This window comes from Candidatus Nitrosopumilus sp. (genome assembly GCF_965223225.1).
In the GTDB taxonomy this organism is placed as follows: Archaea; Thermoproteota; Nitrososphaeria; order Nitrososphaerales; family Nitrosopumilaceae; genus Nitrosopumilus.
In genome coordinates this window covers 677711-733051 of record NZ_CBDCVU010000004.1, presented here as the reverse complement: position 1 = coordinate 733051, position 55341 = coordinate 677711, and the positions used below count along the sequence as shown (strand labels likewise).

Genomic DNA, 55341 nt, shown 5'->3' with positions numbered 1-55341 from the left:
ATTTGTCATTAGATGATGCCGCAGCTCTTGCAGCAGCAGGGATTTATCTATCCAGTGAAGACAAAGAAGGAACAAGCCAAATAAGAATGGCAAGAGTCAAGAAGGATACTGGCCTATATGAGATTGTATCCAAAGAAGATATTGAAAACTATGCAAAAACTGCCAAAGAAAAATATCCACATAACCAAAGCTAGATTCACATTTGAAAATATTGTCAAAAATTAAAAACAAAATCAAAGAGTTAGAGTAAATTTGGGATTATCCGTTGCCATTCCAGAATCATCTCTTTCTGATGAATCTTTGAAAATAGACAAGACAAGAAAGATTTCAGTTCTTGCAAGAGCATGTGCCATCTTTAAAATAGATACAATTTTTGTATATCAAGAAGGAAACAATAAACAAGATGGAAATCTTTTGGTTATGATTTTAAAATATTTAGAAACACCTCAGTTTCTACGAAAAAGATTATTTCCAAAAATTAATGATCTAAAGTTTGCAGGAGTTTTACATCCATTAAGGATTCCAAGTCACGTTACGCCTGCCAATCCAAAAAAGATCAAAGTAAAAGATGTAAGAGAAGGAATAGTAGTTGCAGTCAAAGGAAAAAAATTTGTCGATGTAGGAATCAACCAGTTAATCCCTTTTTTTGGAGGTACTCCGATTGGAAAAAGAACAACAGTCCAGTTCAAACAGGAATATCCTAACTTTTCAGTCAAAGAGATCAAGAAAGAGGAAATTCCTACATACTGGGGATATTCTGTAAAAGAAAGAGCAAATTTGTTTTCTTTATTGTCCGAATGGAAAGGAAACATAATCCTAACATCAAGAAAAGGAAGAACAGCTACAAAGGATCAGTTAACAAAATACACAAATTCAGATCAGCCAACTTTGGTTGTCTTTGGTTCACCTGAAAAAGGAATACACGAAATTCTTGGAAATAAGATAAAAAATGTACAAAATGCAAAGTCCTTGAATTTTTTTCCAGATCAAGCAACAGAAACTGTAAGATTAGAAGAGGCATTGCTTGGAACATTAGCAATAATTAATTTAGCAAAAAGGGGAAATTAACAAAGCCTCTTAAGCAATTATGAAACGCAATAGTATGCAAGTTCAAGAAGGATTTAGTGATGAAGAATGGCTGGATAGACTCTACAGAAAGTCAGAATCAGAGAATACAAGAATGCTCGCAGGAGTTTCATTGACTGCATTTGAGAGGTTTTGTAAGGACCAAGGGACTACAAAAGAGGAATTAATCAATAGATTTCAGGAATGGATGAATCAACCCAAGCCCGATGTTAGGAGTGTCTGCATGGTTTTAGACAAATTCATCAATTTTCTGACAAAAGACCACCCAGAAATCAAGATAAAAGAGACGGGGTTCTACAAGGCAAAGTCACCAAGCACGATAAAAAATTACTTCATATTCATGAAATCATACCTGCGAATCTGTCATGGAATCAGAATAACAACTGATGATATACATGATTACATTCAGTTCCCTAAAGCAAGAAAAGAACCAAGAAAGCCACTGACACTCAAGACACTGAAACTGTTGTTTGGAAAATGCAGTCCTGAAAGAAGGGCACTATACTATGTTCTAATTTCCTCTGGAATGAGAGTTAGTGAAGCATTGTCTCTAAAAAAGTCCAATTTCCATCTCAATGAGAACCCTGTCAGGATTACAATACTTGCAGATGATACAAAAACCAAAGAAGGAAGAGAGACTTACATCTCAAGTGAAGCATTTGAAAGGCTAAAACCCATTCTGGATTCAAAAATAGATGAAATTGTGAGAATTTGTAAATTAGATAATGCCTCTAAAACATCAGAATTAGATAAACTACTTTCACAATTAGAAAAGTCTAGTTCTTACACTGAATCTGCGACATTGGCTCCAAAATTAAAAAAATATGGTTTCACTGAATCCCAATTACGTCGTCTTGCTTATTCAGTTCTAAGTAATCCTCAAGTAGCTTATTCTTGGGTGGCAGATGGAGTAATAAATGAGATCATTGGAGAATATTTGGATAAAGTAGATCATGCTTTTAGAATGGAATTGGAAAAATTTCATGACCCAAGTCACCCTTCTTATTCATATTATGAGCCTTGGTTAATTTTTCATTCAAAATTACATTTATCTGAGTGATTGGAATTTTCCATTCGTCGTTGAATAATGTTCTAAGATCTGACTTTAATGAATTAATAGCAATTTTTACCAAGGCTTGCATACTAATTTCAAAATAAGTAACTGCTCTAATTATCAAAAAGGAAATGATCAATTCTTCGATATTTTTGTCCTTGTTTTTTCTCAAAAGTTCAAAATTTTTGGTAAATTCACTTTTTAGAAAAGTAATTTCTATACTTTCATCCATTTTTGATTTTTGGATAATTTTTTCAATATTGCTAGTAATTGTTCTTTTTTTGGTCAGTATGGAACTATTAAAAATCCACAATTAAAATATTCTTTTAAATTTATAATTATCTTCGTTTTACTTCAATTGATTAGCATTATTTACTGAAGTCCATAAAATCCGGTCAAGTTGAATAAAGAAGATTTCTTGGTTAGGACGTAGAACCAATTGTACAAATCCATTACCGGCCGCCTAACAAAAGATTAAACATTCCGACATGTTATCTACGGGTTTTGCAAACACAGTAGCATGAATAGATTATTGTCGATAAAAGAGAACAACACATCATTGATTGATCCTGCCTCGATAAACTAGATCCATAATCAAATAATCTATTCATATAACCACCAAGATTCTGCGGCATATGCAAATTGGTGCAAAAAATATTTTACACATAGGCTGACTGGATAGTTTATGGAATTTAATCACCTTGATGTCTCTTTTCTATCCATATCTTAATACATAAAATAGATGATATATCGAAATAATCGTGAAAAAATGTTTTGTCATCTCATCGATTGGAAGTGGTGATAGTCCAGAACGACAAAAGGCAGACAATCTTTTGGAAAAAGTGATCAGGCCTACGCTGGAAAAAATGGATTATAGCGTCACAAGAGCAGATCATATAGCAGAACCGCATGAAATCACCCGAAGTATTGTAAAACATTTGGAAGAAGATGATCTTGTAATAGCAGATGTGCATGATGAAAACCCAAACGTGTTTTACGAGTTAGGGTTACGAAATGCAGTTAACAAACCATACATACTGTTTAAAAAAATAAAACAACACCCACCATTTGATATTTCTCAAAATCGAGCCATTGAGAATCCATTTTCAAATGATGTTGAAATAGATGATGAAACAATACAAAAAACCATAAAAACTTTGAAATTGTTTGTATCTTCTTCAGAGTCAAACCAGGCAGATGCATCTGAATCGGTTGCCTCTCGCTACCTGAAACTTACAAAACTTAAAAAGCAATTCAGAATGACTCTGTCAACAATTGCAATAGCAATTACACTGTTTTCAATATTCTTTACGTTAATCGTAATTCTGCCAATTTATTTTGATGAATCCGAAATGAAAATGCAGACATCAATAATTGAATCTCTAGTATATCATAATATGGATGATGTCATGTTTGGAACACATACTGTGGCTACTATGCTAAAATCATCTTATGATGTGGAAACGTCTCTGCTTACAGATTCAATGAATGAGAAAGAATCTACCACTTTGTTTGTTGAACGGTTAAGGGATGATGTCAATCATACAGGGATTTTTGAAAAAGAATTTCAGACTACACCTGTTTCTGCATATGTATATGTGATGGAATATGACGATCCTTGTGTTTTTGTTGCGTATGCGTATCTGAAAGAGATGGACCGAGACAATGTTGGACGTGAATTGTTGTCATGTTCATTTATGAAAGATATTGATTTTTTGCTTGCCGATATTCATGCATCTACAGGTACCATTGATTATTCTTTTGCAGTTGTTACAAAAGTAGATCTGGAACCCAAAGATGACAAGACAGACTTGATTGTATCTACTGCTGTAGATCTTACTGAACTTTCCAGGCAGATAGCCAACAATATCTACATGGATGATGTGAGATTTATTTTGGAGAACAGGTATGGGGAAGTGATATTTGACTGTATGAAGGATCAATGCCCTCTAAATTACAAGGCCCGAGCAATTGCAGAGAATGATAAAAAAGAATTTGACAAGTATTCCCGAGGCCTGACATACAATTTGGGTGATTATCCTGGTTATTATGAATATGAAAATGTTGAATTGAATGGTAGTCAATTAAAATGGGTCCCACGAAACTCAATGTTGCTGGATGATTGGACACTTCACGTGCTAAAGATAAAATAACAATTCGGTATTTGTTTCTGACAATACATGATATGCGAATCTGAATAATCTCGACTCCCATTGTAGTGGAATTGAATTTTCTGTCCATTTCCTTCGTTGTAACTAAATTGTGTTGGAGCATCAAACAGAAATTTTGAATTCCTTACCTGACGTAACATCAATAGTTATACACCCTAATTTTCTAGAATATTCCAGAAGATGAGTCAGAAACCAAGAATCAGTTTGAATCAATGTACCTTTTTTGACCACTTAACAATAATCAATGCACAAAAAAGAGATAGCCTCAATAATACAAAGAAGAAAAATACAGATAGGAAGAAAGATGGCTGAACGAAAAAATTTTTTTTTATTTGCAATTGGAATTGGCGCGTTTGGAGTAATTATTGGCACATATACAATCTGGAGTGCAGTCTCTGAGATCTTTGAACCAATTCCATGATTTAGGAATAGATGGTTAACCAAACAAAATTTCTTGGTTAACCACTAACTCAAATAGTTTAATAGAGGGCAACTAAGAGCGATTCTAACAATGGGTGCTAGAAAAAACCATCAGCCACGTAGAGGAAGTCTTGCATACTCACCTAGAGGTCGTGCTAAAAGCATGGAAGCAAGAATAAGAGCATGGCCAAAAAATGATTCAGAGGAACCAAAGATACTAGCACATTGTGGATTTAAGGCAGGTTGCGTTCAAGTTGTAAGTATTGATGATCGTGAAAAGACTCCAAATGCAGGTAAACAACTAGTAAGTCTTGGAACAGTTTTAGCAACACCACCAGTTTTGATTTTAGGTATTAGAGGTTATTCAAAAGATCATGATGGAATGCATGCAGAATTTGATGTTTTTGCTGAAGACCTTCCAAAAAACATAGCAAAAGAGGTTTCATTGAAAAACAAAGAAGGGGCAATGGACAATGCAGAAAAAAGACTAGGCAAAATAAAAGAAATCTTTGCGATTGTTGCAGTCTCCCCACGAGCAGCAGGACTAGAGCAAAAAAAGCCATACATCTTTGAGGCAATGGTAAGTGGAGGAGACATACAAAAACAATTTTCACATGTCAAAGAATTGTTAGGAAAAGAGATAAAGATTGATCAGATTTTTGAAACAGGTTCAAGTGTAGATGTTGCAGCAATCACCAAAGGAAAAGGATGGCAAGGTGTCATTCAGAGATTTGGTGCTAAGAAGAAACAACACAAATCAAGAAAGACAGTAAGAGAACTTGGATCATTAGGACCAATATCCCCTCAAAGTGTCATGTATACAGTACCAAGAGCCGGACAGATGGGATTTCATCAGAGAGTAGAATATGATAAACGAATTATGATTATGGGCAATACAGAAGAGGGAGAAAGTAAAATCAAGATCAATCCTGATGGCGGATACAAACATTTTGGATTAGTTAAAGGAGATTTCATAATTCTCAAAGGATCAGTTCCTGGAACATATAGAAGATTAATCAAGCTAAGAAGTCAGATACGAAACGCTCCTGCAAAAGTTAACAAACCAAATATTTTGGAGGTAGTAGTATAATGGCATCTACAGTACCAACATACACAACAAGTGGAACAAAGGAAGGAGAAATTGAACTCCCACTTGTATTCTCAACTCCCTACAGAAGAGAGCTAATACACAAGGCATTCACTAATCTTAATTCACATAAATTCCAACCACAAGGAAGACATCCAACTGCAGGTATGGACGTAGTTGCAGATTCCAACGATCCTCCAACAGGTCAAGGTGTATCTCGTGTAGCCAGAGCTAGAGGAGGAGGTGGTGGAAGACAAGGTCAGGGTGCAGAAGTCGCATCAACAAGAGGGGGAAGGCAAGCTCATCCACCAATTGTAGAGAAAGTAATTTACAAAAAATTAAACAAGAAAGAAAGAAAGCTAGCACTTTGTTCAGCAATAGCTGCTACAGCATCAAAAGAACTTGTAGAATCAAGAGGACATAAAGTAGAAGGAATAGAATCTTTTCCAATTATTGTATCAGACGATATTGAATCAGTTTCAAAAACAAGTGACATGGTCAAGATTCTAGAATCTTTGAAACTCACACAAGATGTAAAGAGATTAGAGTCAAGGAAATCACGTTCTGGAAAATCATTACTTAGAGGAAGAAGTAAAAAAGTGGGAAAGAGTGTTTTGTTTGTAACAAAAGATTCTTCTCAGTTATCAAAAGCGATAGGTGTATTGCCGGGAGTAGAAGCAAGAAATGCCAAAGAACTAAGTGTTTTAGATTTAGCCCCAGGTTCAGATCCAATTAGATTAACAGTTTATTCAAAATCTGCAATTGAAGAGATTGCAAAAATAAAATCAACACATCTGGAGATTATGGTGAAAACACAATGAACGTAGATCAAGCAAACAAGATAATTCTAAAGCCATACATCACAGAAAAAACATTTGCAATGGTTGAAGGTGAAAGTAAGATTTGTTTTATCGTGGAAAGATCATCTAGTAAACCGCAAATTGCCGAAGCAGTAAAAACACTATACAACGAAAAGGTCACCAATGTGAATACTGCAAGAACAATTTATGGCAAAAAGGCATTTGTTCAGTTTGAAAATGCAGAAAAAGCAAGAGACTTGGCAACAAAGATAGGAATGCTATAATATGGACCATAAAACTCGAAGAATACAAACAATGGACAGCAAGCGAATGATTGGAGGATGGCAATAAATGGTTAAAGAGTTCTCATACAGAGGAATCCCAAAGGAGGAATTAGAGAATATGTCACTAGAAAAATTATTCCAGCTATTCAATGCAAGACAAAGAAGATCACTAACAAGAGGAATTACAGACGGTAAACGAAAACTAATTGAAGAAATTAAAGCCGCAAAAGCAGGCAAAGTAAAAAACCCAATCAAGACTCATGTAAGAGATCTTATTATCCTACCATACATGGTAGATGTTACGGTAAATGTTTTTTCAGGAAAAGAATTCATGCCAGTTACAATCAGAACTGAAATGATTGGCCATTATCTTGGAGAATATGTCATAACAAACAAGAGAGTATCTCATGGTGCACCAGGTGTAGGAGCATCACGATCCAGTCTCTACGTACCACTAAAGTGATCATTATGGGTAGATTCGGTTACGCTTTCCAAAATTATGATTCAACAAGACATGTACGTTCGTCGTTAAGAGAAAAAGGTATTTCTCACAAACATGCAAGAGAAGTTGCAGTCGCAATTAAGGGATTGTCAATTGAAAAGGCAAGGGACTATCTGCAAGCAGTAATTGGAAAAGAACGAGCAGTTGCATTTAGAAGATTTAAAAATCAAGTAGGACATAAAGCAGACCCAGGTATGATGTCAGGAAGATATCCACAAAAAACGGCAAAAGAGTTTATCAAAGTTTTAGATAACCTAGAATCAAATGCAGAATACAAAGGAATGGACTTGGACAGACTAAAAATTGTAAATGCAACAGTACACAAAGGAGTCTTGATAAAAAGATTCACCCCGAGAGCAATGGGGAGAGCAACTCCAAAAAATAACGTATTAACACATGTGGAATTGGTGGCCCAGGAGATTTAGAAATGTCTGCAGTAAAGAACGTAATCAAAGACAACTACAACATGATGCTTCTCAAAGATTATCTTCGTGCCGCAATTAAAGAGGCAGGCTTTTCACATGCAGAGATATCAAAAACCCCAACAGGAACTAGAGTTGCACTGCATGTAACAAGACCAGGTATTGTAATTGGAAGAAAAGGTTCAGGTATCAGAGACCTTACAGAAAAATTAGCAACAGACTTTGAGTTAAAAAATCCACAAATTTCAGTTGTAGAAATAGAAAAGCCAGAATTATCACCAAGTGTCATGTGTAACAGAATGGCCTCACATATAGAAAGAGGTACAGCATTTAGACGTGCCACCATGTGGACATTAAAACAGATAATGGAAAATGGTGCAATGGGAGTACAAATTACAATATCAGGTAAATTAAGAGGGGATCGTTCTGCATTTGAAAAACACACTGCAGGTATTTTGCCACGAGCAGGTCACCATGCAGAGGTAATTGTTGATGAAGACATTGCACATGTACAAACAGCAATGGGATTAATCGGAATCAGGATAAGAATTGCAAGAAAAGAAAAATTTGTACCTGAATTTGAGATAAAAACTGAAAAACAAAAGAAAGCAAAACAAGTTCAAGATCAAACAACAGGAAAAATGAGAGACGAAACTGAAGCTGAAAGAAAGGCAAGAACAGAATCAGAACAAATTGCACTAGAAGAAGAAAAAATGAAAGAACTAGATACACTAGAAGAAGAGGAGGCCAAACTCAAATGACAAGATTAAGCATGAAAACAATACGACAGCTAAATGAAAAAGATCTTAGAAGCAAGATTCAAGAATCAAGAAGCGAGCTTGCAAAACTCAAAGTTGACGCATCAAAAGGCACACTACGAAAAGAGAGCGGAAAGTTAAAGCCAATACGACATGACATTGCAAGAATGTTAACAAGAATAAACGAGATGAAAAAAGAGAAATGATAACGGCTGAAAATATTTACTCACATGAGTTTATCGGAATGAACGCTGAGATTGTACAATCAAGCAATCCTCAGATTATAGGATTAAATGGAAGAATCAACAATGAAACAAAATCAATGTTTACAATAAGCACAAACAAAGTAGTAAAGTCAATTCCAAAGGCACAAAGTCATTGGAAGTTTACCTTGGAAAACAAAGATACAGTAATAGTAGATGGTACAAAAATTGCAAAAAGACCATTTGATAGAATAGGAGCAAAAGCATGACGTTAAATATAGGATTAAGTGTAAAGGAACCACAAAGAGAATGCCAAGACAAGAACTGTCCATTTCATGGAAACTTGTCCATACGAGGAAAGCTTTTTGATGGAAAGGTAACAGGAAACAAGGCAAAACAAACCATCACATTACAAAAAGAGGCCCCAGTTTACTTTAGCAAGTTTAAGAGATACGCAAGAGGAAAAAGTACCATTCATGCACATGTTCCAGGTTGCATTGATGTAGAACTAGGAGACCATGTTTTGACTGCAGAGTGCAGACCTATCTCAAAGTCAGTTTCATATGTAGTAGTGGAGGTTAGGAAATAATGGCAAAACAAGCAGGTAAAGGGGTAGAAGAATTCCGTCCTTATGTAACAAGATCAATTCCAGTTGGTGCCGAGATTGTTTGTGCAGACAATTCAGGTGCAAAGATACTAGAAGTAATTAATGTCCCACGACACAAGACAAGAGTTTCAAGACTTCCAGCAGCAGCAGTAGGTGACTTTTGTAACGTTGTGGTAAAAAAAGGTCCTGCCGAACTTAGAAAACAAGTTTATGGTGCGGTAATTGTTAGACAAAAGTATGCAGTTCGTAGATTAAACGGTGTAAGAGTTTGTTTTGAGGATAATGCAGCAGTTCTAATCACTCCAGAAGGAGAAACAAAAGGAACAGACATTAAAGGACCAGTTGCAGCAGAAGCTTCGGAAAAATGGCCAAGAGTAGCTAACTTGGCATCAATGGTGGTGTGAGAAAAGATGAAACCAACTAAAATGCGCAACAGTATGATTTATCGTGCAACAATGCAAACCAGAAGCAAACAGCTTGGAAGTGCATTGTCAAAAGATCTTCGTAAAAAATATGGAAAGAGAAGTGTGAGGGTAGTCGAAGGGGACAATGTTACAATACTTAGAGGAGAATTCAAAGGCGTAGATGGAAAAGTTGCCAAAATATCTACAGAAAAAAGCAGTGTTGCAATTGAAGGAGTAAAAAAAGAGAAAACAAAAGGCGATAAATTTGATGTTTACATTCATTCATCAAATCTTGTTGTTACATCACTTAATACAGAAGATAAGAGAAGAGTCGCAAAACTTGAAGGTCGTCAAGACAAATCAAGCCAGCAATCCCAAACACAGCAGCAAACTAAAGAAACAAAAGCAACAGAAGAAAAATCAGAAAAAAAGGAAGATGAGAATTAATGGTAAGCATTTCAGGAAGTAAAAAACTCAAGCGTCAAATGGCCCCACAGTTCTGGGGAATCACCAGAAAAGACAAGAGATTTGTAATCACAGTAAGACCAGGTCCTCATAATAAACACTATTCAGTTCCAACAGCAGTATTTCTCAGAGACACACTAAAAATTGTCACAAGCCTCAGAGAAGCAAAAGCTGCCATATATTCAGGCAGGGTAAAAATTGACGGAGTTGTAAGAAAATCACTTCACCACGCAATTGGATTGATGGATGTAGTAGAGTTGGAAAACACAACAGACATCTACAGAATGGTTCCGTCAGAAGGAAAGATACTAAGGCCAGTAAAGATCAACGATGGAGAAAAAACAAAAAAGATTGCAAGAGTGACAAGTAAGACTACCATCAATAAAGGAAGAACCCAGATAGGATTCCATGATGGACGCTCAATTATTTCAGATGAGGCAGTAAGTGTAGGAGACACATGTCTAATACAAGTACCAGAACAAAAAATTCTTCAAGTAATCAAGTTAGATGCAGGATGTCAAGGATTAGTAACACGTGGAATTAACGCAGGTCAAATAGGAAAAGTAGAAGCAGTAGAAGATGGAACATTCATTCTTCAAAAAAGAGTCATACTTGCATTAGGAGACAGAAAGATTGAGATTCCGGCAGACATCATCATGGCAGTAGGCAAAGAGGAGCCAATAATTCAATTAAAGTGATTAGATTATGTCCCAAACAACAGAATCTCCAATGAGAAAAATATCACTAGAAAAAGTAGTTCTTAACATGGGAGTTGGAAAATCAGGCGACATTATAGAAGTGTCCAAAAAAGCACTTGATCAAATTTCAGGTAAAAGATCATGTGCACGAGAAGCAAAAGAGACACAAAGAGATTGGGGTGTAAGAAAAGGAGAGCCAATAGGAGTTGCGGTTACAATTAGAGGTGAAGATGCAAGAGTGTTACTTAAGAGACTTTTAGAAGCAAAGGGCAATACAGTAAATGGTAAATCTTTTGATAACTTTGGAAATTATTCTTTTGGAATAAGAGAACACATAGACATTCCAGGTGTGAAATACGACCCACAGATTGGAATTTTAGGTTTGGGAATTTCGGTGACACTAACAAGACCAGGTTTTGGAATTAGAAGAAGAAGTAAACACAAAGCCAGTGTTGGAAAATCACATATCATCACAAGTCAAGAAGCAAAGGATTATCTAGTAAAAGAGTTTGGAGTGACGGTAGTATAATGGCAAAAGATAGATCCTATGAATTTACAGGAAGAAAAAAACATGATTTTGGAAGAGGATCAAGATGGTGTAAGAGATGCGGGGATTACACTGCAGTTATTCAAAAATATGATTTAATGTTATGTAGACGATGCTTCAGAGAAGTAGCAACATCTTTAGGATTTAGGAAAAATAGGTGATAAAAGAAGATGCCATCAACTAATATTTTAGCAAACTTGTTTGTAACCCTCTACAATAATGAGACAAGAAGAAAAAGAGAATGCGTAATTCTTCCTACATCAAAACTAGGTATAGAAGTACTCAAAACTCTTCAAAAAGACGGATACATTGGAGAGTTTGAGCACATTGACGATAAGCGAGGAGGTAAATTCAAAATCAAATTAATGGCAAAGATAACAAAATGTGGTGCGATATCTCCAAGGTTCAAAGTAAAAAATGATGAGTACAACAACTGGGAACAACAATACCTACCAGCATACAACAGAGGAATGCTATTAGTTACAACAAATCAAGGAGTCATGTCTCATCACGATGCAGCACAAAAAGGAATAGGGGGATTTTTGATAGGATATGTCTACTAGTCAGTTGGAAAAACTAAAAGATGAAGTAATAATTCCTGAAGGAGTAACTGTAACAAAAACAAAACACATGTTATCTTTTGTTGGCCCATTAGGAAAGACATTCAAAAGTTTCAGAAGCATTCCAGTAGACATTGAAATTGTAGAAAACAAAGTTACTCTAAAAGCTCAAGGAGAGAGAAAAAGAGATTATGCGATATTACACACTGCAAGATCAATAATCAGAAACATTTGCGAAGGTCTTGTTGAAGGATACACAATTAAAATGAAAGTAGTCTTTGCTCACTTTCCAATTACGGTCAAAGTAGAAGGAAAAAAAATTCTAATTGAAAACTTTCAGGGAGAGCGTGCACCAAGAGAAACAAAGATTGTTGGAAACACCAAAGTTGTTCCAAAAGGAGAAGATGTTATTTTGACAGGCGAGGTGTGGACAGATATTACACAGACTGCTGCAAACATAGAGTTAAAGACAAAAGTAAAGAACAAAGATCACAGAGTATTCTTAGATGGCATCTACGTCTTTGAAAAGAAGAAAGGCCTAGAAAAGTAAAACTAGTTTTTTTAAATGACTCTTGATGCTGAGTTTGCAAAGCAAACAACGGATTTAATCACACAAACTTTAGAGCTTTACAAAACTGCAGGTGCATCACCAAGAGTCGGAGAAACCTGGGATTGTGCAAATGTAGGTGATTTTTTGTGTGGTTTTTTTGTGGGGGAGATGGTAGGCTCTGCACTTAGTGCTTTTCAAATTGTCCACAAAAGGGAACCAACAGCAGAAGAGCACATGGAAATAGTAGAGCTGGTTGAGAGTTATTCCAAAGAGATCAAAGAATTTTTCAATAAATTCAACTAGTCTAAAAGACCCAAAAAACACATTTTCAGTCATGATTTGTGCTAAAACAGGTTAGTAAGGATTAAATCACTTTTATCTAGGTACAAACTTGTTGCCGCCCTAGCTCAGCGTGGTAGAGCATCCGACTGTTAATCGGACGGTCGTCAGTTCAAGTCTGATGGGCGGCGCTTTTTATTTCTAAACTCGAATTTAGAAATATTGATCGCTTAACAGTAATTTGTGTACTCTATTAGACAAAACAGATCTAATAGAAGATCGCATATCACTAATAGTGCAGGAGGTTTACATTGGCCAGAACTAGAAGAGCCAACAGATATTGTGTAGACTGTGGTGCTAGACTGGTCTACTATCCACGATTATCAAATCCAAAGGCGCCAAATGAACACAGAGTACTAGTATATGCATGTCCAGATTGTACAGACGACTTTGAGAAACCAAAGATGTTCTCTATTAGACGCAATCAAGTTGAAGATCCATTAGAGACGGTAGAAATAGAAATTACACAGTTACAGAAAAAAATAGCTGTAAAACATAGTTAGATCATGTCATATCCAGAAAAACCACGAAGCAGTGCATGGTATTTGCTTCCAATTTTGGCGGGGATGATAGGCGGAGTAATTGCATTTTTGATAATTCGTAAAGACGATCCGCGAAAAGCAAGAAATTGTTTGTATATTGGTCTTATAATGATGGCAATAGGCATTATTTTCAATATCGTGATTGCATCATCAGTACCAGGCATTGATCCTGGATTTAATGTCAATGTTTAGTGTGTGCAAGATTTCCCATAGCTTTCTTACGTCAAACTCATATATTTCTAATTTCGAATTTAGAAACATTCTATATTTAGTGTCTTTTTGCCGAATTGAATCATATAGAACATCAACAAAAGTTTGAAAAGAATGAGTCAGTCAAGAATGAGAGACAATGTTGAAAGATGGTTGATTCATGAAGGATTGTCTTTTGAAGAAGTAAAAAGCAAAGAAAATTTGTTTCAAATTCTGATAAAACATGCAGGACAGTCCGGAATTCCAATCGAAGTATTCGAACCAAGTGCACAACCAGGAATAATTGTTATCGGTGCAAAGGTAGTGATGAAAAATAATCAAATTGCAAGATATTTGGGATTTAATGAAGATGAAAAGGAGCAATTTGAGAAAAAAGTATCAGATTATTGTTACTCTATTCAGGCAATAAGCAAGATAATCACAGAAGACGGGAAACAAAAAGTTGGAGTTTATGTAGTATTAGATGATAAAGAAAACATCAATCAGCAAACAGTATTTGATGCAATGGACAAAGTCTCAGAGATGTATGATAAAACATCAAGATTTTTGATGAAGACATTTTAAAAGATCTGAATATACGCCAAAATGATTTAAAATTTTGAGGGGTTTAGCTTCTAGGCACAATTCAAAAAGATCAGACATGTCTAGATGAGACATCGGGCTGGTTTGGGGGTTGGCCTGACAATATAGGCATGAATGTTAAACCCCCCCTGAAAACACCTCAAATCAATAAATTGGCATTGTGCCTAAGTATGCCAAATTTACAAGGGGGTTTAGCTTCTAGGCACAAATTGAATAATTGTTATAATTTTTCAATTATTGGGGTTGGCAAACAAAAATTCTATTTTTAGAGTCTTTGATGAACCATATTCTCAGATTACGTCTTGTTGTAAAGGACATTTGTTCATTTGAACGGGAATTTAGTTTCAAAAGCCCCCTGGTACAGATACAAAGTATGTTTAATTCAAGTAGATCTTAACGTATTAGTGAATTTCTACATATTTTATCATAAGTTCATTCAAAATACAGAGTCAGTATCAACTATATACCAAAAAATGATGATATTTTTGTGGCAAGGATAGGTATTTTGCTAGTTATAGGAGTAATCCTACCAATAATTGCAGTTTCCATGTATTTGATTATAGAAAATGACGTGAACATAATCAGGGTAACCAGTAGCGATGCAGTCACAATAGGTCCTGTAGAATATACCGTTGCTTTTGATGAAACACACAATGGTGACAAGGATACAATGCCTGAAAACACGTTTTTGCAGGTAAAAATTACTGCAAAAAACATCAGTAACTCAGAAACTGTCATTTCTGGCGGTCAGTTTTACATCATAAAAGACAATAAAAGATACAATGCAGTATATGGAGAATTCTCACCAAAGGACCTAGGAAGAGAGTTGTTAGCACCTGGAAAGGCATTAGAAAAGACCACACAGTTCGACATTGCCTTTGATGAACAAGAAACTTACGAGGTAATCATAAAACCACTAAAAGAGCATCCAACTAGAGATACTGCAATAGTATGCATAACAAACTGTTGATTTTCGTTGCTTGAATTACAATATTTCTAAATTCGAAATTAGAAATATTGGAAATTGTTACTCTTGCATCTTTAGTTCTGGAAGCACAAAGACTTTGCCAGGTTTTATCTTGAGGATGATTCTCTTCTCATCATCACGTTTGAATGGATAGTGGTCTCTTCCCATGTACTGTTTTGTTAGCCTATCTGCATGCTTGTAGTCATAGTCTGGAATAATCTCTTCGACTTTGCCTCGAATTGTGGTCATGTCAAGTGGGTTGTCTTTTGATACAACTGACACTGCCACGCGTGGGTCTCGAAGAATGTTTTTGTGCTTGATTCTGCCTTCAGCAGTGTTTATCATTATGTAATCATCCTCATAATTTGCCCATACAGGCGACACTTGAGGCGAGCCATCCTTCATTACAGTTGCAATAAAGACCAAATTTTTTGCTCCAAACAGATCAATTGCCTTTTGTTCCATAATTACACCAAATTGCGCAAATTTTGCTTATAATTCATGCCTCCAGATTGTATCTAGATTCTCAATTTTTGTCAAAATCTCAATTGCGGTCTGGTTGTCTCTTTGTTGCATTGCAACTGAGAATTCATAGCCCAGTCTTATTGCCTCTGGGCTCAAATCTTTGATGTTTTTCAGGTCTGCGCCCTCTGCGAATTCTTTCTCCTATGGCACAGGTCTTCCAGTTGTCAGATAAATCCTGGTGTTTTTGCTCTAGCGTCTGCTTGGTAAGCTCCCTCCAATGGATCAACTCCATTTTTTTGAGCAATTGTTCGGTTTTTTGAGTATAGAATACTCTGAACATTGCTCTACATCACCCCATGTGATATTTTAGCATTGCATCAAACTGTCAGTTTTTTGTCATTTTCTGTCGAGTGTTACCACTTTTTTGAGCTCGCGGTGCAGAAGCAGTTGATGTCGTTGTTGTCGCTGCTGTTTTGGATTTTTCCATAATTCGAGTCATGGCCCTGTTGACTATTTCCATGAGTACATACTGTGAGTACAACGGGTCGGATTTTTGCTTTGATTTTAGAGTTGCCTTTGGAGCAATGGTGTCTAAAACGTCTTCGAGCTTTTTTGATGTGTTTTTTATCGCAGAAGAATATTTTGTGTCAAAATCTTCGGGGACATTATATCCAAGCAATTTGGTTGATGTGCTATAGTATTTTGTGACGGCGCCTCGTGTCTCTTCTATCTTTGCAATCTCAATCAGACCTGCTTCCTTTAGTATGTCCAAGTGATGCCTTACAGTGGTCAATGCTTTTACGTGTCCAGATTTTTTCAGGTGTTGACAAATTTGTGCAGCAGTTAACAATTTTTTGTACAGCAACTGAACTATCTTTATCCGCGCAGGATCATCCATTGCACGCGCTTGTTCAATACTTGTCGTAACGGTACGATTTACCATTACGGGTTTTTCTAACAGTGTTGACATGCTGTTGTATGATTCTGATGAAAGCTAAAAGTTAACAGCATCATATTTTTTGGCCAAACAGATCAATTTTTTTAATGTAGGTAATTGCTGTACAGTTTTTGTTATACCACTATCAAAATTATGATAGTGTATCAAATTATTTGGTAGTACATTGATTATCTTGATAATATATTGATAAATATTGTTTTGATATAATCTACATTGTATTGCATCAACAAAATCAATAGCAATATCAAGAATGTAAAAAATCACCAAAAATCACAAGCTGTAAAGCTTTTGTGTCAAAAAGGGGCAAAATACCGGCAAATGAATATCCCCTGAAAAGGCGATTCGAGTTGAGAGGACTGGTTTAGGCTTGACTGTCAGTCAACATTGGTTTGATGAATAGGAAAGTGTCTTTCCAGTCATCTTTTCGTATGCTGTAACATAACGCATAGTCATCTTTTCAATTATCTCCTGAGGAATTGTTGGTGCTACTGGATCTTCTCCTGCGTCTCTTGCATCATCAAACTTTTTTTGGTATCCGTTTGCAGTAAGCCAGTCTCGTAGTATTTGTTTGTCAAAGGATTCTTGAATATCCCCAATCTTGTATGTGTCCTTTGACCATAGACGGTATTCATCGGGTCCGATGGAGTCGCCCAAGGTTATTTTGCCATCCAGTATTCCAAACTCTAGTTTTAGATCGGCCAAGATGAATCCTGCATCATCTGCAATGTCGGACATTTTTTTGTAAATGTCAAGTGAGGTTTTTTCTAGCCAGTTGTATTGCTCTTCAGTTACAAGATTCATTTCTAAAGCTTTTTGTTTGTCAATTGGAATGTCGTGCTCGGATTTTGTCGTAGGATCAAAGATAGGTTGTGGAAGCTTTGCAGCCAAAGTTGTGTCTGTGTTTTCAGGCAAAGTGATTTCATTTTTTTCCCATCTCTTTGCAAGGCTTCCATAAAAGTATCCTCTAACAACGCATTCAATTGGAAGCATCTGCATTTTTTTGACAACTATTTCATTGTCTGAATTTGTTTTTATGAAGTGATTTGGTACATCCAGTTCATCAAACCAAAACTCTGCAAACTTGCAAAGTACTTGCCCTTTTTTTGGAATATCTTCAGCAAACTTTACATCATAAGCAGACACTCTGTCTGAGAATCTGAAAAGCATGGTGTCATCATTGTTTTCTGGATCATATAGATCCTTTACCTTGCCTGAACCAATAAACTTCAATGGTTTTTTTAAGAATATTCGGAATTTAATCATTTTTTATTATATTATGGGTTCAAATTCAGGCAGGAGTACAACGTGTACGGGGATATAGTTAGTGGCGATAATTTCGTACCCACGTGGAATTTTTTTTACACAAAAAGCCTCTCTTCCATTGGAAATCTTTACTGATTCCTTAAAACTAATCAAAATGAAATGTTATATCGACATCTCTACTAGTTACACTCTGTCCGTAGATATCGAATGTGGTAATTGTGGAAAGATAATAAAAACCATGAAACTACTCAGATCATTAAAAGACACAATGGGAAGTTTTTCTAACAGGTGTCCTTTGTGTGGAAAGTCACTTTCTGTTGCAGATTTTTCAATAGATGTTGAAAAACTATAGAATTATTCTAATTCTTCAAAGGAGTTGTTGTAGCAGTTTGGGTTTGATTTGAGTTGTTCCTCTACAAGTTTTTTTGAAAAGTTGTGCTGCTCTATCATGTGTTTTGGAATGTTATTGCACTTTTTTTTACATGTCCTGCACTTGTATTTCATGTCTTATTTTCATCCTTGCGACGATACTATAGAAACCAGTAGAGTCTCTTTTACACGGTTTTGCTCAAAGTTTTCAACCCTAAATCTGGAATTATACAGTTTATTCAGTTTTGTCAGACAAGTATCATAATTAATCACGGTGGATAAAAGAATTTCTTGTGAATACATAACATCTAAACTACATCAACATGCTTAAGTCTACATAAAATCTGATCAAGTGTATGATAGATGTAAAAGATTTGAGAGTGTGCACTGATTGTGGAACTGTATACTATGAAAATTTTTCAAGGGGAGTATGTCCTAATTGCCACACCAATAACTATGAACAGGTGTCTGCAGATAGCGGTGTTGGAAATTTAGACAGATGAGCATCATTTGAAAAATTTGACGGACTAAAAAACGCTGAGATCATCAGAACAAAAATGGATTAAAACAACATGAATATTTTTTTTTGATGTCTTTGAGATTAAGCTTGTCATCATCTTTATCTATCTTGTACGCTACTTAGTGTATGCAAGCATACATTCTCGTCAATTGCAATACGGGTAGTGAAAATAGTCTTATTTTAGAGTTTAAGGAATTATCTGAGATAACAGAAATAAATGGAGTCTGGGGCAAACATGACGTCATTTTAAAGATTGAAACATATGACACTCAAAGAGTTGACGAGGTTGTCAAAAGACTAAGAAACCATCCGGACGTTACTGATACATACACGATACATGTGTTGTATGGCCAAGGCGGAAGCATTGACCAAGAAACAGACGGTAGATAATGATTTAATGATTAAAAAATTTTTCCGGGTTCACATTTGACAATAGAGCAAAATCAATCGTGTGCATGTGGATTAGCAGAATCAGATTCCATCTGTACAAAAGTTCCAGCTTCCTTTTCATGAAATTCCTGATTAGATTGATCAACCTTGATTGCCTGTGGAGGACAAACAGAAACGCATGCCATGCACCAGATACAGTCATGCTCTCTGATTGGATCTGCCTTGTCAGTTAAATCCTTGCGTTCATCCTTGATATCACTTCCAGTACCATCAAAAGTTTGACCAACAACATCTTTTGCTGGGATGTCTTTTTCTGTTCTATACCACTGGAATACCTGTACTGGACAGGCCTCAATGCATGCGCCGTCTGCAACACAAGAGTCCCAGTCAACTGCAATCATTGTACCACTAATCCCTAAAGGAACCTGTTCTTCTCCTCTGGTCGCATATGCTTTCTTCACATCTTCGTTTTTGGATGCTTCGGCATCTGCTCTACCAGGACCCCACATAAAGTGAAAGTGCTCTCCATCTGAATGGTTAATCTTTCCAATTGGTTTTAGGCCTTCAGGAAAGTTTTCTGCTATTGGCATGATTAACTGATGCCGGCTTTGTATTTAATCTCGCTTAAAGTTAGTTGACACTAACATTCATTCTAATTCTAGAGAATGAGAATAATAAAGATTCAGATGTATTGTCATGTTTAAGTACAATGGTAACGTAGTATAACTACGCTCTTAGAGGAATAAAATATAGTAAAAAATTCTTTTGTAGATTCAAAAATAATTTGGGATAATAATAATGGTAATTAAAAAAAATAATCAGAAAAGGAATGGACTCACTTCTCTTGTCTGTGATCATGACCAAAAAGGATTGGTTACAGATGAGGAAAGAGGAGAGATAATTTGCGGCCCTTGCGGTCAGGTATTGACTGAAGGAACTGTCAGATCGGATTCCAAACCAACACATAACTTGGATGGATTTTTGAGCAACTCTCAGACGGGTCCTAAATCATCATTGACAATCTATGACAAGGGACTAAACACGAACATAGGTGCAAGAAATATTGACTTTGCTGGAAGACGCATATCATCTAAGACCATTTCAAAATTCAAAAGTATGAGAGTGTGGGATAGTCGCAGCAAGTCAAAGGCGTCTGGACGTAACTTGATATCGGCACTTGTGTTACTAGACGGGGTCAAACAAAAACTTGGATTATCAAGTGCAATTACAGAACACATTGCATTTACCTATAGAAAGGCAGCTTCTTTGGGATTGATCAGAGGACGAGGCACGGCTGAAATAATGGCCGCATCAGTGTATGTCGCATGCAGAGAAAATGGAATTCCATGGTCCCTTGATGAGGTAGCAAATACCCTAAACATTACAAAAAAGAGGCTATCAAGCTGCTACAGGATCCTAATTGATCATCTTGATATCAAACCAGAACTTGCAAATCCATTGGATTGTCTTTCCAAGTTTTGCAGCGTGTTGGAAGTAAAAGAGAAGACAAAGAGATATGCATTTGACATCTTAAAGCAGGCAAACTCAAAACGCATCTTGTCTGGCTCAAAACCAGCCGTAGTCTGCGCAGGTGCATTGTATATCGCATGCATTGCCAACAATGAGAACATTCCGCAGACTAGAATTGCAGAAAAGACTCGAGTGTCATCGCCGTCAATCAGAAAGGCACTTTTTGTCTTAAACAAGGCCCTGTCTGTCGTGTAAAGAAATCTGCAGGAAACATAACAATATCCATAATGGCAAAATACTAGCTTGAATGCCAAACAAACTGTGCAGCTTGCATCAGTTAACAATGAATACATTATTTGCCTAAAGATAGGGCAAGCGATTCCCAAAAATCAACATGTAAGCTTTATTACAAAAAAACGACCAAGTATAGAGATGAGTTTTGAAAGAAGATAAAAAATTGCCACAAGATACAGTGTTTCAGTCAAGTGGTGACTTGGTTGATGTCATGAAAAACAGCTTTGAATTTTGGCACAAAAATTACATTGATGCCCCACTAAACTATACGCTAGTTTGGAAAAAAGCACTAGAGTCCAATTCTGAGATTCTAAAACAGATTGAAAAGGCATGGAGAAACACCATAAAACAAAATACTGAAATTCAGATGGAGCAGTTCTTGGATTATTGGTCGCAAGCAATACGAAAATCTAATTTTGAATTGGCAAAAAAACCAATACAGCAATGGCAAGAGTTTTGGGAAAATACAACTGATGAACAGTTCAAGATTTATGCCAAAGTCTTGAAAATGTTAGAGTCATATTGGAAGGACATACAAAACAAAAGCATCGAATAGACAAGAATTCTAAACCTGCAAGTATCTATCAGATAAATTGGATAATATGATACCTGAAATTGCCCAAGATGGGGGGGTTGCTTTAATCTGTTGTCCATAAATTCTCGTTGATTGCAGGTTTTTTCAATGTCCAAAAAACATATTTGTTTTTTTCTGAGATTCATGTGGTATTTTCTGCATATGATGCAGTTAACGGCTTTAAATATTAAAACCAGTTATTATTCCTATGAACCAAAACATCACGCTAAGAAAGGAAAAACTCTACTGTAAATACTGCAAGGAAAACCCAATAATTGAAATTCCAAGCAATGTTGATTTGTCATCTCCTTCAAGTGAAGTTTTTGTTAGAAATCTTAAATGCACCATCTGTCATACAATTGGGGATGTCAGGCGATAAAAAAATAACATGTATTCTTGTTTGTAATCGCATTTTACAATGACTTTGTTGTTTTATACAAACTTCAGTCTTTTTATGACAAATTCCATCCCACCTTTTGTCCATAAACTACAGTTTGAGAGATTATGAGTTAATCTGCGATATTCGTTTATTGATACTTGTATCTATAAACATGGTAAATTTTATCTCGTTTATTTGAATAATGCTGTAATGGACAATCCAACTCATCCGTCATGTCTGAGAAAAATTCTTGCATGTACGGGTCTAGTCTGTCGTATGTGTCTTGTCCCACTATGATCTGGTTTGGTTTTGCCAAATTTTGGATCTTTGATGCCATATTCATGGTGGGTCCAAGCAGATCAACGAATGCCTTTTTCTCATCAGCACCGTACCGGACTACCACATTACTCCCAAAATCAATACCAATCTTTATGCTAATCTCTGACAACCCCATTTTTTCAATCAATATAGGGTTGATTCCTTGTTTTACCACATTTACCATGGACTCTGCGCAAGCTACCGTCTCATACGCTGCCGGTATTTGGTCTGTCTTGTCTTCTACAAAATATCCTATTACCGCATCGCCTACAAATTTTAGGACATATCCATGAAACTGTTCAATCACGTACGACATTTCCTGAGAAAACGAGCTAATGATTGTCGATAGTTTGTCAGGTGGCAACCTCATGCTCATTTTTGTAGAGCCTACAATATCCACATAAAGTACTGCCATGTTTATCTGCCCAAACACATTTTTTCTCAGGAATTTTTCAGACGAATCAATCACTCTAGTGTATTGATATCCGTTTTCCAATGCTTTGTGTACTCTGTTTTGGACACTTTTTATCAGTGTGGCAGGATCAATTGTTTTATCTGAGTTCTTGCTCAGAAGGATGTCTAGTATATTGGGATTTTGCTCTTTGTCGGGTTTGAAACTCATTGATTTTGTAACGCATGACTAGTATATACGCCATAATTCTCTTTTTTGAAATTTGGTTTTCAATTAATGCTGAAAAATCCCATTAAGCAAAATGGATAGCCAAGATAGCATCAGTTTCGTGACTGTCCCAGAATGACATTTCCTCCAATGTCTGAATACACATATGCAACAATTTTCATCCATGGATAGTCTGGATCATACAGTCTGTAAAATCCTGCATCGTGAAATGTAATGTCCATTGACTGACCGGGTAGGATTTCCCCAGTTGAAATTCTGCCATCAGCTACAACCTGCTGATGACGATCAGAATTTTGTATTCCGCTTAGAATACTATGTGACACCACATCATTATTTGTGATGGTAATTGTTGTTCCAGGCTCAACAGAGACTTTATCTTGTGAGAAATGTCTGAATTGTAATGAATTTACAGAACCGGTGGCAGAACCAATACCTTGAGTGGATGAACCTTTTGTAATCTCGATAACGGGTTTTTTATTTTGACTGTTTTCTGAAAGATTGAATTTTACAAGATCATCAAGTTTTGCAGTATAGATAATTTTGTAAGTATCATCAGATGTTATTCTTCCAGTAAATCCGTAAATTGAGCCATTTTGACTTTCTTCAATTTGTCTTCCAAAAAAGCTGATAGCAGCTTCGTTGTTATCCCCTTGTACAATCCCGTTGATTCGAATGTATTTGCCTTCACGAAGCATTGTTGCCTTTAATTCGGTAATTAGGAAACTTTCATCATTTAATGTAATAAACCCTGTTTCAATTGTAGACATGATATTGCTACCACTTTGCCCACGAGTGTACAATGAAAGATTAGTTTCTGAGTTTTTAATTGCGTCGTGTGTTACTGCGTAACCTGTTCCTTCCAAAAGAAATGCATTGTTTAAAGAAATTTCTCCATATGAATCAGCAAAATTAAAACCTAGAAAAACTATCAACAAAGATAACAACGTAACAGTTACAGCATTATAATTTTTCACAGAATTTTGTCCTTTTGCATCTGAATTTATGCGCATTCTCATTTCTAACGCATCATCAACCTGGATTTCGCAGAAATTCCAATGATGCTGATTATTGCAACAGTAAGGATCATTACAGACATTATCCCAAATTCTGGAATTTCTTCAATCTGACTGGGTTCGCCATGAGGTCCTGTAAATGGAGGATCTGCCCCGATTCCTTGGAGCGTTATCTTGATGCTTACCTTGTCATCACTAAGCAACGCATGGGTTCGGTGGTCCCCAATGCCCATCTGCTGGTTAACCATGAAGTCTTCCAAGACAACCTGGCCATTTTGGGTTGCTATGATGTCATAGTTGATATCATTCACCTCTCCTCCGTCCTTGTCAGTAAACCTGATGTTGACTGTCATCCGCTCCTTCTCTACAGGCTCTGTAGCTGCAAGAAATATCCAAATTGAGCCGTCAGATGAGACTGTCTGGGTCTTTATCATAGAGCCTGAACGATCAGTGTCCTTACTAGATGGGTTTTTCTGGATTATTATTTCTTCAGCAAATACGTTAGCGTCAAGTCCAGTTACTACAAATGCTGAGATCATCAGAACAGAAAGACCGTACGTTAAAATCAATTAGCCAGTCCATGTAATTTCATTTCATTTTCTTGTGCCATTTCCTTCAAAGATTGAATTATCTCACCAATTATCGGTTCAATCTTTACACCGGATTCTGCAGATATCAATACAAGATAATCATTCACCGGAATCGTGATTATTTTCATTTTCTTTCTCTTTGATACAATGTAGTCTAGTGGTCCCAATGTATCGTCAAGATCTTTTTTCATGAATAGTTCCAGCGCATGCTCCATGCAGATCTTGTATTGATCCATATCTGCAATTGGAACGATTCCTTTCTTGTAATCTCCTGTCACAAGGTTCCCCATGTTGTTTATGACTCCGACAAATCTAATTCCCGTAAAACTCAGAACATACTTGCTTGCAGATTCCCAATTAGACATATTTTCAAATATTAATTTGGACATAACATTGTATGGTTGTTATCTGTATTAAGACTTTAATTGGCTGGTTTGAAAATTCAAAAAATTGATCTGGCCTCCCATATTGCCATAGATGCAATATTCTTTAGGAATCTCTGCAAATGGAAATTCAAATTTGAAAATCATGGTATCTCTTCTTGTATTACTGACAACATAAAGCAATGATGAAACAAATAGAGGCATTTGTTCAAAGCGACAAGCTGAGAGCAGTTGTAGATGCCATAGAGAAAAAGAAAGTAGGCGGAATCTCAGTAATACAAGCCCGTGGACGAGGAAAGGGACACCGACCAGAAGTGGGGGGAGAAAGGGGCACAAGCAGACATACAGCAGAATATGCTTCCCTGGATGAAGTTCTTGTGGTGGTTGAAGATGCAGATGCAGATGCGGTAGAGACTGCAATTCTCAATGCCGCAAGTACGGGCTCAAAAGGAGACGGCAAGATCTTTGTAACTCCCGTGGAAAAAGCAATAGACATCGGTACCAAAAGCACAGGTGAATCTGCCCTCTAATTTTTTTACTTTTACAAAAGATGAAAATCAATCTTTCTCATTTGTGTTGAATTGTATGACAGTGTATACTCAGTGATTATATCAAAAATATGCACAGTTACAACATGCAAGTATTACAATCAGCACACAAAACACAAGAAGATGCAACAAAAGAGGATCTTCTATCAATCATATCCGACAAGTATTGCAGGTCCATTCTTGAAGCCGTTATGGACAAGCCAAAATCAGCAACGGAGATAACTGCCGAGACCGGAACCCCAATCAGTACAGTGTACAGAAGATTGCAGACCCTTCAGGACAACAAACTGCTCCAGATATCCGGCATGATCAGCGATGACGGAAAGAGATTATTCCTGTACAGAAGCAAAATCAGAGGAATCAAAAGCAATTACAATGATGGCCAGGTTGAAGTCGAACTAATTCTCAACAACAACTAATTTCTTTTTTAATATTCGTGCTCATTAAAGTCCGAACCAAGAGACATGGTGGCAATTACGGTAGAGTCCGTGGTCTGACATCTTACGTTCTTTTCTGGCAGAAACTCGTGAAATATCTCTTTGAGCAGTTGCTCCGTAAAAAGAGACCACTTTATTCCTAGTCCGTGCTGCACGATAAAGTGGTGCAATGACCCTTCTACTCTATGATCTGAGTGCATTCCGGTTGCCTGTATGTAATCCTCCAATGCCTCTATGCATCTTTTCAAGTCATATTTTCCCTTCATGAACATTACATTGTCCTTGATTATCGGCTTTACCGATTCAACTATCATGTCAATGTCAGTTGCAGTCATGTCGTTTCCCATTGTCTGTAGAATACTTTTCGGGATTGGAATCATTGCAATGCTTTCAGCAAACCTGTCCCACTGGAGATATTTCTGGATGATTTGCCTTACCAGAACATTTTGAGATGTGTTTTGCTGCATTGCCTGAGTCTCCATCTCTTCAATCATGGTTACAGGAAGCCGGTATGTTATTGTCCTTGTCTTTTCTTTCTTTGGAGAATGGGGCTTTCTTTTTACAATTGAAGGATCTATGATAATCGTCTCAAGACATATCTACATCATCGTAGATAATAAACTAGATCAACTACGGATTTGCCGTGTTTTCGTTTGCCAGCGATGATAATGTAGGAACACCCTAAATGATTGGTCTACCATGACATGATGATGATGCAGGAAATTGGGTAAGTGGTGCAAGAAATGCGGCAAGATAATGAAAGATCCGGAGCTTACCCACTGTTCTGATGAGTGTTTATTGGCTGATGTAAAAGACAGCGAATCTGCAAGACAGGACGGCAAAGGTGTCGAATACTGGAAAGAAGAGTCAGATCCTTGGAAATAAGATGGTATTCTTGAATTGTTTCATTTGATGTTTTGGGTATTGGCAACAAGCCAAATCCGATGCGGTTTATTATTGCAAAACCGCCATTGACGTTGAAATAAGGCAAAGCAAGTCACAAGACCTCCAACATCTGAGAACTTTGAGAGGGAAACGATTCTGTTGGGAATCAGAGAGACTAGACACAACTAGGAACAATTGTTTTCTGATTAGTTGTCCAGATCAGATTATGATTGATTAGTAAGTGATTTTGATTGCAAGCAATGACCTTTTGTTCTGGAATGTGTGCACGATTCAAGGCAAAGAAACCTGCAGCAAGAGACATGTCAAAAAATGAGGACAGTCAGAAATATTGTTTGTATTGCGAGGTATTCGTGAAGGCAGAGGGATTACGTTGTCCATGCTTCAACAAGCAGCTAAAGACAAGGTCAAGCAGCAAGGTAACCCGCGAAGCCATGTTTAGCAGAATCTAGCGGGCATCATAAGATTCGTAATGGCCTCCTTTTGGATATTTTTAGACATTACTGGACAGAATTGGACATAACTTGACATCTGTGGACAAAATTGGACAATTTTTGTGGATAAAATTGGACAATGTCCAGAAATGTCCATCGGTAGAGGCTTACGGCATAGCCTCAAGGCTTCCGGTATAGGCTTGAAAAGGCTTGATTTTTAGTATCTTTCCGGTAAATTAGAAATTTATCTGAATATCAATCCGGTAAAGTGTAATATCAATCCGGCATGGTCATTTTTGTTTACCGGAATGATAATTGTCAATCTGGAGATAATTTTTATCAATTCGGAATCAGTTCGGTTTCAGAAACTATCTTTTCGGTATCAGTTTGGAAAAATGAATTATCAATTTGAAAATAAATGGTATAAATCCGGAGAGTAACATTATCAATTCGGAGATTTTCCCGAAATTATCGAAAGAAAGTTGATCGAATCCAGCAGAAGAGTTTCGTGAGTTGTTGTTTGCACGTCTCTCAGCATGATCGTTCTTGGTTTTTTCTAACAGGAGATCCCTTGTCCAAAGCATGGGCTGTTCTGTACTGACTCATCATTCATCAGGTTTTATTTCTCATCCCACCAGTGATGCTCTTGTTCTACGTTGTGATGAAGAAAGGTATGTAGCAATTTCTTGAGATAGGAATATGTCTTTGATACCATTAAGCAGGAATTTCCTTTTTACATACGGGACATCTGTTTGTTATCCTGTCGCCTGTTTTTTTCATGAACACGCTTGCACAATTATCACAGGATCTCAGATCATCAACTGCAATCATGATGTCATCCTGTTTTCTCCATTACTATGACTTGCTTATTTTTCAAGTGAGTCTTTTCATGCAGAAGTAATTTTTGAATATCACCTTCTGATGAATCCCAAGTAAAACTGCAATGCTTGCAATGGTATGCCATTTTATTTTTCAATTTCCATTGGTTTCTTTTCTTCTTGAGATTCTTTGAATGCGTTTACGTCCTTTGATGTCTTTTCTTGTCTTCCTTTGATTCTTGCAAAAAAACTTTCTAACATGATTGACTAGGTCATTACTGGCTTATAAAGACAGAAAACTCCTGCCATGACATAACAACACGTAGCTGAGTAGTCAATTCAGTCCTTCTTCACAGATATGCAAACTCACACCACTACGTTACTGACATTACATCGATATCGCTTATAGTGTTTCATGTTACTGGTCGGGTTAATTAGGATAAACGTGCCAGTAATACCATGTATGCTGCAATTTCTTGGGGACAGAAGATATGCTCAGATTGCAAGAGAATGAGATGTCATAATGGATGCAATTGTGATTGTCATTGGGATCGGTACAGGTAATAGTTTTGGTATACAAAACAGTAACCCAAGATACTTGTATTCATGATGCAAAAGTCAAGATGCCAGGCTATGATGGCATGTACGAGTGTACTAGATGTCACAAGTTCATCCGTACTATTCCATCAAAAGACAAAGAAAACACTGACGATAAAGCTCCAGAATATCTGGAAAACAGCTGGGAAGATGACTGGGATTAGGAGTCCTGTAGAATGTCAAGCCAGACATACCTTGATGAATCTATACGTCTCTGCAAGTTGTCTGCATCAGGTTAAGGCATATGCCGAGAAAGCCTAGATGTCATTCAAGTTGGAAAGCACTCTTTCAAGGTCCTGCTTTTCGTATCTCAGACTCTTGATGGTCGCATTGTCCTGAACCAGAGTTGCCGAGAACTTTTCCAGCATTGACTTGTCATCATCAGAAAGTCCTGAGGTACTAATTACACCATTCAGAGTATGTGATAACTGAACAAGTTTTCTCGTATCTATTTTTTTATCCATGCTGTTGGCCAAAGAAATCTGATTTACCAGTTCATCATTAATTTCATTTAATAGTTCTGTAAGTGCATTTGACATAAGGTACATCCATATTAGAGTCGTTCTAGTTAATTAAGCTGCAACAGTCATTATTGCATCTTCCATCGATAGGTACATTACAATTACTTGAGACATTTTGGAACTTTAGATTTGATGATTCCAAGATTAACATCTCATTTTCGATGTCATATCTAATTAGTTCCACCAGATACAATACCTGCCATCTCCAACTCCTGCTGCAATGCCAAGGGACATACTTATTTCATCTCAAACCCAAAAAGTCCCTCATTGCATTTGATTCCTTTGGATGTGATTCAAGATGCCTTGGCTCTGAAATATCCTTCAATGTCAATCAAATTACACACTGCTATGTAGAACTAGTTTTTGCTGTTATCTTGAATATTTCATGTTTTTTCAGAATTGAAAAAATAAACTTGAAAAAACAAAAGAAGATTATGGCGTATATACTAGTCACACATTACAAAATCAATGAGTTTCAAACCAGACAAAGAACAAACCCCTAACATAATAGATATGCTCTTGAGCAAAAATCCGGATAATACAATTGATTCGGACACATTGATAAAAAATGTGCAAAACAGAATCAACAATGCATTGGAAAACGGATATCAATACACTAGAGTGATTGATTCGTCTGAAAAATTCCTGAGAAAAAATGTGTTTGGGCAGATAAACATGGCAGTACTTTATGTGGATATTGTAGGCTCTACAAAAATGAGCATTACACTACCACCTGACAAACTGTCAATAATAATAAGCTCATTTTCTCAGGAAATGTCGTACGTGATTGAACAGTTTCATGGATATGTCCTAAAATTTGTCGGTGATGCAGTTATAGGATATTTTGTAGAAACCGAGACAGACCAAATACCGGCAGTATACAATACGGTGGCCTGTGCAGAATCCATGATAAAAGTCGTAAAACAAGGAATCAACCCCATACTAATTGAAAAAGTGGGGCTTTCTAAGATTGGCATAAAGATCGGTTGATTTTGGGAATAATACTGTAGTCAGATATGGTGCCGATGAACAAAAGGCACATGTTGATTTGCTAGGATCTACAATGAATGTGGCATCAAAGATTCAAAATTTGGCAAAACCAAACCAAATCATAGTGGGCCAAGACGCATATGACAAACTAGACCCATACATGCAAAGCTTTTTCTCAGACATGACAGACTAGTTGAATCATCCTTTGCAGCATTATTCAGATGATCAGGATAAAATTTTCCGCGTTTACAGGTACAAGTACAAATAATCATGCCAAATCATTTTTCGTAATTTCTCAAATCAGTCAATTAAAGCCTTAATACAAACAACAACCAACACAATGTGATGTCAAAATTAATATCTACAAATATTTCATATCAGGACATTCATAGTTGATTTTAAAGTATAGTTTTGTTGTTTTAATTACATCTGTGATTTTCGTGATTAGTACTAGCACGTATGTGTTTACCGCAAAAACAGTAATTCAAAAACCGCTACTGGAAACTGATGACAGTCATTGTGACTCAATGATAAGAGAACACGCAGTGTTCGATGAGGATGTGTCTTGAGGGTAGCCTTAATCTACAATGAAACTGGGATCGATCCGGATGATGTAATCAACGTTTTTGGAATGACTACAAAGGAGCACTACAGTTCAAAGGCGGTGGAACGTGTTGCAAGATCCTTGGAGAAGGGAGGACATACTGTCAAAGTAGTTGAGGGTGACATTCACCTTGCAGACGAACTCCGCAAATTTATGCCAAAAGTAGTTGAAGGCGACTCTCCTGGAATGGTATTCAACATGGCTTACGGAATCCAGGGACAGAATCGTTACACCCATGTTCCTGCAATGATGGAGATGTTGGGAATTCCATATATTGGATCTGGTCCAGCAGGACATGCAATAGTTCAGGATAAAGTAATGACAAAAATCATATTACAAAAAAACAATATCTCGACTCCAGGCTTCTGGGTTTTCAAAACTCCTGAGGACAGATTTGATGACTTGGTTTTTCCTGTAATTGTCAAACCAAAACTAGAGTCAACTTCAATGGGGATGGAAGTTGTTGATAATTGGGACGACCTACACAAGGCAGTTAAAACACAGATTGAAAAATTCCAGCAAGATATTCTAGTAGAGCAATTTATTCCAGGACGAGAATTTGCTGTTGGAATAATAGGAAATATCCCCAATATAGACATCTTGCCAATAGTTGAAATCAATCTAGATAATCCATCTCAGATACAAACAATAGATGACAAAAAGAAAAAAGGCGGAGTTGATAAAATATGTCCTGCAAAATTATCCAAAGAGAAAGCAAATGAGATTAAGCAAATGTGTATAGATGCATTCTCATCCTTGGGACTAAATGATTACAGCAGAGTAGATTTTAGGATGGACAAAGATGAGAATCTCTATATTCTTGAACTAAACTCAATGGCAAGTCTTGGTACTGGAGGATCACTGCTTTATGCTGCACAAACTGCCGGATATACTTATGATTCACTAATCAACAAAATATTGGATATTGCCGTAATGAGGTATTTCGGCTCATCCTATAATGCAGTAGGAGAACCTGACATGACTCAGCCATTACGTGTCATTGCAAGAACGTACTTGAGAGGACACTTGCAAAGTCTAAAAGAGACATTACGTGATTTGGTGAATCTTAACACCCATGTATATAATATTGATAACGTAAACAAGCTTGGAAATATTTTATCTCGCAGACTAAAACATCTTGGATTCAATGAGCACATTCACAGGCAGTTTGAGGTAGGAGATTGTAGATTCTTTACTAACCATGACGAGTTAGAAAACGATATTCTTATTGTGTCTCATATGGATACTCATTATGGACCAAATGACCTGATAAGCTATTACGAGGACGGTGACAAGATAATTGGTTCAGGTATTGCTGAAAGCAAAGGAGGAATAATTGTACTGCTTGGTGCATTGCATGCATTACGATTTGCAAAAAAAATTAACAAAGTAAAGTGCGCCATATTGCTAACTACAGATGATAGTCTAGGTGGCAAATTCAGCAAGGAACTGATTCAACAATATTCTAAAAAATCAAGATACGTACTGGGTCTAAAGTCTGCCAGCAAGGATGGTGGGATAATTACTACATGCTATGGGCGAAATGACTATGACATTCGCTTTACTGCGCCAAATGTATTTTCTGCAGACATTCACGGAATTATTCCTGTATTGGGGAAAAAGATTTCTGCAATTGAGAAACTATCCAAAGATGAGAAAGATTATAGAGTTAGAACAACATCTATTGCATCTAAGGGAACTTATGGACATACGCCAAATTTTGCAACATTTTCATTGATATGTAGCTTCAAGACTACTCAACTTGGAATTTCACTTGATACAAAAATACGCAGTATAATGAAAAAACATGAATCTGATGCACCAAAACTAGAAGTAGCAATAAACCAGATGCGCACTAGACCTCCCGTACTGGAGGAGGAAACTGATACTTTATTTTATGAAAAGATTGAAAATTTGGCAAAAAAACATGAAATCAAAATAAAACGATACGAGCAGATCATGTCTTCAGACATCAGCAATGTTCCTCCAGAACTTCCAGCATTGGATGGATTTGGACCCAAGGGTCACATGTACCATTCCCCACAAGAATACATTGTTCATGACAGTATTGTTGAACGTGCTGCACTTCTGACGTCGGTTATCTACATGTGTTCTGAAAAAGATGGCTCTTGAGTATGAATTAGCTGCACTTGCGGCACTCATTGGACTTTCTGGTTTTTTCAGTGGGCTGGAGGTTGCACTAGTTGGAACATCTAAAGCAACAGTGGAGAGACTGGTAAAAGACAACGTCAAAGGAGCAAAATCACTGCAGAAGCTAAAATCCAATCCGGGTTGGATGATGTCAAGTGTAAATCTTGGGAATAACTTGGTCAACATCGGTTCTGCATCTCTTGCTACAGTTGTTGCCATTCAGATATTTGGAGAAAATGGATTGGGAATTGCAGTTGGCATCATGACATTTTTGATCATAATTTTTGGAGAAGTGACTCCCAAGACTTACTGCAATGCAAATGCCACAAAAGTTTCCCTAAGGTGCAGTCGTATTTTGATTGCATTTAGCTATGTGTTTTACCCTGCAGTGTGGGTACTCGAAAAGATAACCCGTGCAATAATCAATATAACTGGTAGTGATTACAATCCTCCCGCACTCACAAAAGAGGAAATTGGTGGAATTATAGAACAGGGCCACAGGGATGAGGCACTAAACAAACACGAAAGTACTTTGGTTCACGGGGCTCTCAACTTTGATGACACTGTAGTCCGCTCTGTCATGACTCCAAGAACCAAGATGTTTGCACTTGACTCTCAGATGAGTCTTGATAATGCAGCAGACATTATAGACAAAAGCGGCCACTCACGGATTCCAACATATGGAAAAAATTTGGACGATATTGTCGGCGTCTTGCATGTAAGGGACATACTAAAACATCTGATGGAGCCAGAATTCCAAAAAAGAAAACTAGGCGAATTTGTCCGTGAACCAATATTTGTATCTCAAGAGAAAAGGATGAGTTCCTTGCTTAAGGAAATGCAGGCAAAAAATACTCACATGGCAATAGTAGTAGATGAATTTGGGGGAGTGGAAGGATGTGTCACCATGGAGGATCTAATTGAAGAGATAGTAGGTGAGATACATGATGAAACCGATTCAGAAAAACCTCAATATGAAAAGATTGATGGAAATACGATTATCACAAATGGTGACATTGAAATTGATGTCATAAATGAAATTTTCAAAACAAACATACCAGAAGGTGATGATTATTCCACATTAAATGGACTACTCCATGAGAAACTACATGATATCCCAGAAATAGGAGATAAAATTGAGATTGAGGATATTTCAATCAAAGTCGAAAACGTATCCAAAAACAAACCTGTTGTCATCAAGATTGAAAAAATTTCAAAAGAGAAGAACATTCATTGATGAAAAAGGACATGCTAGTTATCAATCAAGTAATTACACAACTATCAGAAAATGGGAAAAGTCTTTGTATGACAAGAGGAGCCAAGTCTTGAAATACAAAATAATTTTTCCAGTATTGGGAATAGTTGTGATTGCAGCTATAGCAGGAATCATGTTGCTAAACGCAGAAGTTGAAGTTGAACAGATAAACCCACCTGAGAAAATTGAGGTAGAAAATGTAGATGTCTCTGTGCAAAATGTCGACTTTGCTGGTGTAGAATTAAATGTATCAATTGGCATGCACAACCCAAACGATATCACTGTTACCCTGGATAGAACAGAATACAAACTGTGGCTCAATGACAGTTATCTTGGAGAAGGAAAGATACAACATGATGCAGACATTCCACCATTTACATCAAAACAGATTCACACCAAATTTACTTTGAGTCATTCTGATGTTTGGGGAACTGTTCTGTCTGGATTGACAAATTATATGTCTGGAGAATCAAAGAAAGTGCACACAGTGACTCTAGATTGGGCATCATAAATCTGTTATTTAGCACCTACATGATGTGTCTCAGATTATAAACATACAATTGTCTTGACTTTGTTGTCGAGACAAGCAACTGATTCATATCTGATACAGATTATGCACGATTTGTAGAGTTATTTTGTTCCAATCAAAGTAAGTGTTGATCGTACAGACCATATATTCTCGATACATCGTTTGACAGTTTTCCGAATTTTGTCATTGTTTTTGTTTTCAATCGTTGCAATAATATCAAATGCACCAAATGTTCCTTGTATTTCTTTTACATAGTCTGTGTGTTTTAGATTTTCAATAATTTCTTCTTCTTTTCCTAAAACACAACTAATCAAAACAAAGGCTTTTGTCATAATATTGAACTACTTGAGAATTATTTAACCAGAGTAATGTTTATGATTTACAAATGTTTGATTTGTTGTAGTTTTTTTAGATATTAGTATAATAAGATTCGATTATCTTATTTGTTCTTTTTTGATGTAAAAAAAATCAAGATTCACATTACACGTGGGTATTGAAATATTGCCCTGAACTATATCCCCAGTACAACGTGTACGGGGATATAGTTAGGTGATTAGTTTTAGCACCCACGTGGAAGTGTTGTAAAAAATTACTTAGAATGATAAGATTTTTTTAAGATTGCTTTAGGGGTCAGTATTTTCGATTATCTCTAAATTGACTCGGTTATTTTTTGAGTAGAAATGGCCCAAAAATAGGTCAGGTATTGTTATTTCTGTAGCCCAATTACAACGATGTTTTCTTTCCAGGGAATTCCAAATTCCTCAAAACTCTCTTTCACTTTGGATTTACAATTTTCTGGAACGCAGATGTAAAACGGAATTCGTATTTTTTCAGAAGCCTGTGTTTTTGATAGCCGTCTTGAAAAATCCGTAAACTGTTCTTTGGTGGTCTGATCTGACAATTCATTGCAGGTCTTTGCCAATCCGATGTATACCAGCCCGTTCTTTTTGTCTATTGCAAGAACATCTGGAGAATGACGCTTGATTTTCATGGGTTTGCCATAATTTGGATAGTTGGCAAGTGAAACCTTCAAGCCTTTCTTCAAAAATTGATCAATTAACCGTTTAACAAGAAAATCGTGTTCCTTACTAGTCTGCATGCAGTCTCCATGTGGAGGCTGATTTTTTCTTCACAATTTCTTGCGTGTTTTGACAGTAAAAGAGTGTTTGTACTGAACTTTTGAACCACAGTACAATGATAACTAGAACTTATTTCTCATGGATTCTCAGTCCCTTGTAACGGTTTCTTATTGTGACTTCTGTTACCCCAGATGCATCTGCAAGATCTCGTTGTGTTACAGATATTTTATTTCGTATACAAGAAATGTACAACGCCGTTGCTGCAAGTCCCATCGGGTCTTTGCCTGAGGATTCGTTTCGTTTTTTTTGCAGAATTCAAAATTCTTATGGCATCCCTCTTTGTTTTTTCAGAAATATTCAGTTTGCTTGAAATCCTTGCAATACACTGAACAGGATCTACTACTGGCATCTTGAGGTCTAGTTCCTGGTGTAGCAGTCTGTAGCATTTTGAGATGTCTTTTCGTTTAACATTGGCAGCATGTGTTATGTCCACCAGAGTTCTAGGAGTTTCTGCGTCCCTGCAGGCAGCATAAAGAGAGGCTGCAAGCATTGCAGAGATAGAACGTCCCCTGATGAGGCCCTTGTTTAGCGCCTTTCTGTAAATGTATGCTGCTTTTTCTATGACTCCTGGAGATATTGCAAGTTTGTCCTTCAGTCTGCCTAACTCGCTTAATGCCTGTCTTAAATTCCGGTCTGTCGATTGTGCAGACTGGCTTCTACTATCCCATGTTCGCAATCTTTCGATGGTGTGCTTCATTGATGATGTGAGAGGCCTTCCTGTGGAATCCCTGTTGATGGGGCTAATTACTGTAGACAGTCCCTTGTCGTGTCTTGTAAAGGATGTCGGACCTCCGGTCCTGGCGGAATTTTTGTCGCTTTCTGTTGAGAATGATCTCCATTCCGGACCTGAACTCTGGATTTTCTCTGAAACCACATAGCCGCAGTTCTGACATACTAGCTCGCCGACATCCTCATCAGACACTATGGAATCTTTTCCACATCTAAGACAAACAGTTTCGCTGTTTTCTTGAACAACCATTATTGGTTGTATCCATCCTGATTTACCAAAATCTTATTTCCTTGCGATATACTTGTTTTTGGACATAAAATAGAAGGATTGTGTATGTATAAGAAGTGTTGTATTTTTGTACCCACGTGGAAGAGAAAACAATGGGAAACAAGTAAAAAAACTTGACTAATCAAACTGCATAATAGTTGACGTACTCTGGTATGACAGTTGATAGTTAAAATTAAAATTCTGTCCAATTAGAAAATTCAGAAAACAAGACTTTGAATTGCAAAAACTGTGACTCTGGATTAAGTACTATGACATCTCCACATGGCACTCTACGTTATTGTCCTAATTACCTTTGCAAGTCTTATGGTAAGTTCATTGACAGCTAATTACCCGATATTAAGTCCCAGACAAACTCGAACAACTCTCTTATCATTTGTTCTTGTTTTCAGAAAAGGTAGATAACTGCAAAACTGAAATTTCATTGACCTGATTTTGCCAAAAATAGAATCCTGTAGCCAATTAACAAACCAGGAATTTCAACCTGTTTTTCCTACAACTCGATTCCGCGTTCTTCCTTGACATGCAAAACAAAATTGGAATTCTTTTTAGATATGAAATCACAATAGGTGCACTTGAAGGTTGACTGTTGTCTGGGTGATCCTGGCTTTCTACTCATTTCAGTCTCTTACTGTTTTTAGTTGATGATAAAACTTTTCTTTGAATGGACATTTTTACCGTAAGAGTTTCTGTTCATTTGATTTTGTTCATATCTGTTTGTCACATCATCTCCAGTCTTTCAAATCAGGATCAGAATTGTATGAATCAGGAAGAACAATACCTATCTCAATACTGTTTTTTCTCAAAAGTCTATAACAGCGAGCAATATCCTTGCGAGGGATTCCCCCTATGGTGCTGACTTGTTTGAGTGTTCTTGGAGTGTCACGATATCTACTTGCAATGTAAACACATGAGGATGCAAGGACAAACGGATCAAATCCATTTCTAAATTTGCTATTCAAGACCTTTTCATGAATCAATATTGCATGGTTCATTGTCAAGTCTGATAAGGCAAGACCTTCCCTTAGACGACCATAATAATTCAGAAGTGATGAATCCATGTCTATATCGCTGATAATCTTATTACAATTCTCCTTACTTTCTCTTCTTGTTCCACCTGTAAATAAAAAAATACCATACGAATGTTCCAAAAATTATTGAGAATGGCAGAAGACCATAAAGGAAGAACTCTTCTGCATATTCTTTATCTTCTCGTAGTTTTTCATGCACATATGGATCTGGAGGCATTACACCTGATTGTGCAAAAACGTGTTCTGCATCTGCCATCATAATCAGAAACACTGAACCAATGAATGCAATCATGATTATCTTATTGTTAGTTTTCATCTTCTAATCATCTCACAAATTGCTGATTCCATTGTTTGGACCATTTGTAGATTGAATATCCGATAAATATCACAGATAAAGACGAGACAATCACTGGAAGAATCAACATTACTGGAAATATTACAAAAATAAAGGTCATAGATCCTACAGATGCTCCTATCACTCCAGGGATTATCTTGATGAATTTACCAATTCTTGCAAACGGTGCAAAGATAAGAAGAGGTAAGAAAGCATAGATCACAAAGCGTTCCATCAAAAATGCGGTGTTAATGTCCAGAACTCCAGAAGATGCAATCATAATCCAAGTAATCAAGAAAATTGTTGACAACACACACAAAATCATAGTTATGACCGTTTGTAGGATTGGATTGACTCGAGTCTTTGTCTGAACAAATTTTAGATTCATCTTCTTTTTCTCCAGACAACAACTCCAACAGACATTCCCAGGATAGATGCAGATATGATCAATGAGAACATGCCGTACTGGGAAAAAAAATTGTAATCGTGTCTATAGTGTTGAATCTGACCACTCTCATCTTCATGTGAGTATTCATCAAATCCTGAAATTTGCTTTGTGCTGCAGATGTCTGTACTTCCGATTGTCATCCTGTTTCCATCATACACAAAGACTTGATATGTTTCTCCTATTTTGTAGTCTACACTGCAGCTGCTGGCTTTGGTAACTTGATTATCATGATGCATGATGCTTGAATCCTCAAGAATGTAATTTCCGTAAGGATAGTTTCCCTTTTGCACTTGGTGTATATCAAAAACTACCTTTCGTGGGCCCTCTCCTATCAGAACGTCTTTGACTGTTCCCTGAAAGGCACCACTGGATCCCATCCACGTCATCAGAATGTCAGGAGATGATGAGCACGAACAAGCAAAGGAATATTGTATTTGCAAAGTTGCAATAGCCATCAACAGCAGACCCAAAATCAGAGTCTTCATTTCGTGTCACCAACATCTACGCAGCTTTCTTGATAGGTGCTATCACAAACAGGCTTGCATGTCCATTCATCAAATGCCCATTTTCCTTGAGGCTCTAGCAATTGAATTGACAATACACCATGTTCGTCATTTGGCGTAACTGATGCAATCAGCATCTGATCTTCGTATACCATCCTGTCAAGTGTGGCTCCGGTTATCTCAAAAGGAATCCAAGAAACTGTTCCTGGCGATACAAATACTTCGCCTTTAAAATCAACTTCATTTTTGTAATGTACGTGCCACCCGGTCCTTTCTGCCATGTTATCTGTAATACATGCAAGTTTTCCATTGGGCCTCTCAGCTAAGACATGATCCTGGTTGGGACATGCAATATCTGGTAGTGCAAAGTATTGAAACTGGTATTTCAATGGAGGGATTTCCGGAGTTCCATAGCAGTCATAATCACCAACCATGCACTTTGCATAGGCCTCATTGACAGTCACAGGAATCAATAAGGATGAAAACAGCAAAGCCACGACAATTCCCATTCTCATGAGTTTGCATTTTGTTTGCAGATTCATAAGTAGTTCTACCTTTGCATAGTAGTACAAAGATGGGATGCAACGGAATCTGTCACAGATACAAGGTAACAAAGGGAAGAAACACTGATTCATGGTACAGACAGGGGGCAAAGAGATGCACTTTCTGTGATGTCTATATGGGATGGGAGGGACTTTGGTGTCCTTGCTGTAGACACAGGCTAAGAAGCAGGCCCAAGGCAAGCCAATACCGGCAGAAATATCAAGAATCCTGATGAGTTTTGTATTTTTCTAGAAATTGGCAGATGCTGTTGTCTAATTTATGCTGGAAGAAAGAAAAGAAAAGGAATTCACAAATTATGCAAGAAAATAAAATAGTTTCTTTTTTTTTTGAATTATTCTTTCTACTGGAAACATTATTCTTTCTGATTTTTTCCTTGGAAATTATTTTATTTTCTTTATTCTTTCCCTGGAAAAATTATTTTTTCCTTTTTTGTCTATGCAGGAAACAATTATTTTTTCTGAAAATGTCAGATAATGTCAAACTTTGTCAAATAAAGTCTCAAACAAATGTCAGATAATGTCAAACTTTGTCAAACAAGATATTGAAAGATGTCAGATAATGTCAAACTTTGTCAAATAATGTCAAACAGTATTCTGAAAGATGTCAAACAATGCCAAGTTTTGTTCAATTCTATCCATAAAAGTTTAGGAGAGGTTGACATTAAATCGTTAAGTCCTTTATTTTCATCTGTTTTTGATATGAAGCAGATTTGGAATACATTAACTAGACTAAGATCAAAATTTATCGTTTTAATTTCTCTTTAGGTTTGTAATCTGCGTTCCGTGCCGGAGGGAGATTTGAACGCGACAGTTCAAAGCCCTTTCTAAATAGACACATAGAGGTGATATAAAAAATGATGTTTGCCTAGTGATTTTAATGTATCAATATGCAATTGGAACCTTAACTAAATTCTCTTCTAATTTTGAGTCAACATAATTCCAAGAAAGAGAACAGTAGAGGAATTTATCTACTTTAATGCAACTATTTTGGTTCCAATGTATATAATTAATTAGATTGATTTAGAAATTTAATTATGTAAAGCTTGGAGGTACAGGAAAACGCCCATCTATTCTTGCCTGGTTTACTGCTTGAATTCCACCTATAGAAATAATTCCATGATCAGTAAAATTGTTTGGATCAACGGGGCTTGTGTGCGATGTATCTTCAATACCTGTTCTCTGTCTGAATGTGCGAACACCTCCATGATTCATAAGATCATTTGCAATGGCGGGGTTGTTATGCCCTGTTGGAATATCAAAAGCAAGAAGACTATGTACTATCTCATGTGCCATGGTTTCACCTAGAAGACGCCCATAAACTTTGATAGCAAATGTTTCTAGATCTGGATCGGAGAAATTTCTACTTTCTAGTTCAAGAATTAACGCTTGTGTTTCAACATCTACCTCATTATCAATAGTCTGTCCTGCAGGTGGAGGATTATCATATGCTCCTGGAAATATGTCAATCGTTTCATTAAGGACATTTGCACCAGCAGCGCCTCCGACTAGATTAGTTATTCCAAGGCGATTAGGAGTAGCAGCAGGAGGTTCTCCTCTTATTGTTAATACAGTTACATGTGAAGCAGGTAAAAATCCAGGCAATGTATCAGAGAAGGATCCAATCCTCCATATAGTTCTCACATTTGAAGTTCCAAGTAAATGATCACATACCTCTTTTGCTTCTCGAATTATTTCATTTTTTACATGATCTAGGTGAATCACTGTAAGAACTGCGTCGAATGCACCAGCATCTTCATTAATTGTTACAAATTGAGGTACTGAAAGTTGTATTTTTGTACTTTCAACTGCAGTACCACTACTATTGCGTACTGTAAAGTCCACTTCTGTTCTTCCAGGATGAAGAGTTTGAATACGCGTACGAAGACTTGTGGGTGAATTCACATTAATATCAGCTGGATCAGGTCTAGTCCATCGGAATGTATCCCCTGGTTGTAAGTTTCTAACTTCAGCAACTAGTTCTATAATGCCAGATTTATCATTTCTTGATGGGAAGAAAGATCTAGAATCTGAAGAGTTTTGAGGATTTTGTAGAACAATAAATCTACGGATTCTTCCACTGTCTTCCAATCTTCCTTCATTTCTTGCGTTTACTTCAACAGTTTCTCCACCAGGTCTGTTAACACTTACAGATGCATCATTTGCACCAGCAGTATTTGTTAATTGTTCAACTTGATCAGTTGAAATAGGATTTGGTGCTTCTGTTCCTCCTCCAATCATACTTCGAAGAGCAGCCTCAGTAAGTTGTGATCTTTGTTGATCGTTTATTGCACCAGATTCATGTTGTTCATTGATTTTATCGAGTGCTTTGTCCACATCTCTGTTCATGGCTCCTTGAAGTGCAAGATTTGCAGCTTTTCCTCCAAAGAATTCTGCAGTACCTAATGCAGATTGAAGTGCTTTAATGGCATTTCGTTGATTTTCTGTAAGACCAGTAATATCACGAAATAGATTTGGATTAGATAATAGCTGTAATAGTGAACCAAATCCTTGTGGATCTGGGGCTTGAGGCACATTTTGAAATGCAACAAGAGGTGATGGAAAGTCCTTTGCCGTCAAGTCTGGAGGAGTACTTCGTCTGGAGTCTGTACTTATTGGTTGTATTGGTGTTGGCACATCAGAGCATGGCGATTCTTCAAATCTCCAGAATCTAGAATCATCCTTCTTTTCACATGAGTTACATGCTCCCATGACAGATTCTGCAAATACTCCTTTGGTTGGAACAGCGATACGTGCAGGAGCAACAGGGGTAGTTGGTTGATAATGTTCTAACAAATCTATTGGGTCTTCCTCATTTTGTTTAAATGTTGGATCTAAATGGGAACCACTAGATACTGGTAATACAAGACAGTTACCAATAATCCCAATTAGGTTATTTTCAACTACAGATACTACACTCTTTCCACCACTGTTAGGTGCAATAAATCCATCTAAAAGCATGTATCTTCTTTGAGGATCCATTAACCACCAAATCACTCTATGATAATACTCTAGATGATCATTCAGATGCTTGATAAGAGAACTTGCAAATTCTTTGTCTTCATCACGAGGGCGACGAAGTTCACGCCAATTCAAAGGAGTAAAAATCAAAACACCATCAGTACCAGACAAATCATTTTGAATACGTGACTGATTAAATAAGCTAAATGAGAAATGCTCTGTTCTATATCTCATTTGTCCTGAGTTAACTAGTATCTTTGAACTCTCAGGTAATATATCATCTATATTTTTGGGTCCTGCATTTGTATCTACAATAGTGCCTATCTTGATAAATTTGATTCTCTTACGTTGAATTGAAGGTAAATCATCATCAAGCCTAAGAGAGACGTAAAGTCGTCTATCGTTATGAAAATCAGATACCAATGTTGGATCTATCGGAAGTTGTATTTCAGTATCATCATCAAGAACTACAAAAACGCGTAATCCATTAACAATTTCTTCGGCAATTCTTGGTCCAAGTACCTGCGCAAATATTTCGTCTCTATTTTGTTGATTTTTTAGATGCCTTTCCCAAAACTCTAATGGAGAGATCCCAAGCCATGAAAGAATGCCCCATGATCCCTCAAGAAAGTTTCCCTCATTGTCGTCTCGAGGTCTTTGGATACGAAACGTAATACGAAGAAAACCGTCTAGATATTCTAGATTCTCATCAGCATAACTTCCAACTGGCATATTGCTTCCAACATAGTTATCTTTTATTCTTTGCAATGCATCAAAGCCACGTCGTAGTCGTCTGTTACGAATAAATCTGTTCAAGGATTCACGCCATCTAAGAGCTTTAGATGAATCAAATCTAGTCATAAGAAATGGAACCAGTAAACATTCTTGTACATCAGCAAGTCTCTGTTTGACCAGAAAGTGACGTAATACTTCAAAGTATTCCATTGTTATTGCGTGACAATGGTTATGGTTTGCAACTACTTCTGTTTCTACACGAAATGACTCGCCTTGTCTGACCGTTTGAATAACTGTTGAACGTTGATTTCTTACGGCAGATGAAGCCTGCATAACACTATCTCGTAGCTGTTGTAGTGAATTTGCAGATGTATTTCGTGATGATTTTTGCCAAGCTTTTGAGCTTGCTTTGCTTTTTCCTCCTCCAATTCCGAGTAAACCACCAACAGGTCCAAGTATAGCACCTATACCAAGGCCCCCACCAAAGCTTCCAGTTTTAGCTGAAGAACCACCAGACATGCTTTCTCGAACCATGGCATTGGCCATCTCTGAAATATCACGATCACGTTGTAATTGTGCGCTAAGGAATTCTTGTTCTTCCAATGATTCCCGTCTGGTAGCACTTTCCCTACGATCCCAATCCAATACAGCTATCTGTTTTTTCTGGCATGGAGCTAATGGCAGACTATATAGTAGATCACCAAAAGAATAACCATCTGCTACCCATTCCTGTTTAAAATGCAAGATATGGCCATGTGCAATTGTACAAGATTGATAAAATGTGGGTTCATCATCCCAATCTGCAGGATTATTACAAGAAAGAGTTCCACGTCCAGGTACGAGGTGCTTAAGGATATCCACTATTCTGACAAGGTTTGTTTTATTAGTCAGAAATTCAGCAGAAGCAAAACGAGTAAGTGTAAAGCCATCTGGATCATGTGCCATCATCTTTGCAACATTGGTATCTAGGTTTACTTTTTTGAGAGTGTCATCGTCAATGTTGATATCAATGGCAGAGACAAATTCTCTGGCAGCAAAATTTACAGAATGTGTTGTTGTCGCAGAATCAACATCAGTGGAAACAGATCCACGTGTTGAAATCATAGATCTGGATGATGGTGTAGTTGATCTTTCAGTTGTTTTCATAACAAGTGCAGGAGTCATAATTTTTATAATATCTGCCAAATTAATTTTAGGAGGTTCTTTAATGGTTATACCTTTTATTACAGGTTCAGTTGTTCTAACAACAGAATAATAATCAAATTCTTCAAGTACACGATTTGGTTTAGTGATATCAACACAGCGTCCACCAATATCTGATGTATAAACAGAAGAATTAACCAAGTCTTCATTATCTGGATTGCGTGGGACATCTTCTGATTTGCAGTTGCATTCTTGTTTTTTAGTTCTTTCCTCCTCTTCGTCTTTTGGGATTTCTGCACCCAATACTATTTTTTCGGTAAAGCTTCCATCATCATTGAGACGTATTGGAACTTTGATACTACCATTAACCATTCCTTCTGCATTAGAAAAAGATCCCAATGGAAAATTAATTGAAAAATAACCTTGGGCATCAGTACGTGTGGAACCAACTATTTCAGGTTGTGCATCACTAGATTGCTTTGTAGCCCATAACACAACTTGCTTATTATTTACATTGCCCTGTCCAGTAGAATCTACCACTAATCCACGTAATCTCTTTGGTTTAGTAAACGACTGGTCTGTGTTATTCTCAATAGGAAAAAATTCTGCGGGTTCTACTTTGATAGTTATTGGCTTATTTTGTTCAAGTTCATCAGAATTTACTTTCTCTGTAATTAGGGATTCGCCATCAGGTGATTTGACATCAATAGAAATTTCAGATTTTGGAGAAATTGTATGATCTTCAGGAAATATAACCGTGACTTGTCCTGCTTTGGTTACTTTTTCAGTAATCTCATTAGTGACTTCAAATGGAGAAACCTCTTTTTTAACTGAGACTAGTTGGATGTAAGAAACAGTTACCAGATGATTGGAAAAATCATTTTTTCTAGATGAAGATATTAATCTAATTTCTAATTTAACCATCTATCCACCTCTATGTAGAAGAAAATGAAAAACATAGTATAGTATGATCATAATAAAATAAATCAATATTGCTTGTGATCGATTGTACAAATAATTTAATTAATAAATATTAAATTTTATGTTTTTCAGTTATTAAAGCAGATTTCTTTAAAGAAATTAAATATTAAATTTAAAGAAAATATTCGATCAATAAAAAATCAAACTGACTAATGAAATGTTACAAATCGATAAAGAAGTCATGTCTATTTTAATTGAAATTGTATATATCAATCAATAATAATGTTGCATAAATAAATCATAATTTGAAATCTAATCTTTGACAATGCATACGATTCTTAATTGAAACAAAGAACCAGTAAAAACTAAAAATATCATATTTCCTATTTGTAAGTACTTGAATATGAGATCTTAATTGGTAATAATATACCATTTTGTATTTGTAAAGGAGGTTAACAGTAACGCGTTCAACACTGTTACCGGGCTTTGAACGCAACAGTCTGTTCTGTATTTTAACAAGAAAAAAGAACTTTCTAAATGAAAATTTTGAATTCATATATTCCCACGTGGGTCTCTTTTCTCAATCCATAACTATATCCCCAGTACAACATGTACGGGGATATAGTTTAGGCGATTGTTTCCGTACCCCCGTGTAATTAAAAAAATAAAAAAATAGAGATTCAAATTAAAAAACGAGTTGGCTTTACCTACTCTTTTTTAACTTAATCTTAAATCACTAAGGCATTTTTCATAATCTTCACTTGTCAGAGTAGATTCAAAACAAATCTGTTCAATGCTCTGAGGCGGATACATTGCAAGAAATACCATTCCAAGTATCATTGATACAACGAATCCTATTCCTATTCCGATTATGAACCATTTTACATTGAAGTCCATGTTAGAAGTTGTGAGATATTTGGTAAATTGATAAGTTGTAAAATTGACTATTACTAGTTGGATATGCATGTAAGACAGTTATTACAAAATTTCAGTATCAAAAATTTTCAAAAATACTTGTAAATATAATCAAATTGTTCTCAAAGTATCAATCTACTTTGAGGTTAGCACATTATTTCATTTGTACATGTAGAGCATCCAATCATTTGTACTTAGATTCTTGTTGTATTTTGTACCCATATCATAGATAGAAGCAAAGATGGCATCAGTTTTCAAAATGTTGTATTCAGATTCCACAAACATCTGGGGTCTGGAATCTTTATCCAATGGTCCTGATCCATCTGCAGATGTTTTACAATCTTTGCTGCCAGTATCAAAGATTATTTCATTTCTTCCGTTAACTAGAACAAATTCAACATCATTCTCTACAAATTGTTCGTTCATACTAGCACATAGGTTTCTTTCATCAATAAGAAATATCAGCACAGCATCGTCTTTGCCCATTCCATCTACATTGACTGTTCTTCCAATTGATGAGACCATGATATTCATAGCAGTTGCAGGGTACGGGTCAGTCAAGAAAAGGTCATACTCTTCTTGGAGGGAGCACCATGGAGTTTGTTTTCCATCTTTTCTGCCAATATCTTCAATATGTCCATATACTATGTAGTTACATTGTTTGTCTGCCAGAATAACTGCGGCTAATGGTTCAATAGAATATCTGGAATCCTCTTGAAATAGACTTAGTTTCTCTAGTTTTTGTTGTAGGTTTTGATGAATGAATTCATTAACATTATTTATGGGATGTGCTTCATACTCATTTAACACCATATCGTATGTAACAACATTAGCCAGGTCAAGTACTTCTTCTAGTTCTCCAAGAATGATCTTTTCTGCTTTTTCCATTTGAAGATCTGATATGGAATCAGTCATATCATAATGGGCAATGCCAAAAATTATTCCAATAACTGCAATGATGCAAACTAGTCCAACCACTGAATATTTGAGATACGGTGAGGATTGATATTCAGGGAGAGCAGGAGAATCTGGTGGTGGGTCTTTTTTATTCCCGTATCGTCCGTCGATATAATTATGAACGTTGAATCTTTCTCCATGCTTTATCGTTCTTTCCCCAACATACTTTATCTTATCATGATAAGTATGATCTATTGCCAGAATCGTGGTAGTTGCACTTGAAGTTAGTAAAATATGGTCTTCTTTTCCAAGATTCATTATTCGTTCAGTATATGCTATTGCATTTCCTGCAACTTTGATTATTTTGTTTACTTCTCTTGTTACTTCTGCTGGACCTACGTTTATTCCGACTCTTATCTTGATATGCCAATCTTTGTTTTTTTCAGATCTATTGTGATTCTCTAGTTTATCATGCACTTCTTTAGCAATCTCTAGTAATTTATCAGAATCCTTGGTATCGACTATAAGGTATCCTCCATCTCCAGTATCAATCCAGTTTGCATAAGATGATAATGTCTGGTACGTTGAAGATTCAAACAAACAGTTCTGCAGTACTTTTTTTCGTTGATTCTTCTTTTCCTCTGGAATTACTGGAATCTCTGCTCCCACCATATCGTATCCCATTACAGCTACAAACTCAATATGATGTGACATTAGTTGCCTCCAGTTCTAAACTGTTTTGCATCACACCAGCAGTACTCAAAATATTCTTCACACCATGTATGAAAATCCCGATTGTTGCTGTAAAATGCCTCTTCAATGTCCACTTGTCCTTTGATTCTAGGGAACATGACGAATGCCTCTTTTTCTGTCATCACAACAGATACTGATACTTTGTTCTTTGTTCTTTGTTCTATTTGTCCCTTGATCTTGAACTTGGAGAATTTTTTTGTAGTCTCTTTGTGATCGTTTGCAAACAACATGTGAGAATCATTAGAAAAAATTGTTCTAGTATGAATACCGTTTTTGAGTTTTTCATAAACAATATCCATTATCTCTTTAGAATATTCTGCCTCGTAAAACGTATTGTATATGTAATTGTCCGCATTTTTGTATATGCTCTTCCATTTTTCAGCAATTCTTGTTTTACCTCTTATGCGATGAGTATTATCAAACACTCCAATTTGCTGCATAAAGTAATCTGGAATATCTCCAAAATCATGTTCTTCCCAGTATTCGATATTTTTTGTAATGAATGACGATGTGGAAAATAAGACTCTACACAGAGTTTGGACCCATGGTTTTAGCTGATAATTATCATCCTTGTCTCTTGTCAACCAATCCCATTGTCTGTAAAGTGTACTGAGATCTCTTGAAAAATTCTGTAGAGGTATACCCAATTTTTTGGCCATCTGAATGGGTTTTAGCTTATCATGTTGCAATAACAGTTTGATTAGATCATATCGATGACCATTGCCTAAGATGAAAAATGGCATATGAGATGTAGACTTGTATTCATCACTATCCATGTTATTCACTCATACCTAATCCTGTAATTTGAATTTCTACAAAGTAAATGAGTCTATATTTTGTCATAGTAACCATGAATAACATTAGACAAAGTTACTAAAAACAACAGATAGTAACTTTGCCTATCAATAGTAAACATTACTAGTGAGTCATAAATTACTCATGATTCAGGCCAGTTTGAATCACAAAAATCACACTTACCTCGCATTCCATTGTATCTTGAATCCCAATATCTTTGTATGATTTTACCACATAAAGAGCACTGATTCTTAGTTTTTTGCCTCAAGTCATCCCTCCGAAGTTGTAACGGCATCATACTTTCTAGGGCATTCAAAGCATACAAAGTATGTTGGAATGTGCTGTGTTGGCATCAATCTTACTGTATCGTTACTTTTTTTGCAGTGATAGCAGCGACCTTGTTCGTAATACAATCTGTTTTCATAACCATTTCGTTTTAGATAAAAAACAAGCATTCCAATCAGGAAAATGATATGAGCAGAGATTGGCTCTACAAAAAATATAGTCACAGCAACTGCAGATATTATAGAGCCACCTCGCCGTAGTAGGAAATGATGTTTTTTGGGACAATCATCACATAGGTAATATTTTGTCAATCCGTGCTCAATGACATTAGTTAGTTCCGTATCAATTCTATGACAACTGTGGCATCTTTTTCGTCTATACAGTCTTCGTTGTGTGATAAAATCATTTGTTGTTACTAGGAATGCCACCAACCCAACTCCTACTGGAAAATACCATAGTCGATACTCATCGCTGTATGGTTGAAAAATCAGAAAAAAACACAGTGCCAAAATTGCAAGTGTTCCACATAACAGCATCATAAAATTAATCCAACAAAATAAGATATAGCGATTGATAGAAGATCAGTCTAGTTTTAGATAGTTTGTCTATACAAGTTTTAGTTTCAAAGAATGTACTAAGATAATATGAAATTATTTGGAGAGAAGAAAATAGTTGAACTTGATTCAGAACAGAGAAAAATCCTAAAAGATGTGAAAAAAGAATGGTTGGAACTAGTCACAATATCGGGCAAAAATCCCACAAATTCAGAAACCGACAATGACATTGATTGGTTGTACAATATTGCGGGTTTTGAAAAACCAAAAGTCGTGATAGCAGCCTCTTTTGCAGAATATCAAAAAATACCTTCATTTGCATCCAGTACAAAATCTCTTAATCTTTCTTACCCAATAAACCACAACATACACAAAAAATTTAGAGGAAAACTGATCAGAAACACAACCAAACTGATAGAAAAACACGTTGACAATGACGTAATATTTGAATTGATAAAACTTGAACAGATCTTTACAAACAAGATAGCACAAGATGTTTTAGAGACACTCAACAGTAATGGACAAAACTATCTGAATGGAATCATGACACGTCAGCCAAACTTTGGACTCTCCACAGAATTTTGGATGATGACTGGTTCTTTCTTTGAGAAGATAGGATGCTTGGATGACAGTTTGATAAAAGAGGATTTCACTAGGTATTCGGGCATGATGATGAGGGGTATATGGCATGCATCCTTTTTCAAGAACGTGGCCATACTATGCAGCACTCCTAAGAAAACAAAGAAAGATGATCAGGGCAGACTGCACTCAGTCTCAGAGGCAGCATTACAATGGAGAGATAATCAGAATGACTATTTCATTCACGGAGTGATGTTTGAGAAATATCTCTGGGAGAAAGTTACCAAAAGAGAGTTGAAGATCAAAGATATGCTGCAAATTCAAAATATCGAACAGAGGCATGTTGCAATTCAATTGTATGGATGTGACACCATGATTGATGAACTTGATGCAGAACTTGTGGATAAATCAAGGCGTGGAAATGAGTTATACATGCTGAATAACAACCTTATTAACGGAAGATCAATTAAGATTTTAAAATACAAATGCCCATCCACAAACAGAATCTACTTTAGCTTTGTACCAGATGACATGCGTTTTGCTGATCATGCAATGGCGTGGAAATTTCACCTTACACCAGAAGAATACAAAAGTTTGGAGATTGAGACATGAAGCCAGTTTTGATCAAACATGAAAGAGAGGTGAAATAATGGTGTGGATTGCAAGACACGGTGATTTGCTGATAAGAAATACAAAGGAAATCCCTTCAAATCTAAAACCAGCAAATACAATCACCATAGCAGAAGGAGAAAAAACAGGACACAAACATCAATTGTGTGGAAATGTAACTGTGTACAAGCAAGAACTAGGATCTCTTTACTTCAAAGTCAAAACATCAGCAGAACTTGTACATCAGGAGCATAAAACCATACGCATTCCAGAAGGAATGTACAGGGTAGAGCAAGAAAGAGAGTTTAATCCTTTTGAGAATGTCCGAAGAGTTGTTCTTGATTAGGTTGTCTTGATTCAAGAAATAGGAAAAAAATTTTTCCTACAAAAGTATTTCTTGAGAATTTTTCTTTCTGTTTCTTTCCATTTTTTTCTTCTGGAAAGAATAATTCTTTCCTACGAAAACAATTTTTTTCTGTTGGAAAAAATAATTCTTCCTGAAAATGTCAAATAATGTCAAGTTTTGTCAAACGGTATTTTGAAAGATATCAAACAATGTCAAGTTTTGTTCAATAATGTCAAATAATGTCAAGAAATGTCCAATTGATTTTTTGGACAAATTTGGACAAATGTCAAGAAATGTCCAATAATGTCAAATGATTATCGATGATTTTTTCGGTATCTTTCCGGCAGATTTCTGAATTATCGAGATATCCATTCGGTAAACTAGAATATCAATCTTGAAAAATGGTTTTTTCTTACCGGAAAAATGATTCCCAATACCGGTAAATCAAAGAATCTCCCGAATTGATAAAATTGTTTCCGAATTGTTTCCGAATTGATACCCTGATTTCTCGAAATGATACCGAATTGATAATTTCATCTACCGAAATGATAACCACATAATACCGAATTGTTAGTTCATTACATCGAACTAATGCTAAGAGAATATCAAAAGTTCTTCATCTCATGAGACATGAGTGCAATTCTTTATGCAGCGTTAGTTTTGTTCCATTATTTTTCTTGATTATTTCCAATCCTATTTCTTTGGAATTATTCCACGTATCAGAGTATCCAAAATCTCACTTTTCACTATCTTGATATTGAGTTCTCTAATGCTTTGAGATAATTCTAATGAAGCCTGCTATCAGTTCAGTTTCCAAAATCTATCATGACAAGCTGTTGCAACTAAGATTGCTTACCTTTGCATCTGGAGGCGTAATCATGTCCCTTGAAATTGTAACTAGCAGAATCCTGACACCTGTTTTTGGCAGTACGATTTACACATGGGGAAGCCTTATCGGTGTAATCCTAAGTGGCCTAAGTCTGGGTTATTTTCTGGGCGGAAGGATTGCAGACAATAACCCAAGATTTGATAAGATTTGCGGCATCGTATTTTCAGTAGGTCTTTTTACTGTGGGAATTCCATTTTTTGCATCCGAAGTTGTGAGTTTTACTGCAGTTGCATTGCCTGCAAGCCAATACGCTCCTTTGCTTGCCACTTTTTTGCTGTTGATGCTTCCTTCTGTTCTGTTGGGTTTTGTGTCCCCCTATGTCATAAAGCTTGGAACAAATAGCCTGCAAAACATCGGAAATATTTCTGGCAGTCTTTACTCTATTGCCACTGTTGGAAGTATAGTAGGAACCTTTGCAACAGTTTTTGTGCTAATTCCAAGCTTTGAGGCAAACAAAATTATTTTTGGCCTGGGGATAGTGTTGATTGTAACATCACTGATCGGACTTAAAATTCCTCCAAAGCTAATCGCGGTTGCAGTTTTGTTAATACTGGTAGTCCCATGGTCAACAGCATCCATAAACACCATCCCGCATAATGGCACTCTCATATATCAAAAGGACACTCTCTTTAGCCACCTGGATGTCATAGAATATGGAGACAACCGAAGCCTGTATCTGGACGGGATGCGACACAGCTCAATGAATCTCAATGATCCTCTAGACTTGATCATTGACTATACTGAATACTTTCATCTTGGGATGCTGTTTAACCCGACATTTACTGACGTGTTGTTTGTAGGGGGAGGTGGATTTACAGGTCCCAAAAACTTCCTAGCATTGTATCCGGAGACAAAGATAGACGTAATCGAAATTGATTCAGATGTGGTTGATGTAGCAAAGAAGTATTTTGAATTAAAGGATGATCCACGGCTAAACGTGTTTAATGCAGATGCAAGACAACATCTGTCTTCACATGACAAGAAATATGATCTAATAATATTGGATGCATATGCATCAACATACGTTCCATATCACCTGCTAACACATGAATTCTACCAGCTAGTTGAGAAAAGATTAGAATCAGACGGTGTTATAATCTCAAATTTCATAGGCTCCATCGAGGGAAGCAAGTCGCCTCTTTTAAGATCCGCATACAAGACCATGACTGAAACTTTTCCAGTGTCGTATGTTTTTCCCACCGAGGAAAATCCCAGCGACAGCCAAAACGTCATGATTGCGGCATCAAACCATCCCTACGACTATGACCGATTGTCCCTGTTGGAGAAAGCAAAAGACAGTCCTGCAGACTATCTTGTAGATGAATTGAGCTCCGAAAATCACTTTTATTCCAAAGTACTAGATACATCCGGTGTCCCGTTCCTCACGGATCAGTTCAACCCATCAGAAGTTCTCATCAACCCAAATACCGGAAAAAAATATGACGAGTTTTCCCAGGGAAAAAAGATCACAGAAAGGGAAGAAATGAATTCAGATGTAAATCTGACCTTGGGGATTGCATTGTCAGTAATTTCTGCAGTATGGGTGCTTTATTTTAGGAAAAAAATATGGATTGCTGCAACAAGCAAGTAGACGCAAATCTGTCCAAAAACAATTGTATATTTTCTTGATATCTTGTGATATATTATTGGGCGAGACTGGGCATTTTGAGAAAAAATAATTTTCAAGTAAGGAATGAAAAAAATTTCTCAAGAAAGAATCTGAGAAAAAATAGACTATTTTGTTTTAGTGCATAATTTGTAAATTATTTTGGATCTTAAGACCTGCAACGGCTAGTAATCCGGTGAGAGATCCGATATACCTATGTCCGGGTTTTGCAGAAATGGTATTTAGATCATACTGAGGAATGATTCGTTTTGCTTTTATGCAAATTCTGCATTTGCCAGTTTGGGATTAATGCGGAAAGGAGTCATTGTCTAACCGTTTAACCAACCGACCATAGTAACCGTCCATGGGATAGGGCCAACTTTTGCCCATCCCAATCTCCAATGTACTCTGATGATACAACACAATTCACCGGATGAAAAGGATGAACAAATCATTCGTCGTGCTTTTATCCAAACTTTGCAAATGACACACATGAGCAATCAAGATAATCAAGGCAATCCAAACTGGGAAGAGATTCGTGGACTGTCCTGGATTTTCTATGAGGACTGACTCTTCTATTTGTGACAATCCTCAGAAGAATTTATGAATATCTAAACGCTATCTTGGATAGCTGAAAATTTTCTATATGGGGTATTTTGATAATCCCTTGTGATGGGTTCACAGGATTTAGGGCAGAGACACGTGGAAGCATGTTGTAGCAGAAAAAGGGAAAACTAGACAACAAGCTGAGAGGCATAACACAAAAGAATTCCAATTAATTATCACATGATTGTTTATTGCAGAATCGATTTTTTTACATATGTAGATTAATGAAAAATACAATCGCAAAAAGATAGAAAAAGAAGAATGAATTCCTCTACTTTCTTAATTTCATTGCCATTTTAGCTGCTATGCCCCAAGAGAACAAGGTAAACCCTATTGGAAATACTCCGCTTGTGAGCACCTGTGGGACTTGTTCCAAAGATAAACTTTCAGAGGAATACATTGCAGCAACTACCGGCAAGGCAGCCAGGCCGATTACTCCGAGTTTCGTCTTTGTTGTCTCGGAGACTTTTTCTTGTATTTTGTATGTACTCATGTTTTATCACTCTCTGTAATGAAGAAGAAATACTTAGGTTGGATCTGACTTTTAGGATGTGTTTTGTTCAGTAGATGACTAACCCCATTCACGATAAGTTCAGTTTCTGAACTGGTGTGTCGTATTTACTTGGAATTACATGTATAATATTTGTAAAACAACGATTCTGCAAATTAGTTTCATACTATACAAAAACTATCTTGCAAGATGAACATTTTATTATTTTATTTTCTTCCTGGTTGCTTTATGATGTTTGGGCATGTTTCGGTACCTTGTTTTTTGCAGGTACTTTGAATAAATCGTGCAAAGTCGTCTTCATCAAACAACTGCCATCCCATTTTGTGTATGTCAAGGTCATATGAGCGGTAATCCTCTATGATGTCACCAAACCATGCCCTGTACAAGTCCTCTTCCTGCTGTGCCTGCTCATGAGTATTGAAGAATTTCAGCTCAATCCAGTCTATGTTACCATTAGTCCTAGCAGAAAAGTCACAAAAAGGAGAGTTTACAAGATATTCTTTCATTTCTTCTAGCCTCGTAACAAAATCCTTTG

The 55341-nt window shown here is 36.6% G+C and carries 73 protein-coding genes, 1 tRNA gene and 1 pseudogene (2 of these 75 only partly in view); 48 read left to right on the top strand and 27 right to left on the bottom strand.

Features of this window, described 5'->3' with window-relative positions; translation table 11 throughout:
- From psmA to ACOQN3_RS04685, 27 genes are all read left to right on the top strand, one after another.
- Positions 1-194, top strand: partial view of an archaeal proteasome endopeptidase complex subunit alpha gene (gene psmA / locus ACOQN3_RS04815; RefSeq protein ID WP_420545349.1) — the 3' portion only. The gene continues 544 nt to the left of window position 1, outside the view; 194 of the gene's 738 nt are visible here — the last part of the coding sequence; its start codon lies off the left edge, out of view; the stop codon is at positions 192-194.
- Between the two features lie 58 nt (positions 195-252).
- Positions 253-1068 (top strand): putative RNA uridine N3 methyltransferase, encoded by an 816-nt coding sequence (locus ACOQN3_RS04810; RefSeq protein ID WP_420545348.1) that lies wholly within the window; start codon positions 253-255, stop codon positions 1066-1068.
- Between the two features lie 19 nt (positions 1069-1087).
- A complete protein-coding gene (locus ACOQN3_RS04805) occupies positions 1088-2146 on the top strand; it encodes a tyrosine-type recombinase/integrase (protein ID WP_420545347.1) in 1059 nt (352 codons plus the stop codon).
- 755 nt (positions 2147-2901) lie between these two features.
- Positions 2902-4293: a hypothetical protein gene (locus tag ACOQN3_RS04800; RefSeq protein ID WP_420545346.1), complete on the top strand. Its 1392-nt coding sequence runs from the start codon at positions 2902-2904 to the stop codon at positions 4291-4293.
- A gap of 262 nt (positions 4294-4555) precedes the next feature.
- A complete protein-coding gene (locus tag ACOQN3_RS04795; protein WP_420545345.1) occupies positions 4556-4732 on the top strand; it encodes a hypothetical protein in 177 nt (58 codons plus the stop codon).
- A 90-nt stretch (positions 4733-4822) separates the two neighbouring features.
- Entirely contained in the window at positions 4823-5821 is a 999-nt protein-coding gene (locus tag ACOQN3_RS04790; RefSeq protein WP_420545344.1) for a 50S ribosomal protein L3, read from the top strand.
- On the top strand, positions 5821-6639 hold the full coding sequence (gene rpl4p, locus ACOQN3_RS04785) for a 50S ribosomal protein L4 (RefSeq protein ID WP_420545343.1): 819 nt from the start codon (positions 5821-5823) through the stop codon (positions 6637-6639). Before ACOQN3_RS04790 ends, rpl4p begins: the two co-directional genes overlap by 1 nt.
- Complete coding sequence (locus ACOQN3_RS04780) at positions 6636-6902, top strand: 50S ribosomal protein L23 (protein WP_420545342.1); 267 nt, start codon at positions 6636-6638, stop codon at positions 6900-6902. Before rpl4p ends, ACOQN3_RS04780 begins: the two co-directional genes overlap by 4 nt.
- Before the next feature lie 67 nt (positions 6903-6969).
- Positions 6970-7365 (top strand): 30S ribosomal protein S19, encoded by a 396-nt coding sequence (locus tag ACOQN3_RS04775; protein WP_420545341.1) that lies wholly within the window; start codon positions 6970-6972, stop codon positions 7363-7365.
- A gap of 5 nt (positions 7366-7370) precedes the next feature.
- On the top strand, positions 7371-7829 hold the full coding sequence (locus tag ACOQN3_RS04770) for a 50S ribosomal protein L22 (RefSeq protein ID WP_420545340.1): 459 nt from the start codon (positions 7371-7373) through the stop codon (positions 7827-7829).
- A 2-nt stretch (positions 7830-7831) separates the two neighbouring features.
- Positions 7832-8587: a 30S ribosomal protein S3 gene (locus ACOQN3_RS04765; protein ID WP_420545339.1), complete on the top strand. Its 756-nt coding sequence runs from the start codon at positions 7832-7834 to the stop codon at positions 8585-8587.
- On the top strand, positions 8584-8790 hold the full coding sequence (gene rpmC, locus ACOQN3_RS04760) for a 50S ribosomal protein L29 (protein ID WP_420545338.1): 207 nt from the start codon (positions 8584-8586) through the stop codon (positions 8788-8790). Before ACOQN3_RS04765 ends, rpmC begins: the two co-directional genes overlap by 4 nt.
- Complete coding sequence (locus tag ACOQN3_RS04755) at positions 8787-9056, top strand: ribonuclease P protein component 1 (protein WP_420545337.1); 270 nt, start codon at positions 8787-8789, stop codon at positions 9054-9056. Before rpmC ends, ACOQN3_RS04755 begins: the two co-directional genes overlap by 4 nt.
- Positions 9053-9376: a 30S ribosomal protein S17 gene (locus tag ACOQN3_RS04750; RefSeq protein WP_420545336.1), complete on the top strand. Its 324-nt coding sequence runs from the start codon at positions 9053-9055 to the stop codon at positions 9374-9376. The genes ACOQN3_RS04755 and ACOQN3_RS04750 overlap by 4 nt, the downstream gene beginning before the upstream one ends.
- A complete protein-coding gene (locus tag ACOQN3_RS04745) occupies positions 9376-9798 on the top strand; it encodes a 50S ribosomal protein L14 (RefSeq protein WP_299292338.1) in 423 nt (140 codons plus the stop codon). Before ACOQN3_RS04750 ends, ACOQN3_RS04745 begins: the two co-directional genes overlap by 1 nt.
- 6 nt (positions 9799-9804) lie before the next feature.
- Positions 9805-10245: a 50S ribosomal protein L24 gene (rplX, locus tag ACOQN3_RS04740; RefSeq protein WP_420545335.1), complete on the top strand. Its 441-nt coding sequence runs from the start codon at positions 9805-9807 to the stop codon at positions 10243-10245.
- Positions 10245-10961: a 30S ribosomal protein S4e gene (locus ACOQN3_RS04735; RefSeq protein WP_420545334.1), complete on the top strand. Its 717-nt coding sequence runs from the start codon at positions 10245-10247 to the stop codon at positions 10959-10961. The genes rplX and ACOQN3_RS04735 overlap by 1 nt, the downstream gene beginning before the upstream one ends.
- A gap of 7 nt (positions 10962-10968) precedes the next feature.
- Positions 10969-11490 carry a 50S ribosomal protein L5 gene (locus ACOQN3_RS04730; protein WP_420545333.1) on the top strand — a complete coding sequence of 174 codons (522 nt, stop codon included), beginning with the start codon at positions 10969-10971 and terminating at the stop codon, positions 11488-11490.
- Positions 11490-11669, top strand: a complete 180-nt coding sequence (locus ACOQN3_RS04725) for a 30S ribosomal protein S14 (RefSeq protein ID WP_014963151.1) — start codon at positions 11490-11492, stop codon at positions 11667-11669. Before ACOQN3_RS04730 ends, ACOQN3_RS04725 begins: the two co-directional genes overlap by 1 nt.
- 9 nt (positions 11670-11678) lie before the next feature.
- Positions 11679-12071 (top strand): 30S ribosomal protein S8, encoded by a 393-nt coding sequence (locus ACOQN3_RS04720; protein ID WP_420545332.1) that lies wholly within the window; start codon positions 11679-11681, stop codon positions 12069-12071.
- On the top strand, positions 12061-12618 hold the full coding sequence (locus ACOQN3_RS04715; protein WP_420545331.1) for a 50S ribosomal protein L6: 558 nt from the start codon (positions 12061-12063) through the stop codon (positions 12616-12618). The genes ACOQN3_RS04720 and ACOQN3_RS04715 overlap by 11 nt, the downstream gene beginning before the upstream one ends.
- A gap of 15 nt (positions 12619-12633) precedes the next feature.
- Positions 12634-12921: a hypothetical protein gene (locus tag ACOQN3_RS04710; RefSeq protein ID WP_420545330.1), complete on the top strand. Its 288-nt coding sequence runs from the start codon at positions 12634-12636 to the stop codon at positions 12919-12921.
- A gap of 93 nt (positions 12922-13014) precedes the next feature.
- Positions 13015-13088: transfer RNA gene (locus tag ACOQN3_RS04705), tRNA-Asn, on the top strand.
- A gap of 120 nt (positions 13089-13208) precedes the next feature.
- Positions 13209-13460, top strand: a complete 252-nt coding sequence (locus tag ACOQN3_RS04700; RefSeq protein WP_420544488.1) for a hypothetical protein — start codon at positions 13209-13211, stop codon at positions 13458-13460.
- 3 nt (positions 13461-13463) lie between these two features.
- Positions 13464-13691 carry a hypothetical protein gene (locus ACOQN3_RS04695; RefSeq protein ID WP_420545329.1) on the top strand — a complete coding sequence of 76 codons (228 nt, stop codon included), beginning with the start codon at positions 13464-13466 and terminating at the stop codon, positions 13689-13691.
- Positions 13692-13823: 132 nt separating this feature from the next.
- Complete coding sequence (locus tag ACOQN3_RS04690) at positions 13824-14273, top strand: DUF2299 family protein (RefSeq protein WP_420545328.1); 450 nt, start codon at positions 13824-13826, stop codon at positions 14271-14273.
- A gap of 505 nt (positions 14274-14778) precedes the next feature.
- Entirely contained in the window at positions 14779-15261 is a 483-nt protein-coding gene (locus ACOQN3_RS04685) for a DUF4352 domain-containing protein (protein ID WP_420545327.1), read from the top strand.
- 57 nt (positions 15262-15318) lie between these two features.
- Here ACOQN3_RS04685 and ACOQN3_RS04680 read toward each other — a convergent pair whose 3' ends face one another.
- The 4 genes from ACOQN3_RS04680 to purC all read right to left on the bottom strand — a co-directional run bounded on the left by ACOQN3_RS04680 (position 15319) and on the right by purC (position 17911).
- Entirely contained in the window at positions 15319-15723 is a 405-nt protein-coding gene (locus ACOQN3_RS04680; RefSeq protein WP_420544492.1) for a PPOX class F420-dependent oxidoreductase, read from the bottom strand.
- A gap of 124 nt (positions 15724-15847) precedes the next feature.
- The gene (locus tag ACOQN3_RS04675) at positions 15848-16063 is read right to left on the bottom strand and encodes a hypothetical protein (RefSeq protein WP_420545326.1); all 216 of its coding nucleotides are present in this window, start codon (positions 16061-16063) and stop codon (positions 15848-15850) included.
- 45 nt (positions 16064-16108) lie between these two features.
- Entirely contained in the window at positions 16109-16693 is a 585-nt protein-coding gene (locus ACOQN3_RS04670; protein WP_420544494.1) for an ArsR/SmtB family transcription factor, read from the bottom strand.
- 366 nt (positions 16694-17059) lie between these two features.
- Entirely contained in the window at positions 17060-17911 is an 852-nt protein-coding gene (gene purC, locus ACOQN3_RS04665) for a phosphoribosylaminoimidazolesuccinocarboxamide synthase (RefSeq protein ID WP_420545325.1), read from the bottom strand.
- A gap of 94 nt (positions 17912-18005) precedes the next feature.
- Between purC and ACOQN3_RS04660 the strand changes: the two genes are divergently transcribed.
- On the top strand, positions 18006-18296 hold the full coding sequence (locus ACOQN3_RS04660) for a hypothetical protein (RefSeq protein WP_420545324.1): 291 nt from the start codon (positions 18006-18008) through the stop codon (positions 18294-18296).
- Between the two features lie 2 nt (positions 18297-18298).
- Here ACOQN3_RS04660 and ACOQN3_RS04655 read toward each other — a convergent pair whose 3' ends face one another.
- Positions 18299-18448: a hypothetical protein gene (locus ACOQN3_RS04655; RefSeq protein ID WP_420545323.1), complete on the bottom strand. Its 150-nt coding sequence runs from the start codon at positions 18446-18448 to the stop codon at positions 18299-18301.
- A 221-nt stretch (positions 18449-18669) separates the two neighbouring features.
- Between ACOQN3_RS04655 and ACOQN3_RS04650 the strand changes: the two genes are divergently transcribed.
- Both ACOQN3_RS04650 and ACOQN3_RS04645 read left to right on the top strand, forming a co-directional pair.
- Positions 18670-18816 (top strand): hypothetical protein, encoded by a 147-nt coding sequence (locus ACOQN3_RS04650; protein WP_420545322.1) that lies wholly within the window; start codon positions 18670-18672, stop codon positions 18814-18816.
- A 143-nt stretch (positions 18817-18959) separates the two neighbouring features.
- Positions 18960-19223 carry an Lrp/AsnC ligand binding domain-containing protein gene (locus ACOQN3_RS04645; RefSeq protein WP_420545321.1) on the top strand — a complete coding sequence of 88 codons (264 nt, stop codon included), beginning with the start codon at positions 18960-18962 and terminating at the stop codon, positions 19221-19223.
- 53 nt (positions 19224-19276) lie between these two features.
- On the opposite strand, the gene ACOQN3_RS04640 is transcribed toward ACOQN3_RS04645, so the two are convergent.
- Positions 19277-19813, bottom strand: a complete 537-nt coding sequence (locus tag ACOQN3_RS04640) for a 4Fe-4S dicluster domain-containing protein (protein WP_420545320.1) — start codon at positions 19811-19813, stop codon at positions 19277-19279.
- A gap of 208 nt (positions 19814-20021) precedes the next feature.
- Here ACOQN3_RS04640 and ACOQN3_RS04635 point away from each other — a divergent pair, with 208 nt between their 5' ends.
- The 3 genes from ACOQN3_RS04635 (at position 20022) to ACOQN3_RS04625 (ending at position 21940) form a co-directional block, all read left to right on the top strand.
- Positions 20022-20948 (top strand): transcription initiation factor IIB, encoded by a 927-nt coding sequence (locus ACOQN3_RS04635; protein WP_420545319.1) that lies wholly within the window; start codon positions 20022-20024, stop codon positions 20946-20948.
- Between the two features lie 184 nt (positions 20949-21132).
- On the top strand, positions 21133-21543 hold the full coding sequence (locus ACOQN3_RS04630; RefSeq protein WP_420545318.1) for a hypothetical protein: 411 nt from the start codon (positions 21133-21135) through the stop codon (positions 21541-21543).
- Between the two features lie 226 nt (positions 21544-21769).
- Positions 21770-21940, top strand: coding sequence for a hypothetical protein (locus tag ACOQN3_RS04625; RefSeq protein ID WP_420545317.1), 171 nt, complete (start codon positions 21770-21772; stop codon positions 21938-21940).
- Positions 21941-22088: 148 nt separating this feature from the next.
- Here ACOQN3_RS04625 and ACOQN3_RS04620 read toward each other — a convergent pair whose 3' ends face one another.
- The 4 genes from ACOQN3_RS04620 to ACOQN3_RS04605 form a co-directional block, all read right to left on the bottom strand.
- Entirely contained in the window at positions 22089-22880 is a 792-nt protein-coding gene (locus ACOQN3_RS04620; protein WP_420545316.1) for an adenylate/guanylate cyclase domain-containing protein, read from the bottom strand.
- Between the two features lie 110 nt (positions 22881-22990).
- Positions 22991-23914 (bottom strand): cupredoxin domain-containing protein, encoded by a 924-nt coding sequence (locus ACOQN3_RS04615; RefSeq protein WP_420545315.1) that lies wholly within the window; start codon positions 23912-23914, stop codon positions 22991-22993.
- Positions 23915-23916: 2 nt separating this feature from the next.
- The gene (locus ACOQN3_RS04610; RefSeq protein ID WP_420545314.1) at positions 23917-24450 is read right to left on the bottom strand and encodes a PEFG-CTERM sorting domain-containing protein; all 534 of its coding nucleotides are present in this window, start codon (positions 24448-24450) and stop codon (positions 23917-23919) included.
- Positions 24451-24476: 26 nt separating this feature from the next.
- Positions 24477-24890: a DUF6659 family protein gene (locus ACOQN3_RS04605; protein ID WP_420545313.1), complete on the bottom strand. Its 414-nt coding sequence runs from the start codon at positions 24888-24890 to the stop codon at positions 24477-24479.
- Positions 24891-25066: 176 nt separating this feature from the next.
- On the opposite strand from ACOQN3_RS04605, the gene ACOQN3_RS04600 reads away from it, so the two are divergent.
- Both ACOQN3_RS04600 and ACOQN3_RS04595 read left to right on the top strand, forming a co-directional pair.
- Positions 25067-25414, top strand: coding sequence for a P-II family nitrogen regulator (locus tag ACOQN3_RS04600; RefSeq protein WP_420545312.1), 348 nt, complete (start codon positions 25067-25069; stop codon positions 25412-25414).
- A 104-nt stretch (positions 25415-25518) separates the two neighbouring features.
- Positions 25519-25851 (top strand): helix-turn-helix domain-containing protein, encoded by a 333-nt coding sequence (locus ACOQN3_RS04595; protein WP_420545311.1) that lies wholly within the window; start codon positions 25519-25521, stop codon positions 25849-25851.
- A gap of 8 nt (positions 25852-25859) precedes the next feature.
- Here the strand turns inward: ACOQN3_RS04595 and ACOQN3_RS04590 are convergent, their stop codons facing one another.
- Positions 25860-26363 (bottom strand): hypothetical protein, encoded by a 504-nt coding sequence (locus tag ACOQN3_RS04590; RefSeq protein WP_420545310.1) that lies wholly within the window; start codon positions 26361-26363, stop codon positions 25860-25862.
- Positions 26364-26592: 229 nt separating this feature from the next.
- Here ACOQN3_RS04590 and ACOQN3_RS04585 point away from each other — a divergent pair, with 229 nt between their 5' ends.
- From ACOQN3_RS04585 to ACOQN3_RS04575, 3 genes are all read left to right on the top strand, one after another.
- A complete protein-coding gene (locus ACOQN3_RS04585) occupies positions 26593-26754 on the top strand; it encodes a hypothetical protein (RefSeq protein ID WP_420545309.1) in 162 nt (53 codons plus the stop codon).
- A gap of 260 nt (positions 26755-27014) precedes the next feature.
- Complete coding sequence (locus ACOQN3_RS04580; protein WP_420545308.1) at positions 27015-27224, top strand: hypothetical protein; 210 nt, start codon at positions 27015-27017, stop codon at positions 27222-27224.
- Positions 27225-28569: 1345 nt separating this feature from the next.
- Entirely contained in the window at positions 28570-28785 is a 216-nt protein-coding gene (locus tag ACOQN3_RS04575) for a hypothetical protein (RefSeq protein ID WP_420545307.1), read from the top strand.
- A 93-nt stretch (positions 28786-28878) separates the two neighbouring features.
- On the opposite strand, the gene ACOQN3_RS04570 is transcribed toward ACOQN3_RS04575, so the two are convergent.
- On the bottom strand, positions 28879-29160 hold the full coding sequence (locus ACOQN3_RS04570; protein WP_420545306.1) for a hypothetical protein: 282 nt from the start codon (positions 29158-29160) through the stop codon (positions 28879-28881).
- Between the two features lie 450 nt (positions 29161-29610).
- On the opposite strand from ACOQN3_RS04570, the gene ACOQN3_RS04565 reads away from it, so the two are divergent.
- The 6 genes from ACOQN3_RS04565 to ACOQN3_RS04540 all read left to right on the top strand — a co-directional run bounded on the left by ACOQN3_RS04565 (position 29611) and on the right by ACOQN3_RS04540 (position 34653).
- A complete protein-coding gene (locus ACOQN3_RS04565; protein WP_420545305.1) occupies positions 29611-30132 on the top strand; it encodes an adenylate/guanylate cyclase domain-containing protein in 522 nt (173 codons plus the stop codon).
- A 73-nt stretch (positions 30133-30205) separates the two neighbouring features.
- The gene (locus ACOQN3_RS04560; RefSeq protein ID WP_420545304.1) at positions 30206-30325 is read left to right on the top strand and encodes a hypothetical protein; all 120 of its coding nucleotides are present in this window, start codon (positions 30206-30208) and stop codon (positions 30323-30325) included.
- A gap of 247 nt (positions 30326-30572) precedes the next feature.
- Entirely contained in the window at positions 30573-30701 is a 129-nt protein-coding gene (locus ACOQN3_RS04555) for a hypothetical protein (protein WP_420545303.1), read from the top strand.
- Positions 30698-32869 (top strand): M20/M25/M40 family metallo-hydrolase, encoded by a 2172-nt coding sequence (locus tag ACOQN3_RS04550; RefSeq protein ID WP_420545302.1) that lies wholly within the window; start codon positions 30698-30700, stop codon positions 32867-32869. The genes ACOQN3_RS04555 and ACOQN3_RS04550 overlap by 4 nt, the downstream gene beginning before the upstream one ends.
- On the top strand, positions 32859-34124 hold the full coding sequence (locus ACOQN3_RS04545; RefSeq protein ID WP_420545301.1) for a hemolysin family protein: 1266 nt from the start codon (positions 32859-32861) through the stop codon (positions 34122-34124). Before ACOQN3_RS04550 ends, ACOQN3_RS04545 begins: the two co-directional genes overlap by 11 nt.
- Positions 34090-34653, top strand: coding sequence for an LEA type 2 family protein (locus ACOQN3_RS04540; RefSeq protein WP_420545300.1), 564 nt, complete (start codon positions 34090-34092; stop codon positions 34651-34653). Before ACOQN3_RS04545 ends, ACOQN3_RS04540 begins: the two co-directional genes overlap by 35 nt.
- A 119-nt stretch (positions 34654-34772) precedes the next feature.
- Here ACOQN3_RS04540 and ACOQN3_RS04535 read toward each other — a convergent pair whose 3' ends face one another.
- The 8 genes and pseudogenes from ACOQN3_RS04535 to ACOQN3_RS04500 all read right to left on the bottom strand — a co-directional run bounded on the left by ACOQN3_RS04535 (position 34773) and on the right by ACOQN3_RS04500 (position 39683).
- Entirely contained in the window at positions 34773-35003 is a 231-nt protein-coding gene (locus ACOQN3_RS04535; protein ID WP_420545299.1) for an Lrp/AsnC ligand binding domain-containing protein, read from the bottom strand.
- A gap of 374 nt (positions 35004-35377) precedes the next feature.
- Positions 35378-35770 carry a hypothetical protein gene (locus tag ACOQN3_RS04530; protein WP_420545298.1) on the bottom strand — a complete coding sequence of 131 codons (393 nt, stop codon included), beginning with the start codon at positions 35768-35770 and terminating at the stop codon, positions 35378-35380.
- Positions 35771-35879: 109 nt separating this feature from the next.
- A pseudogene (locus tag ACOQN3_RS04525) lies at positions 35880-36789 on the bottom strand (transcription initiation factor IIB).
- A 761-nt stretch (positions 36790-37550) separates the two neighbouring features.
- On the bottom strand, positions 37551-37886 hold the full coding sequence (locus ACOQN3_RS04520; RefSeq protein ID WP_420545297.1) for a cyclin family protein: 336 nt from the start codon (positions 37884-37886) through the stop codon (positions 37551-37553).
- A gap of 34 nt (positions 37887-37920) precedes the next feature.
- Positions 37921-38172, bottom strand: coding sequence for a hypothetical protein (locus tag ACOQN3_RS04515; protein WP_420545296.1), 252 nt, complete (start codon positions 38170-38172; stop codon positions 37921-37923).
- Between the two features lie 7 nt (positions 38173-38179).
- Entirely contained in the window at positions 38180-38578 is a 399-nt protein-coding gene (locus tag ACOQN3_RS04510; RefSeq protein ID WP_420545295.1) for a hypothetical protein, read from the bottom strand.
- Positions 38575-39123, bottom strand: coding sequence for a hypothetical protein (locus ACOQN3_RS04505; protein WP_420545294.1), 549 nt, complete (start codon positions 39121-39123; stop codon positions 38575-38577). The genes ACOQN3_RS04510 and ACOQN3_RS04505 overlap by 4 nt, the downstream gene beginning before the upstream one ends.
- On the bottom strand, positions 39120-39683 hold the full coding sequence (locus ACOQN3_RS04500; protein WP_420545293.1) for a hypothetical protein: 564 nt from the start codon (positions 39681-39683) through the stop codon (positions 39120-39122). Before ACOQN3_RS04500 ends, ACOQN3_RS04505 begins: the two co-directional genes overlap by 4 nt.
- 14 nt (positions 39684-39697) lie before the next feature.
- Here ACOQN3_RS04500 and ACOQN3_RS04495 point away from each other — a divergent pair, with 14 nt between their 5' ends.
- Positions 39698-39916: a hypothetical protein gene (locus ACOQN3_RS04495; RefSeq protein ID WP_420545275.1), complete on the top strand. Its 219-nt coding sequence runs from the start codon at positions 39698-39700 to the stop codon at positions 39914-39916.
- Positions 39917-40736: 820 nt separating this feature from the next.
- On the opposite strand, the gene ACOQN3_RS04490 is transcribed toward ACOQN3_RS04495, so the two are convergent.
- From ACOQN3_RS04490 to ACOQN3_RS04470, 5 genes are all read right to left on the bottom strand, one after another.
- A complete protein-coding gene (locus tag ACOQN3_RS04490) occupies positions 40737-45464 on the bottom strand; it encodes a hypothetical protein (protein ID WP_420545292.1) in 4728 nt (1575 codons plus the stop codon).
- A 714-nt stretch (positions 45465-46178) separates the two neighbouring features.
- Entirely contained in the window at positions 46179-46358 is a 180-nt protein-coding gene (locus ACOQN3_RS04485) for a hypothetical protein (protein WP_420545291.1), read from the bottom strand.
- Positions 46359-46535: 177 nt separating this feature from the next.
- A complete protein-coding gene (locus tag ACOQN3_RS04480; protein ID WP_420545290.1) occupies positions 46536-47987 on the bottom strand; it encodes a hypothetical protein in 1452 nt (483 codons plus the stop codon).
- Positions 47987-48802 (bottom strand): hypothetical protein, encoded by an 816-nt coding sequence (locus ACOQN3_RS04475; RefSeq protein ID WP_420545289.1) that lies wholly within the window; start codon positions 48800-48802, stop codon positions 47987-47989. The genes ACOQN3_RS04480 and ACOQN3_RS04475 overlap by 1 nt, the downstream gene beginning before the upstream one ends.
- A gap of 288 nt (positions 48803-49090) precedes the next feature.
- Positions 49091-49645 carry a hypothetical protein gene (locus ACOQN3_RS04470; RefSeq protein WP_420545288.1) on the bottom strand — a complete coding sequence of 185 codons (555 nt, stop codon included), beginning with the start codon at positions 49643-49645 and terminating at the stop codon, positions 49091-49093.
- A gap of 105 nt (positions 49646-49750) precedes the next feature.
- Between ACOQN3_RS04470 and ACOQN3_RS04465 the strand changes: the two genes are divergently transcribed.
- The 3 genes from ACOQN3_RS04465 (at position 49751) to ACOQN3_RS04455 (ending at position 53674) form a co-directional block, all read left to right on the top strand.
- Complete coding sequence (locus tag ACOQN3_RS04465; RefSeq protein ID WP_420545287.1) at positions 49751-50851, top strand: DUF6745 domain-containing protein; 1101 nt, start codon at positions 49751-49753, stop codon at positions 50849-50851.
- A gap of 37 nt (positions 50852-50888) precedes the next feature.
- Positions 50889-51194, top strand: coding sequence for a hypothetical protein (locus tag ACOQN3_RS04460; RefSeq protein WP_420545286.1), 306 nt, complete (start codon positions 50889-50891; stop codon positions 51192-51194).
- 788 nt (positions 51195-51982) lie between these two features.
- Positions 51983-53674 carry a spermidine synthase gene (locus ACOQN3_RS04455; protein WP_420545285.1) on the top strand — a complete coding sequence of 564 codons (1692 nt, stop codon included), beginning with the start codon at positions 51983-51985 and terminating at the stop codon, positions 53672-53674.
- 892 nt (positions 53675-54566) lie between these two features.
- On the opposite strand, the gene ACOQN3_RS04450 is transcribed toward ACOQN3_RS04455, so the two are convergent.
- Both ACOQN3_RS04450 and ACOQN3_RS04445 read right to left on the bottom strand, forming a co-directional pair.
- Positions 54567-54788 (bottom strand): hypothetical protein, encoded by a 222-nt coding sequence (locus tag ACOQN3_RS04450; protein WP_420545284.1) that lies wholly within the window; start codon positions 54786-54788, stop codon positions 54567-54569.
- 224 nt (positions 54789-55012) lie between these two features.
- Positions 55013-55341, bottom strand: partial view of an AsnC family protein gene (locus ACOQN3_RS04445; protein ID WP_420545283.1) — the 3' portion only. It continues 295 nt past the right edge of the window; 329 of the gene's 624 nt are visible here — the last part of the coding sequence; the start codon falls outside the window, past its right edge; it ends in the stop codon at positions 55013-55015.

Coding starts and splice junctions, on each gene's coding strand:
- ACOQN3_RS04640 (WP_420545320.1), bottom strand. CDS start 19,813: ATGCCAATAGCAGAAAACTTTCCTGAAGGCCTAAAACCAATTGGAAAG.
- ACOQN3_RS04655 (WP_420545323.1), bottom strand. CDS start 18,448: ATGAAATACAAGTGCAGGACATGTAAAAAAAAGTGCAATAACATTCCA.
- ACOQN3_RS04680 (WP_420544492.1), bottom strand. CDS start 15,723: ATGGAACAAAAGGCAATTGATCTGTTTGGAGCAAAAAATTTGGTCTTT.
- ACOQN3_RS04475 (WP_420545289.1), bottom strand. CDS start 48,802: ATGGATAGTGATGAATACAAGTCTACATCTCATATGCCATTTTTCATC.
- rplX (WP_420545335.1), top strand. CDS start 9,805: ATGAAACCAACTAAAATGCGCAACAGTATGATTTATCGTGCAACAATG.
- ACOQN3_RS04805 (WP_420545347.1), top strand. CDS start 1,088: ATGAAACGCAATAGTATGCAAGTTCAAGAAGGATTTAGTGATGAAGAA.
- ACOQN3_RS04770 (WP_420545340.1), top strand. CDS start 7,371: ATGGGTAGATTCGGTTACGCTTTCCAAAATTATGATTCAACAAGACAT.
- ACOQN3_RS04625 (WP_420545317.1), top strand. CDS start 21,770: ATGAACCAAAACATCACGCTAAGAAAGGAAAAACTCTACTGTAAATAC.
- ACOQN3_RS04535 (WP_420545299.1), bottom strand. CDS start 35,003: ATGACAAAAGCCTTTGTTTTGATTAGTTGTGTTTTAGGAAAAGAAGAA.
- ACOQN3_RS04455 (WP_420545285.1), top strand. CDS start 51,983: ATGAAGCCTGCTATCAGTTCAGTTTCCAAAATCTATCATGACAAGCTG.
- ACOQN3_RS04620 (WP_420545316.1), bottom strand. CDS start 22,880: ATGAGTTTCAAACCCGACAAAGAGCAAAATCCCAATATACTAGACATC.
- ACOQN3_RS04635 (WP_420545319.1), top strand. CDS start 20,022: ATGGTAATTAAAAAAAATAATCAGAAAAGGAATGGACTCACTTCTCTT.
- ACOQN3_RS04530 (WP_420545298.1), bottom strand. CDS start 35,770: ATGCAGACTAGTAAGGAACACGATTTTCTTGTTAAACGGTTAATTGAT.
- ACOQN3_RS04520 (WP_420545297.1), bottom strand. CDS start 37,886: ATGGATTCATCACTTCTGAATTATTATGGTCGTCTAAGGGAAGGTCTT.
- ACOQN3_RS04465 (WP_420545287.1), top strand. CDS start 49,751: ATGAAATTATTTGGAGAGAAGAAAATAGTTGAACTTGATTCAGAACAG.
- ACOQN3_RS04695 (WP_420545329.1), top strand. CDS start 13,464: ATGTCATATCCAGAAAAACCACGAAGCAGTGCATGGTATTTGCTTCCA.
- ACOQN3_RS04730 (WP_420545333.1), top strand. CDS start 10,969: ATGTCCCAAACAACAGAATCTCCAATGAGAAAAATATCACTAGAAAAA.
- ACOQN3_RS04470 (WP_420545288.1), bottom strand. CDS start 49,645: ATGATGCTGTTATGTGGAACACTTGCAATTTTGGCACTGTGTTTTTTT.
- ACOQN3_RS04515 (WP_420545296.1), bottom strand. CDS start 38,172: ATGAAAACTAACAATAAGATAATCATGATTGCATTCATTGGTTCAGTG.
- ACOQN3_RS04615 (WP_420545315.1), bottom strand. CDS start 23,914: ATGAGAATGCGCATAAATTCAGATGCAAAAGGACAAAATTCTGTGAAA.
- ACOQN3_RS04560 (WP_420545304.1), top strand. CDS start 30,206: ATGAATGTGGCATCAAAGATTCAAAATTTGGCAAAACCAAACCAAATC.
- ACOQN3_RS04750 (WP_420545336.1), top strand. CDS start 9,053: ATGACGTTAAATATAGGATTAAGTGTAAAGGAACCACAAAGAGAATGC.
- ACOQN3_RS04795 (WP_420545345.1), top strand. CDS start 4,556: ATGCACAAAAAAGAGATAGCCTCAATAATACAAAGAAGAAAAATACAG.
- ACOQN3_RS04500 (WP_420545293.1), bottom strand. CDS start 39,683: ATGAATCTGCAAACAAAATGCAAACTCATGAGAATGGGAATTGTCGTG.
- ACOQN3_RS04675 (WP_420545326.1), bottom strand. CDS start 16,063: ATGTTCAGAGTATTCTATACTCAAAAAACCGAACAATTGCTCAAAAAA.
- ACOQN3_RS04595 (WP_420545311.1), top strand. CDS start 25,519: ATGCAAGTATTACAATCAGCACACAAAACACAAGAAGATGCAACAAAA.
- ACOQN3_RS04610 (WP_420545314.1), bottom strand. CDS start 24,450: ATGATCTCAGCATTTGTAGTAACTGGACTTGACGCTAACGTATTTGCT.
- ACOQN3_RS04565 (WP_420545305.1), top strand. CDS start 29,611: ATGAGTTTCAAACCAGACAAAGAACAAACCCCTAACATAATAGATATG.
- ACOQN3_RS04545 (WP_420545301.1), top strand. CDS start 32,859: ATGGCTCTTGAGTATGAATTAGCTGCACTTGCGGCACTCATTGGACTT.
- rpmC (WP_420545338.1), top strand. CDS start 8,584: ATGACAAGATTAAGCATGAAAACAATACGACAGCTAAATGAAAAAGAT.
- ACOQN3_RS04690 (WP_420545328.1), top strand. CDS start 13,824: ATGAGTCAGTCAAGAATGAGAGACAATGTTGAAAGATGGTTGATTCAT.
- ACOQN3_RS04650 (WP_420545322.1), top strand. CDS start 18,670: ATGATAGATGTAAAAGATTTGAGAGTGTGCACTGATTGTGGAACTGTA.
- ACOQN3_RS04490 (WP_420545292.1), bottom strand. CDS start 45,464: ATGGTTAAATTAGAAATTAGATTAATATCTTCATCTAGAAAAAATGAT.
- ACOQN3_RS04735 (WP_420545334.1), top strand. CDS start 10,245: ATGGTAAGCATTTCAGGAAGTAAAAAACTCAAGCGTCAAATGGCCCCA.
- rpl4p (WP_420545343.1), top strand. CDS start 5,821: ATGGCATCTACAGTACCAACATACACAACAAGTGGAACAAAGGAAGGA.
- ACOQN3_RS04755 (WP_420545337.1), top strand. CDS start 8,787: ATGATAACGGCTGAAAATATTTACTCACATGAGTTTATCGGAATGAAC.
- ACOQN3_RS04510 (WP_420545295.1), bottom strand. CDS start 38,578: ATGAATCTAAAATTTGTTCAGACAAAGACTCGAGTCAATCCAATCCTA.
- ACOQN3_RS04605 (WP_420545313.1), bottom strand. CDS start 24,890: ATGTCCAAATTAATATTTGAAAATATGTCTAATTGGGAATCTGCAAGC.
- ACOQN3_RS04745 (WP_299292338.1), top strand. CDS start 9,376: ATGGCAAAACAAGCAGGTAAAGGGGTAGAAGAATTCCGTCCTTATGTA.
- ACOQN3_RS04775 (WP_420545341.1), top strand. CDS start 6,970: ATGGTTAAAGAGTTCTCATACAGAGGAATCCCAAAGGAGGAATTAGAG.
- ACOQN3_RS04485 (WP_420545291.1), bottom strand. CDS start 46,358: ATGGACTTCAATGTAAAATGGTTCATAATCGGAATAGGAATAGGATTC.
- ACOQN3_RS04715 (WP_420545331.1), top strand. CDS start 12,061: ATGTCTACTAGTCAGTTGGAAAAACTAAAAGATGAAGTAATAATTCCT.
- ACOQN3_RS04450 (WP_420545284.1), bottom strand. CDS start 54,788: ATGAGTACATACAAAATACAAGAAAAAGTCTCCGAGACAACAAAGACG.
- ACOQN3_RS04480 (WP_420545290.1), bottom strand. CDS start 47,987: ATGTCACATCATATTGAGTTTGTAGCTGTAATGGGATACGATATGGTG.
- ACOQN3_RS04600 (WP_420545312.1), top strand. CDS start 25,067: ATGATGAAACAAATAGAGGCATTTGTTCAAAGCGACAAGCTGAGAGCA.
- ACOQN3_RS04505 (WP_420545294.1), bottom strand. CDS start 39,123: ATGAAGACTCTGATTTTGGGTCTGCTGTTGATGGCTATTGCAACTTTG.
- ACOQN3_RS04725 (WP_014963151.1), top strand. CDS start 11,490: ATGGCAAAAGATAGATCCTATGAATTTACAGGAAGAAAAAAACATGAT.
- ACOQN3_RS04670 (WP_420544494.1), bottom strand. CDS start 16,693: ATGTCAACACTGTTAGAAAAACCCGTAATGGTAAATCGTACCGTTACG.
- ACOQN3_RS04710 (WP_420545330.1), top strand. CDS start 12,634: ATGACTCTTGATGCTGAGTTTGCAAAGCAAACAACGGATTTAATCACA.
- ACOQN3_RS04765 (WP_420545339.1), top strand. CDS start 7,832: ATGTCTGCAGTAAAGAACGTAATCAAAGACAACTACAACATGATGCTT.
- ACOQN3_RS04580 (WP_420545308.1), top strand. CDS start 27,015: ATGACCTTTTGTTCTGGAATGTGTGCACGATTCAAGGCAAAGAAACCT.
- ACOQN3_RS04720 (WP_420545332.1), top strand. CDS start 11,679: ATGCCATCAACTAATATTTTAGCAAACTTGTTTGTAACCCTCTACAAT.
- ACOQN3_RS04790 (WP_420545344.1), top strand. CDS start 4,823: ATGGGTGCTAGAAAAAACCATCAGCCACGTAGAGGAAGTCTTGCATAC.
- ACOQN3_RS04590 (WP_420545310.1), bottom strand. CDS start 26,363: ATGATTGAAGAGATGGAGACTCAGGCAATGCAGCAAAACACATCTCAA.
- ACOQN3_RS04780 (WP_420545342.1), top strand. CDS start 6,636: ATGAACGTAGATCAAGCAAACAAGATAATTCTAAAGCCATACATCACA.
- ACOQN3_RS04645 (WP_420545321.1), top strand. CDS start 18,960: ATGCAAGCATACATTCTCGTCAATTGCAATACGGGTAGTGAAAATAGT.
- ACOQN3_RS04570 (WP_420545306.1), bottom strand. CDS start 29,160: ATGTCAAATGCACTTACAGAACTATTAAATGAAATTAATGATGAACTG.
- ACOQN3_RS04460 (WP_420545286.1), top strand. CDS start 50,889: ATGGTGTGGATTGCAAGACACGGTGATTTGCTGATAAGAAATACAAAG.